At 61.2% G+C, this 55,226-nt stretch carries 39 protein-coding genes and 2 pseudogenes; 26 read left to right on the top strand and 15 right to left on the bottom strand.

What is annotated here, in order from left to right; translation table 11 throughout:
• The 6 genes and pseudogenes from QM649_RS13710 to QM649_RS13685 form a co-directional block, all read left to right on the top strand.
• A pseudogene (locus tag QM649_RS13710) lies at positions 1-603 on the top strand (glycosyl hydrolase family 2); the annotation flags it as partial.
• Positions 593-1,924, top strand: a complete 1,332-nt coding sequence (locus tag QM649_RS13705; RefSeq protein WP_415199612.1) for an APC family permease — start codon at positions 593-595, stop codon at positions 1,922-1,924. The pseudogene QM649_RS13710 and the gene QM649_RS13705, both read left to right, overlap by 11 nt.
• Before the next feature lie 11 nt (positions 1,925-1,935).
• Positions 1,936-4,188 carry a beta-glucosidase family protein gene (locus QM649_RS13700; RefSeq protein ID WP_415199611.1) on the top strand — a complete coding sequence of 751 codons (2,253 nt, stop codon included), beginning with the start codon at positions 1,936-1,938 and terminating at the stop codon, positions 4,186-4,188.
• Between the two features lie 121 nt (positions 4,189-4,309).
• Positions 4,310-5,992, top strand: coding sequence for a S10 family peptidase (locus QM649_RS13695; RefSeq protein ID WP_415199610.1), 1,683 nt, complete (start codon positions 4,310-4,312; stop codon positions 5,990-5,992).
• Between the two features lie 163 nt (positions 5,993-6,155).
• The gene (locus tag QM649_RS13690) at positions 6,156-7,955 is read left to right on the top strand and encodes an ATP-binding protein (RefSeq protein WP_415199609.1); all 1,800 of its coding nucleotides are present in this window, start codon (positions 6,156-6,158) and stop codon (positions 7,953-7,955) included.
• Positions 7,952-9,142: a universal stress protein gene (locus QM649_RS13685; protein ID WP_415199608.1), complete on the top strand. Its 1,191-nt coding sequence runs from the start codon at positions 7,952-7,954 to the stop codon at positions 9,140-9,142. Before QM649_RS13690 ends, QM649_RS13685 begins: the two co-directional genes overlap by 4 nt.
• A 9-nt stretch (positions 9,143-9,151) precedes the next feature.
• Here the strand turns inward: QM649_RS13685 and QM649_RS13680 are convergent, their stop codons facing one another.
• A complete protein-coding gene (locus tag QM649_RS13680) occupies positions 9,152-10,009 on the bottom strand; it encodes an AraC family transcriptional regulator (protein WP_415199607.1) in 858 nt (285 codons plus the stop codon).
• 91 nt (positions 10,010-10,100) lie between these two features.
• On the opposite strand from QM649_RS13680, the gene QM649_RS13675 reads away from it, so the two are divergent.
• Positions 10,101-11,363: an MFS transporter gene (locus tag QM649_RS13675; protein ID WP_415199606.1), complete on the top strand. Its 1,263-nt coding sequence runs from the start codon at positions 10,101-10,103 to the stop codon at positions 11,361-11,363.
• Between the two features lie 45 nt (positions 11,364-11,408).
• On the opposite strand, the gene QM649_RS13670 is transcribed toward QM649_RS13675, so the two are convergent.
• Positions 11,409-11,873: a hypothetical protein gene (locus tag QM649_RS13670; protein ID WP_415199605.1), complete on the bottom strand. Its 465-nt coding sequence runs from the start codon at positions 11,871-11,873 to the stop codon at positions 11,409-11,411.
• Positions 11,874-12,050: 177 nt separating this feature from the next.
• On the opposite strand from QM649_RS13670, the gene galA reads away from it, so the two are divergent.
• From galA to QM649_RS13655, 3 genes are all read left to right on the top strand, one after another.
• Complete coding sequence (galA, locus tag QM649_RS13665) at positions 12,051-14,588, top strand: beta-galactosidase GalA (protein ID WP_415199604.1); 2,538 nt, start codon at positions 12,051-12,053, stop codon at positions 14,586-14,588.
• Between the two features lie 227 nt (positions 14,589-14,815).
• Positions 14,816-15,466, top strand: coding sequence for a hypothetical protein (locus QM649_RS13660; RefSeq protein ID WP_415199603.1), 651 nt, complete (start codon positions 14,816-14,818; stop codon positions 15,464-15,466).
• Between the two features lie 171 nt (positions 15,467-15,637).
• Positions 15,638-17,023: an FAD-containing oxidoreductase gene (locus QM649_RS13655; protein WP_415199602.1), complete on the top strand. Its 1,386-nt coding sequence runs from the start codon at positions 15,638-15,640 to the stop codon at positions 17,021-17,023.
• Positions 17,024-17,095: 72 nt separating this feature from the next.
• Here QM649_RS13655 and QM649_RS13650 read toward each other — a convergent pair whose 3' ends face one another.
• Genes QM649_RS13650 through QM649_RS13640 form a run of 3 tightly spaced genes read right to left on the bottom strand, consistent with a single transcriptional unit; the run spans position 17,096 to position 20,770 of the window.
• Positions 17,096-18,187 carry a radical SAM protein gene (locus QM649_RS13650; protein WP_415199601.1) on the bottom strand — a complete coding sequence of 364 codons (1,092 nt, stop codon included), beginning with the start codon at positions 18,185-18,187 and terminating at the stop codon, positions 17,096-17,098.
• A 34-nt stretch (positions 18,188-18,221) separates the two neighbouring features.
• On the bottom strand, positions 18,222-19,757 hold the full coding sequence (locus tag QM649_RS13645) for a glycoside hydrolase family 32 protein (protein ID WP_415199600.1): 1,536 nt from the start codon (positions 19,755-19,757) through the stop codon (positions 18,222-18,224).
• The gene (locus tag QM649_RS13640) at positions 19,754-20,770 is read right to left on the bottom strand and encodes a LacI family DNA-binding transcriptional regulator (protein ID WP_415199599.1); all 1,017 of its coding nucleotides are present in this window, start codon (positions 20,768-20,770) and stop codon (positions 19,754-19,756) included. The genes QM649_RS13645 and QM649_RS13640 overlap by 4 nt, the downstream gene beginning before the upstream one ends.
• Positions 20,771-21,259: 489 nt before the next feature.
• Here QM649_RS13640 and QM649_RS13635 point away from each other — a divergent pair, with 489 nt between their 5' ends.
• From QM649_RS13635 to QM649_RS13620, 4 genes are all read left to right on the top strand, one after another.
• A complete protein-coding gene (locus tag QM649_RS13635; RefSeq protein ID WP_415199598.1) occupies positions 21,260-24,760 on the top strand; it encodes a carboxypeptidase regulatory-like domain-containing protein in 3,501 nt (1,166 codons plus the stop codon).
• A gap of 79 nt (positions 24,761-24,839) precedes the next feature.
• Entirely contained in the window at positions 24,840-26,249 is a 1,410-nt protein-coding gene (locus QM649_RS13630; protein WP_415199597.1) for a tetratricopeptide repeat protein, read from the top strand.
• Positions 26,250-26,256: 7 nt separating this feature from the next.
• Positions 26,257-27,414 (top strand): hypothetical protein, encoded by a 1,158-nt coding sequence (locus QM649_RS13625; RefSeq protein WP_415199596.1) that lies wholly within the window; start codon positions 26,257-26,259, stop codon positions 27,412-27,414.
• A complete protein-coding gene (locus tag QM649_RS13620) occupies positions 27,414-28,622 on the top strand; it encodes a hypothetical protein (protein ID WP_415199595.1) in 1,209 nt (402 codons plus the stop codon). The genes QM649_RS13625 and QM649_RS13620 overlap by 1 nt, the downstream gene beginning before the upstream one ends.
• Positions 28,623-28,647: 25 nt before the next feature.
• On the opposite strand, the gene QM649_RS13615 is transcribed toward QM649_RS13620, so the two are convergent.
• The 4 genes from QM649_RS13615 to QM649_RS13600 are packed head-to-tail and all read right to left on the bottom strand — an operon-like array spanning position 28,648 to position 33,808.
• Positions 28,648-30,783 carry a hypothetical protein gene (locus QM649_RS13615; RefSeq protein WP_415199594.1) on the bottom strand — a complete coding sequence of 712 codons (2,136 nt, stop codon included), beginning with the start codon at positions 30,781-30,783 and terminating at the stop codon, positions 28,648-28,650.
• Positions 30,783-32,039, bottom strand: a complete 1,257-nt coding sequence (locus QM649_RS13610; protein ID WP_415199593.1) for an efflux RND transporter periplasmic adaptor subunit — start codon at positions 32,037-32,039, stop codon at positions 30,783-30,785. The genes QM649_RS13615 and QM649_RS13610 overlap by 1 nt, the downstream gene beginning before the upstream one ends.
• Before the next feature lie 9 nt (positions 32,040-32,048).
• Entirely contained in the window at positions 32,049-32,321 is a 273-nt protein-coding gene (locus QM649_RS13605) for a YtcA family lipoprotein (RefSeq protein ID WP_415199592.1), read from the bottom strand.
• A gap of 29 nt (positions 32,322-32,350) precedes the next feature.
• The gene (locus QM649_RS13600) at positions 32,351-33,808 is read right to left on the bottom strand and encodes a TolC family protein (RefSeq protein ID WP_415199591.1); all 1,458 of its coding nucleotides are present in this window, start codon (positions 33,806-33,808) and stop codon (positions 32,351-32,353) included.
• A gap of 303 nt (positions 33,809-34,111) precedes the next feature.
• On the opposite strand from QM649_RS13600, the gene QM649_RS13595 reads away from it, so the two are divergent.
• From QM649_RS13595 to QM649_RS13575, 5 genes are all read left to right on the top strand, one after another.
• Positions 34,112-34,873 (top strand): GGDEF domain-containing protein, encoded by a 762-nt coding sequence (locus QM649_RS13595; RefSeq protein ID WP_415199590.1) that lies wholly within the window; start codon positions 34,112-34,114, stop codon positions 34,871-34,873.
• Between the two features lie 201 nt (positions 34,874-35,074).
• Positions 35,075-35,470, top strand: a complete 396-nt coding sequence (locus QM649_RS13590; protein WP_415199589.1) for a BlaI/MecI/CopY family transcriptional regulator — start codon at positions 35,075-35,077, stop codon at positions 35,468-35,470.
• The gene (locus QM649_RS13585; protein ID WP_415199588.1) at positions 35,470-36,963 is read left to right on the top strand and encodes a M56 family metallopeptidase; all 1,494 of its coding nucleotides are present in this window, start codon (positions 35,470-35,472) and stop codon (positions 36,961-36,963) included. The genes QM649_RS13590 and QM649_RS13585 overlap by 1 nt, the downstream gene beginning before the upstream one ends.
• A 59-nt stretch (positions 36,964-37,022) precedes the next feature.
• Positions 37,023-38,579 carry a Do family serine endopeptidase gene (locus tag QM649_RS13580; protein ID WP_415199587.1) on the top strand — a complete coding sequence of 519 codons (1,557 nt, stop codon included), beginning with the start codon at positions 37,023-37,025 and terminating at the stop codon, positions 38,577-38,579.
• A 93-nt stretch (positions 38,580-38,672) separates the two neighbouring features.
• Positions 38,673-38,879, top strand: coding sequence for a diguanylate cyclase domain-containing protein (locus tag QM649_RS13575; RefSeq protein ID WP_415199586.1), 207 nt, complete (start codon positions 38,673-38,675; stop codon positions 38,877-38,879).
• Between the two features lie 59 nt (positions 38,880-38,938).
• On the opposite strand, the gene QM649_RS13570 is transcribed toward QM649_RS13575, so the two are convergent.
• Complete coding sequence (locus QM649_RS13570) at positions 38,939-40,930, bottom strand: WD40/YVTN/BNR-like repeat-containing protein (protein ID WP_415199585.1); 1,992 nt, start codon at positions 40,928-40,930, stop codon at positions 38,939-38,941.
• Between the two features lie 172 nt (positions 40,931-41,102).
• Positions 41,103-42,653 (bottom strand): hypothetical protein, encoded by a 1,551-nt coding sequence (locus tag QM649_RS13565; RefSeq protein WP_415199584.1) that lies wholly within the window; start codon positions 42,651-42,653, stop codon positions 41,103-41,105.
• Here QM649_RS13565 and QM649_RS13560 point away from each other — a divergent pair.
• Positions 42,643-42,924, top strand: a complete 282-nt coding sequence (locus QM649_RS13560) for a hypothetical protein (protein WP_415199583.1) — start codon at positions 42,643-42,645, stop codon at positions 42,922-42,924. The two genes, QM649_RS13565 and QM649_RS13560, sit on opposite strands and share 11 nt — an antisense overlap.
• Before the next feature lie 226 nt (positions 42,925-43,150).
• Here the strand turns inward: QM649_RS13560 and QM649_RS13555 are convergent, their stop codons facing one another.
• Positions 43,151-43,738, bottom strand: coding sequence for an NADH-quinone oxidoreductase subunit B (locus QM649_RS13555; protein WP_415199582.1), 588 nt, complete (start codon positions 43,736-43,738; stop codon positions 43,151-43,153).
• 320 nt (positions 43,739-44,058) lie between these two features.
• Here QM649_RS13555 and QM649_RS13550 point away from each other — a divergent pair, with 320 nt between their 5' ends.
• The 3 genes from QM649_RS13550 (at position 44,059) to QM649_RS13540 (ending at position 48,601) form a co-directional block, all read left to right on the top strand.
• The gene (locus QM649_RS13550; RefSeq protein WP_415199581.1) at positions 44,059-45,465 is read left to right on the top strand and encodes an ammonium transporter; all 1,407 of its coding nucleotides are present in this window, start codon (positions 44,059-44,061) and stop codon (positions 45,463-45,465) included.
• A 46-nt stretch (positions 45,466-45,511) separates the two neighbouring features.
• Positions 45,512-45,850, top strand: a complete 339-nt coding sequence (locus QM649_RS13545; RefSeq protein WP_415199580.1) for a P-II family nitrogen regulator — start codon at positions 45,512-45,514, stop codon at positions 45,848-45,850.
• Positions 45,851-46,006: 156 nt separating this feature from the next.
• Positions 46,007-48,601 carry a bifunctional uridylyltransferase/uridylyl-removing protein GlnD gene (locus QM649_RS13540; protein ID WP_415199579.1) on the top strand — a complete coding sequence of 865 codons (2,595 nt, stop codon included), beginning with the start codon at positions 46,007-46,009 and terminating at the stop codon, positions 48,599-48,601.
• 5 nt (positions 48,602-48,606) lie between these two features.
• Here the strand turns inward: QM649_RS13540 and QM649_RS13535 are convergent, their stop codons facing one another.
• Complete coding sequence (locus tag QM649_RS13535; protein WP_415199578.1) at positions 48,607-48,891, bottom strand: metal/formaldehyde-sensitive transcriptional repressor; 285 nt, start codon at positions 48,889-48,891, stop codon at positions 48,607-48,609.
• Positions 48,892-49,110: 219 nt separating this feature from the next.
• Here QM649_RS13535 and QM649_RS13530 point away from each other — a divergent pair, with 219 nt between their 5' ends.
• On the top strand, positions 49,111-50,589 hold the full coding sequence (locus QM649_RS13530; RefSeq protein WP_415199577.1) for a carbohydrate porin: 1,479 nt from the start codon (positions 49,111-49,113) through the stop codon (positions 50,587-50,589).
• 1 nt (position 50,590) lies between these two features.
• Here the strand turns inward: QM649_RS13530 and QM649_RS13525 are convergent, their stop codons facing one another.
• Both QM649_RS13525 and acs read right to left on the bottom strand, forming a co-directional pair.
• Complete coding sequence (locus QM649_RS13525; RefSeq protein ID WP_415199576.1) at positions 50,591-51,280, bottom strand: hypothetical protein; 690 nt, start codon at positions 51,278-51,280, stop codon at positions 50,591-50,593.
• A gap of 89 nt (positions 51,281-51,369) precedes the next feature.
• A complete protein-coding gene (gene acs / locus QM649_RS13520; RefSeq protein ID WP_415199575.1) occupies positions 51,370-53,325 on the bottom strand; it encodes an acetate--CoA ligase in 1,956 nt (651 codons plus the stop codon).
• Between the two features lie 216 nt (positions 53,326-53,541).
• Here acs and kdsB point away from each other — a divergent pair, with 216 nt between their 5' ends.
• Positions 53,542-54,288 carry a 3-deoxy-manno-octulosonate cytidylyltransferase gene (gene kdsB / locus QM649_RS13515; protein ID WP_415199574.1) on the top strand — a complete coding sequence of 249 codons (747 nt, stop codon included), beginning with the start codon at positions 53,542-53,544 and terminating at the stop codon, positions 54,286-54,288.
• A 148-nt stretch (positions 54,289-54,436) separates the two neighbouring features.
• Positions 54,437-55,226, top strand: a pseudogene (locus tag QM649_RS13510) (mechanosensitive ion channel protein MscS); the annotation flags it as partial.

Below are 55,226 nucleotides of genomic sequence, written 5' to 3'. Positions count from 1 at the left end.
GAGCTGCACGCCGCGATCCGCGTGTATAACCTTGAATGGAAGCAGGTCTACTCCGCCGATCGCACGGTGAGTCTCGGACCTGACAGTGTTCAGCAGCTCTCTGTGCTTCCGGAATCACTCTATAAGGGCGCAGATCGTATCCTCTTTGTCTCACTCACCCTTAGCGATGCGACGGGGAAAGAAGTAAGCCGCAACTTCTACTGGGTTCCTGTCACGCTTACGAGCTTTGACTGGGGTCAGACTGACTATACGCACACGCCCGCCCAGCGCTATGAGGATCTGACCGCACTTACGCACCTACAGACGGCGAAGATCGAGGCTCATGTCGAGCAGGTATCGAACGAGCACACGCTCAAAGTCACTCTGACCAACTCTTCTACGACGCTCGCCTTCCAGGTCCATGCGGATGCACGCACACCTGAAGGGGGCTTGGTCGCGCCTGTCCTCTGGTCTGATAACTGGATTGAGCTTGCGCCGGGCGAATCGACCACGCTCATCGCCGAATTGCCAGAAGCCTCTGAGCCGCACGCCTCAGACCACCCGGTTATTGAAATCTCCGGATGGAACATCTCCCCGGTTAAGGTTGCTGCACATGGCAACTAGCAGCGCGGCGCAGACAGACTCGGGTCATGGCCTGCGCCGCCGGTTGTTGCTGTGGGATCTCATTCTCTACGGCATTATCCTTGTGCAGCCCACCGCGCCGATGCCACCCTTCGGCGTAATCTATGCCACCGCGCGCGGCCATGTTGTTACGGCCATCCTGCTTGCCATGGTGGCGATGCTGTTTACAAGCTTCAGCTATGGCCGCATGGCGCGGGCCTATCCGCAGGGAGGATCGGCTTTTCTCTATGTCGGCAAGGAGCTGCACACGGGACTGGGCTACGTCACTGGCTGGTGCCTGATTCTCGACTATGTACTGAACCCGCTTATTTGCACCATCTGGTGCGCGCGTGCGGCGATGAACTTTCTCCCGCACATCCCCTATCCGCTGATGGCGACGTTCTTTGCCGTGCTCTTCACCGCATTGAACTGCCGCGGCGTGGAAACCTCCGCACGGATCAACCGCGGGATGGCGGTCGCACTGGGACTGGTGATCGTGCTGATTCTCGTCGAGGCTGTTCGCTGGCTGCTACAGCTTCAACACCCCGAGCCCGGCTTCTTTACGCATCCGTTCTACGATCCGCAAACGTGGAACACAGGCGGCTTGCTCCGCGGCACCTCGATCGCAGTGCTTACCTACATCGGCTTCGACGGCATCTCCACGTTGAGCGATGAGGCTGTCCGCCCGCAGCGCGATATTCCGCGCGCCATCGTGCTTACCTGCCTTGTCACCGGCGTTCTGTCGAGCATCGAAGTCTACCTTGCGCAGCTCGTCTGGCCGCGCGGCGCTGCCTTTCCTGACGTCGACACTGCTTATGTCCACGTGGCGCAACGACTCGGAGGCCCGCTCCTCTTTCTTATCGTCAACGGTACGCTGCTGCTCGCGAACATGGGTTCCGGCCTGGCATCCCAGCTCGGCGCAGCGCGGCTCCTCTATGCCATGGGGCAGGATGGCGCATTGCCGCGCCGCTTCTTCGGTGAAGTCTCAAGCCGTGCGCGTGTTCCGCGCAACAACGTTCTTCTGCTTGGAGCGATCGCTCTCATCGGGGCGCTCAGCTTCAGCTATGAACTCGGCACCGAACTGCTGAACTACGGCGCACTGCTTGCATTTATGGGCGTGAATCTTGCTGCCGCTGTGCATGCCATGCGGCATGGTCGAGGCCGCGAGTGGCCGACTGTGCTCTTCGCGCTCGGCGGTCTCGCTACCTGCGGCTTTCTCTGGATCAATCTCGGTCACCTTGCACTCACCGTCGGTACGGTATGGGCCGCGAGCGGGGTTCTGCTTTATTTCGCACGGCACAGCTATACGCATCTTCCCGCATAGGATTCGCACCCATGACGCTTCCCTGCTTTGCCACTGCGCTTCTCGCTGTCGCTTTCGTCCTGCCTGCTGCCGCACAGCAGGCAACGTCCACCATTCCCAAACATCCATGGATGGACACCGCGCTCTCCGCCGACCAGCGCGCAGACCTGCTGCTGCACGCGCTTACGCTCGACGAGAAGATCCAATTGCTACACGGTACCGGCGATCCACACGACGGGCCGCCCGATCCGCTGGCACGCGACAGCAATGGAGGTTCCGGCTATGTGCCGGGCTTCGCAGATAAGGACTTCCCGGGGCTGCAGATCGATGACTCTGCCAGCGGTGTCGCGTATTCGAATGCGATGGGCCGATACTCTACGGCGCTGCCATCAAATATTGCCGCGGCCGCATCCTGGAATACTGCACTTGCTCAGCAATATGGCGCGATGATCGGCGATGAACTGCGCGATCTCGGCTACAACATGACGCTTGGCGGCGGCGTGAACCTTACACGTGAGCCTCGCGATGGCCGCACCTTCGAATATCTGGGCGAAGATCCGTTGCTGGCTGGAACCATGGTGGGTTACACCATTCGTGGTGTGCAGTCGCAGCATGTTCTAGGACACATCAAACATTACGCCGTAAACGACCAGGAGAGCGGCCGGCATGCGGTGTCTTCCGAGATTGGCGAACGAGCCATGCGTGAGACGGACCTGCGTGCCTTTCAGATCGGCATCGAGATTGGCCAGCCCGGCGCGGTGATGTGCGCGTACAACCGCGTCAATGGGCTCTACGCATGTGAGAATCCCTTCCTTCTCAAAACCGTCCTCAAGGGCGAATGGCATTATCCGGGTTTCGTTATCTCCGACTGGCTGGCGACGCATTCGACCGTTGCGGCATCGCATGCCGGACTGGACAACGAAGAGCCAAGCAACGTCTTTTATGGAGAGGCGATGAAGAAGGCTGTCGAGAGCGGGCAGATCTCGCAGGCCGAGCTGGACGATCATGTGCACCGCATACTGCGGTCGATGTTTGCGACCGGCATCGTCGATGATCCGCCGCAGAAGCGCGTGCCTGATGTCTTCCGCCATGCGCAGTTCGCACGCGAGGTAGAGCAGAAGAGCATCGTACTGCTCCGCAACGAGCACGATGTGCTTCCGCTTGATCCGGCTCAGAAACAGACGATCCTCGTCATTGGCCGCAATGCCGATAGGGGCAGCATCTCCGGTGGGGGATCTTCACAGGTGGACCCGCCGGGCGGCAACGCGATCGGCGATATCCCGGACAAAGATCGCAAGGAAGACTGGCAGAAGGCCGTGTGGTTTCCCGATGCTCCGCTTGATGCTGTGCGCCGCGCGGCTCCGCACGCAGATGTCCGCTTCGATGACGGCACCGACCTCGTCCGCGCGGCAGCGGCTGCACGCGATGCGCAAATCGTGCTTGTCTTCGCCTACCAGTGGATGGCCGAAGGCGTCGATCTTCCAACCATGGCGTTGCCGGACAAGCAGGATGCGCTGATCGAGGCGCTCACCGCGGCGAACCCGCACACCGTGGTTGTGCTTGAGACGGGCGGTCCGGTGCTGATGCCCTGGCTTGCCAGGTCTGCTGCGGTTCTCGAGGCCTGGTATGGTGGCACCTCCGGCGCGGACGCAATCGCCGATGTGCTCTTCGGCGCAGTCAACCCCTCGGGGCGGCTGCCTATGACCTTCCCCATGGCCGACGCTGATCTTCCTCATCCGAAGCTGGTCGAGCCGCCGCCTGCTTCCCAGGAAGATTGGAGTGACGAGGCGAAAATGTCACGCAAGCTTCTCGCCGGCCTGCCGTCATACCCTACGCGCTACGACGAGGGCCTTGAGGTCGGCTATCGCTGGTATGACGCACAGCATAAGCCTGTACTCTTTCCCTTTGGTTACGGCCTTTCGTATACGCACTTCGCGTACAGCGATCTCCATGCCGAGCCAGCTTCATCATCATCATCATCCACCCAACTGACCGTTAGCTTCCGGCTGAAGAATGCCGGAGCGCGCACTGGCACGGAGACGGCGCAAGTCTACAGCTCGCTGCCTGCGAATCTCGGAGAGCCGCCGCGCCGCCTTGTTGCCTGGAAGCAGGTCACGCTCGAGCCTGGCGAGGATCAGCTCGTGAGTATCGACATTCCGCAGGATCGGCTTACATATTGGGATGAAGCGAAGAAGGCGTGGCAGCTCGCGCCGGGTAGCTATGTCATCCAGGCAGGCTCGGATTCACGGACGTTGCCACTCGAGCAGAGCATCACGCTGCGTTGACCGGACCCTGCGCGCGGGGCTTGGGCTGGACGGTGAATAGAGACAATGAATTTCCTGCATTGCGGCGCGGGGCTGAGCCGCTATACTCTCGGACATCCTAAAAAATCAGAGGTGTTCCCTGATGTTCACCCCCCGGCATGCCGGTCGCCTGCTCCCTGCGCTCCTCGCTGCAGCTGCCGTTCTCGCTCCCACCTGCCGCATCTACGCGCAGGACACACCCGATGACAAGCCCGCTCCGCACGCGGATCGTCCGCACGCCGCGCCTTCAGCCGACGCTACGACTTTAGACTCGACCACCGAAGGCTCGGTGACGGTCGGCGGTCAGAGTATCGCTTATCGCGCCGTTGCCGGCACCATCACGGTGGGAGGCACCGATCCACAGGACGCCACACTCGGCTTCGACGGCAAACCTCTGCCTGACTCCGGTGTGAAGCTCCCCGATAATCCGAACGATGCGCCGCCCACCGCACGCATGTTTTACGTCGCATACTTCAAGAAGGATGCAGCTGCCGAGCACCGGCCGATTCTGTTCGCCTATAACGGCGGTCCCGGCTCGCCGACGATGTGGCTGCACATGGGTTCCTTCGGGCCGAAGCGCGTCGTGACTCCGGATACGGAGCACAAGGAAGGCGCGCCATACTCGATCGTGTCGAATCCGTATTCGATCCTCGATGTCGCCGATATCGTCTTCATCGATGCGCCGGGGACCGGGCTCTCGCGCACCTTCGGCAAGAACAAGGCTGACGCTTTCTATGGCGTCGACGGCGATGCTCATGCCTTCGAGCGCTTCATCCGCCGCTTTCTCTCGAAGTACGATCGCTGGAACTCGCCAAAATACCTTTTCGGCGAGAGCTACGGCACGCCGCGCTCGGCGGTACTGGCCGCCGACCTGAACTCGGTCGACCTGAATGGCGTCATCCTGCTCTCGCAGATCCTAAGCTTTGACAATTCCGCCGACGGCCCGCAGGAGAATCCAGGCGTCGACCAGCCTTACGCGCTTGCGCTGCCGACGTATGCCGCGACGGCATGGTATTTCCATAAGCTGCCCAGCCAGCCGGGGGCGCTCAAGCCGTTTCTCGATGAAGTGCAGCACTTCGCCCTCACCGACTACATGGCCGCCCTGCTGCAGGGTTCCGAACTGCCTGCCGCGCAGAAGCAGGCTATTGCCGAGAAGCTGCACGGCTACACCGGCCTGCCCACGGACTACATCCTGCGCGCGAACCTCCGCATCAACGGCGGCGAATTCTCAAAGACGCTGAAGCTCGATGAGACCACGACGATCGGCCGCCTGGACACCCGCTACCAGGGCCCCGACATGGATCCACTCAGCCAGAGCACGAGCTACGATCCGCAGTCGGATGCCATCACCTCTGCATGGAATACAGCGATCAACAGCTATCTGCATAACGATCTGAAGTACGCCTTCCAGTCCACCTACCTGATGTCGGCACGGCAGGGCGGCGACTTTTCGTGGAACATGGATCACCGCCTACCCGGGCGCTTCGGCGGCGGGGGCGGCGGATCGCACGAGCAGGGCACGAATGTGATGACCGACCTGGCCTACCGCATGAAATCGAACCCAAAGATGAAGGTCTTTCTCGCAGGCGGCCACTATGACCTGGCGACGCCGTACTTCGAGGGCATCTTCGAGATGCACCACCTGCCCATGCCCGATTCGCTCCAGTCCAACATCAGCTACCACTATTACGAGGCCGGGCACATGATTTACGTGAACGACGAGGTCCTGAAGCAGTTCCACAGCGACGTTGCCGGGTTTATCAAATCCACCGAAAGCGGCCAGTAAGAGGGCCGGAATCAGCCTCAGGGGCCGGGTTGAAATGCCCGGCCTTTTTCCTGTCCTGTCGCAATCCGCCTCCGTCCCCCATTCGTCTACTTGCATTGCAGCCCAACCGCCAATAGCCTGAGTAGAGTCTTCTTTCGGAAAGGTTTCGTCGCGACCGCGCTCCATGCTGACCCTGTATCAACGGCTGCTGCTGGGATGCCTGCTGCTCGTCGCCCTCGTGACCGGCGTGAGCCTGCTCGTCCGCGATTCGTTTGTGGAGCTGGCCGCCCTCGACGCTGACGTCCACACCGCCGACCGCGCCCTCGCGGCCTTTGCCTCGGTCCGCGCCGCGCTCGCCCGCGAAGAACTGGCCGCCGCACGCGCTGAAAACGATCCGTCATCGCAGCGCATCCAGGATCTGCTCAACCAGGTGGACAACACCGAGCGCGTCTTTGCCGCTGCCGCGCCGACCGTAACCGCGTTCGATCCGCATGTCCCGATCGACCACCTGAGCGCCGAACATACCGCGCTGGCGCGCCGCGACCGGGAAGGGATCCGCCACATTGCGCCTGAGCTCGAACGGCTCAGCGGCGATGTCTACACCGCCTTCGACGCGATGCGCGCGCATCATGACAGCTTTGTCGGCGGCCTCGAGCACCGGCAGACGATGCTCCGCGCCCGCCTCATCAGCGCCTGCGGAGCCAGCATCGCTACCTCCCTGGTCATCACCGTAGTCATGGTCGCGCTCATTATCACGCCGATCCGCAAGACGGCGAAAGCCGCCCGCCGCATCGGCCAGGGGGACCTGCAGCACCGCATCGAGTGGCGGCAGAAGGATGACCTCGGCATCATCGCGACCGAGCTGAACAAGTTTGCCGTCCGCCTCCGCGATCTGCGTGAGACTGAATCGGGCCGCCTGCAGATGGAGCACCAACTCTCGGACGCCGTCGTGCAGTCGATCTTCGAGCCGGTGATCGTTACCGATGCGAAGGGCCACGTGCTCAAGCTGAACCAGGCGTCAATGGAGCTGCTCGAGGGCGCGCCCTCGGACCGCATGCTGCTGACCAATACGCCCGGCGGCGAAAAGATTCTGGCCGCGGTGCGCCGCGCCGTCACCATGCAGCGCGCTTCCACGACCGAGGGCGAAGCCGCCGTGCTGCCGCTGCGCATCGGCCGCGCGCAACGCAGCTATCGCCTGCGCACCACACCGATGCGTGACAGCGATGGACGCCTGCTCGGCGCCGTCACGGTGCTCGAAGACATCACCGAGATGCAGGAAGTCGATCGCTTCAAAACTCGCTTCCTCAATGTGGCCTCGCAGAAGCTGCGCGATCCGCTCCATCGCCTGCGCATGTCGCTCTATGCGCTTGCCCAGGGCTACGCCGGTGAGTTGCGGCCATTGCAGCGCGATCTCGTGACCAGCGCGCAGGACGAATCCGAACAACTGGAAGACCTGATGGCCGATCTGATCGAAGTCGGCGAACTCGAGACCGGCCGCCGCCAGATGAAGCTCGACCGCCTGCGTCCGATCGACATTCTGCAGGAGTCCGCCGCGCGTCATCGCGCCGAAGCACTCCAGAAGAGGATCGAGATTGACGTGCAGGCCTTTGCCGACCTGGCCTACGTCGAAGGCGATCGCAGGGCCATGCGCTCGATCCTCGACAACCTTGTATCGAATGCGCTGCGCTATACGCCGGAGGGCGGCACGATCCTCCTCTCCGCGACGGAGATCAAGGACGGCGTGCAGTTCTTCGTCCGCGACAATGGCCGCGGCATCGAGACCGAACGCCTGCCCGCCATCTTCGGCCGCTTCACACAGGATTCCGCCGGCACGGGCCTCGGCCTTGCGCTGGTGCGCCGGCTGGTCGAGTCCATGAGCGGACAGGTCTCCGTGGAGAGCAAGCTTGGCCACGGCACCACCTTCAGCTTCACGCTGCCGACAGCGAACCTGTTGAACAGTCGTCACCCGGTGGAGGTGGGATGATCGAGCCGCAGCCCGTGCATCCTCAACCGGAGGATCCGAATTCCGAAAAGATCGTAGCGAGCTCACCCGATCTCCAGCCGCAGGATGAGGCGAAGCCAGAGCCCGCGAAGCTTCGCGTCTACCTGGGTGCCGCGCCCGGTGTGGGCAAGACCTACCGCATGCTCGAGCACGCGCATCAACTGCGCGCGCATGGCGTGGATGTCGTCGTCGGCCTCGTCGAAACTCATGGCCGCGCAGACACGGCAGCACTGATCGACGGGCTCGAGATCGTTCCGCAGAAAGAGATTGTCTATCGCTCCGTCACGCTGCGCGAGATGGACCTCGATGCGATCCTCGCTCGCAGGCCTGCGGTCTGCGTTGTGGATGAGCTCGCGCACTCGAACGTCCCCGGTTCGCGCCATCGCAAGCGCTATGAAGATGTCCTTGAGCTGCTTGATGCCGGCATCAGCGTAATGACGGCCATCAACATTCAGCACCTCGAAACGCTGAATGACGCGGTCTCCCGCTCGGCCAGCACACAGGTCCGCGAAACTGTGCCTGACAGCTTCCTCAAGCGCGCCGATGAAGTGGTCAACGTCGACATTACAGTCGACGAGCTGCGCAGCCGCCTGCGTGATGGAAAGATCTACGCCCCTGAAAAGGTTGAGCAGGCTCTCGCCAACTTCTTCCGCAAGGGCAATCTGAACATGCTCCGCGAACTGGCCCTACGCACCACCGCTGAGCAGGTGAGTTCCGCCGCGGCCGAATACCGCCGCAACCAGGGATTGGAACAGGCGCCCATTCCAGAGAAGGTGATGGTCTGCCTCACATCGCGCCCCGGCGCGGAACGCCTGCTGCGCGTGGGAGCCCGCATCGCCGGCCGCCTCGCAACCAACTGGTACGCGGTATATGTCGACACACCGAGCAAAGACCTGCGCAACAAGGACCCCGAGGGCTTCGCGCGGCTTGAGGATGCAGAGCGCCTCGCACGCGAGCTCGGCGCACGCGTGCTGAACTTCAAGGGGAAGAACGTCGCCGACACACTCATCGACTTCGCCCGCCAGGAAAACATCTCGCACGTCGTCTTCGGCCAGTCCGCACGCACGCGCTTCGAGATTCTCTTCCGTGGCTCGGTGCTCAATCGCTTCCTCGCGGAAATGCGAGAGACTACCGTGCAGGTGGTGCCTCTGGTGCGGCATAAGAAATAGCTGGACGCCTCACGCTTTTTCTCTTGCCGCCATGCGCTGATATTTCTTCCCTTCGTTCACCACGGACTTTTCTCCAGCCAGTTGTTGCTGCGTGTAGTCCCTCGGGGACGCTCCGAGAATCCGTTTGAACAGCGCGGTAAATGCGGCGGGATTTTCATAGCCCAGCTCGAGAGCCGTGTGCGTCACCGATGCGCCGGCTGCGAGTTTTGGCAGCGCAGTCAGGATGCAGGCCTGTTGTCTCCACTCCACAAAGCTCAGGTTCGTCTCACGGCGAAAAAAACGCGTGAAGGTACGGCGGCTCATGTGCAGGGCCTGTGCCCAGTCGTCGATATTGTCCGAGGCTGTGGGGCGGACCAGGAATCTGCGGCATAGCCGGAGCAGAGCCTTATCCGTCGGCAGAGCCAGCGAGAGCGGGAGTTCGGGCAGCGTCTGAATTTCGTACTGGATCAACTGCATGAGCGCACCGGACCGGCCATCGAGCGCGTATCGCACAGGCAATGCCACAGCCTCCGCCATGAGGCTGTGCATCAGTGGCGAAACCTCCAGCACCTGGCAGCTGTTCGGCATATTTCCGAGCACCCTGGGCTCGAAGTAAAGACTCCGCATCTCGACGACACCCTGCATGCGCAGCTCATGACGCACGCCGGCAGGGATCCAGAAACCTCGCATGGCGGGCACGGCCCACGCGCCCTGCGAGGTCGTCGCCAACGCAACGCCGGACAGTGGGCAGAACAGCTGGCTGCGCCGATGGCGATGCAGACGCACATGGTGCGATGCGGGATATGCACCACCCAGCGCGAGCACCGGACGCGTCGCATCGGCGAAGTGAAGGTCGATTTCCGCGCTGAGACGGTGGCCCATTCGCATAGATATTTGTCCCATCCAAGGTGGTGGGCCGCAATGTGATCATTGTATCGTTCGGAATAAAGCAGGAAATGCCGCGAAAGCAGATCCCATCATGAGCAAAGCATTGCCGAATTCGAAAGAAAACTCCGCCGCCTACGGCGTCCTGGGGACCGCCGGGCTTTGCCACATGTTGAATGACATGCTGCAGTCGCTGTTCATTGCCTCGTATCCCCTTTTCAAAGGGAACTTCCATCTCACGTTCAGCCAGATCGGCGCATTGACGCTGGTGTTCCAGATCACGGCCTCTCTGCTGCAGCCGCTCGTCGGTCTCTACACCGACCGCAAACCGAAGCCGTATTCCCTGCCCTTCGGCATGGCCATCTCGATGAGCGGACTGCTCACGCTGGCCTTCGCGCAGCACTACGCGATGCTGCTGGTCGGCGGCGCACTGCTCGGCGTCGGATCGTCGATCTTTCATCCCGAATCATCGCGCCTCGCTCGTCTCGCTTCCGGCGGAGCGCACGGTATGGCTCAGTCAGTCTTCCAGGTGGGCGGCAATTTCGGATCGTCGATCGGACCGCTGCTGATCGCTTTCTTTGTCCTGCCTCGCGGACAGCACAGCCTCGCATGGTTCGCGCTTGCGGCCATCTGCGGCATCATCCTGCTGACAGGGCTTGGACACTGGTACCGTCAGCATGGCCATGCCATCCAGAAGAAGCATGCGGCAAAGCGCACGGTGACGTTCTCTCGAAAGCAGGTTGGAGGCGCATTGACGGTGCTGGTCCTGCTGACGCTGTCGAAATACTTCTATCTCGCAAGCATTACCAGCTATTACGTCTTCTACCTGATGCAACATTTTCATACCGCGCAGCGGAGCGCGCAGCTTGACCTCTTCTTCTTCCTTGCTGCTGTCGCTGCAGGCACGATCATCGGCGGGCCCATCGGCGATCGCATCGGGCGCAAGAAGGTGATCTGGGTTTCGATTCTCGGCGTACTACCGCTCACGCTGCTTCTGCCTTATGTCTCGCTGCCCGTAACCATTGCGCTCTCCGTGCTGATCGGACTGATCATCGCATCGGCATTCTCGGCGATCCTCGTCTATGCGCAGGAGCTGATGCCTGGCCGGGTCGGCATGATCTCGGGATTGTTCTTCGGGCTGGCTTTTGGCCTGGGAGGCCTGGGCGCGGCGGTGCTGGGCACACTGGCCGATCACACCAGTATCGACTTCGTATACAAGACATGCTCGTTCCTGCCCGCGCTGGGCCTGCTTACGGGCTTCCTGCCTGACATGAGCAAGCAGGACAGGTCTGTATCCGAGGAGGTCACTTCACTGGAAGTGGTTCCTCAACTGGGATCGGACGAGCAGCCGGCGTAGGACGCCCGGAAAGGGTCACGGGAGAGACTTACGCCGGCGTCAGCTCTATCGCGTATAGGTAAATGTTCCGCACAGGTTCGTCGCATTGGCCATCGCATCCGGCGTGAACGTGGGAGCGGTTTCACCGGAGAAAAGCGCCAGCTGCAACGTGTTGCCGTCGACGTAAGTCACCATCCACTTGACGTCATCGCTGCCGCAGAGCGTGTTCTTGTGCAGGAACTTCTTCGTTCCAGGGATGGTCAATCCGTAGAGGTTTGCGCGCTTGGTGCCGGCACTGTCCGTGTCGAAAACCGTGCTCACCTCGGGCGGCGTCAACTGCTTAGCCCGCGCGATGTTATAGCTCAGGAAATTGATCAGCAGGTTGTTTTCGCCGATGCCAATATCGCCCGTAATGTCATGCGCGGTCTTGCTGGACGCACGCCAGTATCCAAGGTCCTGCGCCATTGCGGCGGCCGCCGAACACACTATCGACAATCCTGCTGCAACCCACACCAGAGACTTTCGCTTCATCCTCTAAGCATGACATCCGGAGCAGGCTTCAGCAATTCCCTGCTGCATTGAGTCTCTATTACAGCCTCGCTGGTTGCTCAGCAGCATGGCCAGAGAACCTGAAAACGTATACATCGAAGACAAAACGCATTTATATTGGGGTCGATCTTCCACCCTCCAGTCCAAAGAAGGATTTCCATGCCTGTCGTCAGCCGTCGTGATGTCCTGTTCTCCGGCCTTGCTTTCTCTGCCTCCGCCGCTCTTGTTCCGCGTGCGTGGGCCCGCGCACAGTCTGCTCTCGATGCCATTGCCGATCAGACGTCCTCCGCTCTCGCACCACGCGAAAAACTTCTTTTCGACTTCGGCTGGAAGTTCCAACTCGGCGACGGGCATACACCCGCCAAGGATCTCGACTTCGGCAATGACCAGGGCAGCTTCGCCAAGACCGGCGATTTCAAATTCTCGACAAAGCACTTTGACGACACTAAGTGGCGCACGCTCGACCTTCCCCACGACTGGGCTGTCGAGCTGCCTTTCGTCTGGGACGACGACCAGATGTCGCACGGCTACAAGCCCATCGGACGCCGCTATCCGGAAACCAGCGTCGGCTGGTATCGCCGCGCCTTCGAGGTGCCCGCGAGCGATGAGGGGCGCCGCATCCGTATCGAGTTCGACGGAGCCTTCCGCAGCGCGCTTGTTTTTGTGAACGGCTGTTTTATCGGTCGCAATGACAACGGCTACGCACCTTTCGGCTTCGATATCACCGACTTTCTGCACTTTGGACAGAAGAACTACATCGTCGTCCGCATGGACGCGAGCTTCGGCGATGGCTGGTTCTATGAAGGCGCGGGGCTCTATCGCCATGTGTGGCTGGTGAAGCACGATCCTCTGCACCTGGGCCAATGGGAGAGCTATATCCGCACCGAGGTGGCGGGGAAGACGGCCACACTTTCGCTTGGCACCGTCGTCGAGAACATCGGCGACAAGGCTGAGAGCGCACGGGTTCGCTGGGAGATCAAGGACGCGGCGGGCAAGACGGTCGCGACAGCGGAATCCACGCCGCAGAGCGTCGAGGTCGACGGCAAAACGACCTTCACCGCTTCCGCGAAGATTGCGAACCCGGAGCTGTGGTCGCCCGAGACGCCCACGCTCTACTCCGCGATCGTGACGGTCGAGGCCAACGGCAAGGCTCGCGATGCCGAGCGGGTTCCCTTCGGCGTACGCACGATCAAATTCGATGTCGACAAGGGATTCTTCCTGAATGGCCAGTCCGTCAAGATCAAGGGCACCTGCAACCACCAGGATCACGCCGGCGTAGGCGCTGCGCTGCCCGATCGCCTGCAGTACTTCCGCATTGGGGTGCTCAAGGAGATGGGCTCGAATGGCGTGCGCACCTCGCACAACATGCCCACGCCGGAGTGGGTAGAGGCCTGCGACCGCATGGGCATGCTGATGATGTGCGAGACGCGGCAGATGAGCTCGAACCCTGAGGCCCTGGAGCAGCTCTCGATCATGATCAAGCGCTACCGCAACTCGCCTTCTGTCATTGTCTGGTCGATGGGCAACGAGGAATGGTACCTGCAGAAGGATGTGAGCGGTGAGCATGTGATTGCCACCATGGTGCGCCGCAGCCACGAGCTCGATCCCACGCGCCAGTGCACCGCCGCCGTCAACGGCAGCTACGGCACCGGCATCTCTAAGGGCCTCGATATTGAAGGCTTCAACTACAACCTCAAGAGCCCGGACGACTACCATAAGAAGCATCCCACGCAGCCATGCCTCGGCTCGGAGACGGCGAGCGCTCTCTCGACGCGAGGTGAGTACTTCACGGACAAGATCCGCAATGTGATGAGCGCCTATGACACGAACAAGCCTGGCTGGGGCGAAACCGCCGAGGAGTGGTGGAAGTTCTACGGCACGCGCGAATGGCTGGCTGGCGGTTTTGCCTGGACCGGGTTTGATTATCGCGGCGAGCCTACGCCTTACGGCTGGCCCTCGATCAGCTCGCAGTTCGGCATCGTGGACACCTGCGGCTACCCCAAGGACACATACTTCTACTACAAGGCGTGGTGGGGCAAGGATCCGGTGCTGCACCTCTTTCCGCACTGGAACTTCGAAGGCAAGGAAGGGGTCGAGATCCCGGTCTGGGTGCACTCGAACCTCGACTCGGTGGAGTTGTTCGTGAATGGCCAGAGCCAGGGATCGAAGCCGATCGAACACCTTGGCCACGCGGAGTGGAAGGTGAAGTACGCGCCCGGCACCATCGAAGCGCGCGGTACCAAGGACGGCAAGGTCGTGCTGACGGAGAAGCGGGAAACCGTCGGCAAACCGGTGACACTCAAGCTTTCTGCCGAGCGCACCACCATCGATGCGGACGGCGAGGACATCGCGATTCTGCGCGCCGAGGTGCTCGACGAACAGGGCCGTCACGTACCCACCGCGAACTTCCAGCTGAAGTTCAAGGTCACGGGCGCTGGCAAGCTGATCGGCGTGGGCAATGGCGACCCCAATTGCCACGAATCGGACAATGGACCGGAGCGCAGCCTTTACAACGGGCTCGCGCAGATCATCGTGCAGGCGACGAAGACGCCCGGACAGATCGCCATCGAGGCCAGTTCCAACGATGACCAGATCAAGCCGGCCGGTGCGACACTGACGATCACGACGCAGCAGGCTACGCTGCGGCCCGCCGTCCCCGAAACATCCGAGGACTACGAGCCGGAGAAAGACAACTAGAGCCTGTTATGGCTCTAGGCTGTATCTCTCCGTCATCCCGACCGGAATTTCGTGAGCCGGGATCGCCTGCACGTTTCCCCTGCATGCCAGAAACAATCTGGCGCAGGGGAAACCTCTTGTGATGTGCAACAAGGTCCAGTGAAGATAGGGAACCCTTCTGGGCATTCTCGTCTTCACGGGTCTATGCGGTTTGGCTCAAACTGCGCTTCCCAAGCATCATAGAGGCTATGACTGCTGCTCCTGCGCGGCTTGAACCGCGCTGGCCTGCCATGCTTGCCCTGCTCGCTGTCGGCGGCCTTCGTCTCGCTCTGCCCGAGTCTCTCTCGCTCGGCCCCGCATGGCTGCTGATCGCCGTGGTCATGGCTCTTCTTGCCCCCATAGCCTGGGCGCGCTGGCAGCATCACGACCTTCTCAACCAGATCCTCGGCTATGTTGTCAGCGCCATCGTCACCCTCGACATGATCTGGTCGCTCGGCCTGCTGGTCGCAGCGCTGCCCTCCACAAAGCTCTCGCCGCAGACGCTGCTGCGCTCGGCCGCGGCTTTGTGGATTGTGAACATCCTGGTCTTCGCCTCCTGGTATTGGCGGCTCGACGCCGGCGGCCCGCGCGCCCGGGAGCTGCGCGGCGTCCATACCGACGGCGCATTCCTCTTTCCCCAGATGACTCTCGATCAGCAGGCCAAGCGCGCCATGGGAGAGCAGTGCTGGAGCCCCGGATTCGTCGACTACCTTTTCCTGGCCTTCAATACCTCCACGGCCTTCTCGCCGACCGATTGCCCCGTGCTCTCCCGCTGGGCCAAGGTGCTGATGATGATCCAGGCTCTGATTTCCTTCGCGACGGTGGCGCTGCTGGCAGCGCGGGCGGTGAACATCCTGTAAGAGGCTGTTGCAGCAGGTTGCGCAAGTGGACTGGCATCGAGAACCCATTGCAGCCGTCTCCGATCCGCCGAAGGCTTCGATCTACCGGCGGATTGACGACGCCATCCTGCTTCACGTAAAAAATCTGCGTTGTAAAGCGACCACTATGTCTCTTTCGGACTCAGAAGAAGCATGAGCACCTCCACGCATTTCGACGACATCATCATCGGTGCGGGCCAGGCCGGGCCCTCCCTCGCCGGACGACTGACTTCGGCCGGGCGCCGCGTTGCCATGATCGAGCGCAAGCTCTTCGGCGGGACCTGCGTCAACACCGGCTGCACCCCGACCAAAACCCTCGTCGCCAGCGCTTACGCGGCCCACCTGGCACGCCGCGCTCATGATTACGGCGTCGACTTTGAAGCGCCGGTGCATATCGATTTCCGGGCCCTGATGGCCCGCAAGAACACGGTCGTCCGGAAGTCCCGCCACGGCGTGGAAGACTGGCTACGCAATATGAAGGGCTGCACCGTCTACGACGGGCATGCGCGCTTCCTCTCGCCCAACGAGCTCCTGGTCGGCACTCAGAACCTCACCGCCGAGCGCTTCTTCCTCAATGTCGGCGGCCGCGCGGTCATTCCCAACATGCCGGGCATCCGCGAGATTACTCCGCTCACGAATGTCGGGCTGCTCGACCTTCAGGAGCTGCCCGAGCACCTGATCATTGTCGGCGGCGGCTACGTCGGCGTCGAGTTTGCCCAGATGTTCCGCAGATTCGGCAGCCAGGTGACCCTCGTCGAGAAGTCCTCCCGCCTGCTCTCAAGAGAAGACGAAGATGTCTCCGCTGCAATCACCGACATCCTCGAAAAAGAAAACATCGACGTCCGCACGGATGCCGAGTGCATTCACTTCCAGAAGCGTCCGAACGGTGTCGCCGTGGGACTTACCTGCACATCCGGCCACCCCGAAGTGGAAGGCAGCCATGTGCTGCTGGCCATGGGCCGCCGTCCCAACACGGACGACCTGGGCCTGAAAGAGGCTGGAGTCAAAACGGATGAACACGGCTACGTCACGGTGAGCGATACGCTCCAGACCTCACAGCCGCACATCTGGGCGATGGGCGATTGCAACGGCAAGGGAGCCTTCACCCACACCGCGTACAACGACTTCGAAATTGTTGCTGCGAACCTGCTCGATAAAGATCCGCGCAAAGTCAGCGACCGCTTGCCTGCGTATGGCATTTACATCGATCCGCCACTCGGCCGCGCGGGCCTGACCGAGGCAGAGGTACGCAAGTCCGGCCGCAAGGCGCTCATCGGCACGCGCCCCATGAGCAAGGTAAGCCGTGCTGTCGAAAAAGGCGAATGCCACGGATTCATGAAGGTGATTGTCGACGCGGAGACAAAGGAGATCCTCGGAGCCTCTATCCTCGGCGTCGGCGGGGATGAGGTGATCCACTCTGTTCTTGCCACCATGTACGCAAAGCAGCCTTACACCACCATGCAGCGCTCCGTGTACATTCACCCGACGGTGTCCGAACTGATCCCGACGGTACTCGGCGGCCTCGAGCCGCTCAAGTAAATCGGCAAAAAGCAAACGGCCGTCGCTTGCATCAGCGACGGCCGTTCTATTTCCTTCACATGTTCGGCATGGCTACTGAACTGTAGCTGCGGCCGTCACCACGCTGCGCGTTCGCACATCGAAGCCAAGTTCCCGTGCGATTTCGAGAATCTTGTCGAACTCCAGATTGATGCGCGCCCCTGCGCTCTGCGTCACCTCATCCTCGATGGGCAGATCGAAGTCATCCGCGCCATATTTCAGGCCTTCCAGCGCACGCTCGTTCTGCGTAAGTACCGAGGTGCGGATACGCGGGATGTTATCGAGATAAATGCGGCTCAGCGCCAAGTGGCGCAGATATTCACCGCTCGTAATCTCGATGCCGCCGATCTGCGTGAAATACGGCTTGAAGGTCCAGCAGAGGAAGCTCACGAGGCCCGCGTTGGTCTTCAGCTGCTCGTCCTGAAAGGCGCGCGTGCGCTCCAGGTGCTCGAGGCGTTCGTCGAGCGTTTCATCGAAGCCTATGACCATTGTCGCTGTCGAGCCGAGGCCTGCGGCAAGGATCGCTGCCTGCGCTTCGAAGTACTGCTTCACCGTGTATTTGAACTTGCTGTGCCTGCGCCGGAATTCCTCGGTGAGGATCTCCGAACCGCCGCCTGTGATCCAGCGCACGCCTGCGTCCTTGAAGCGCTGCACCGCGGTCGCGTAGTCGAGCTTTGCGTGATCGGCAAGGTACATGAACTCCGCGATGGTCATCGCGTAGAACTCCAGCGTGTCGCCGTAGCGCTCGCGGATCGCGCGGAAGAGATCGCAGTAGTAATCCAGCGGCAGATGCGGGTTGAAACCGCCGTTGAAGCCGGCGAGATCGCCGCCCAGCTTCTGCAGCTCATCCAGCTTCTCGAAGACCTGCTCCTGAGTGAGCACGTAGCCGTCCGGCTGGCCTGGCAAACGATAGAACGCACAGTAATCGCACTGCGCCACGCACACGTTCGTGTAGTTCACAATGCGCATGAGCATGTACGTTGCCGAGCCCGGCTCATGGAAACGCGCGCGCACCATACCAGCCAGCTCGCATAGCTCGGCATCGCTCGCGTTCTGCCACAACCACCGTGCTTCGTCGGTCGAGATACGCTCGCCCGACGCCACCTTCGTCCGCAGATCCTGCAGGTTCAAAGTCAGAGTCGCCACATGTTTATTCTAATCGCCCGGTCAAATGCGAGGTTCAACTTGTCAGCCGGTCGCGCGAAATCGGAGTCATGCGCCAGATTGTCGCTTCATGCAACGCCTCTGCCCCAAGATTCATACGCAGTGCCAGATCCGGTGCGGTATTGCCGTCGTAGTAGAAACGCGACGTCACGGCGGCTTCATTATTGACCAGCGTTTCGGCGACGGAACCATCCACATAGATCGCCAGCTCAATTTCGCCGGATTCGCTCAACTGCAGCACGCTGTGGTTCAGATGCAGAGCATGGGACATCGCCGGATCGAAGCTTGCCGTCACCACATCCTTTCCATTCGCCATTGCGAGAGACAACGACCAGGCGGCATCCCGGCGCAGGCGGCAGCGCAGCTCACCGCAGCTGCCCTGCAATGTCATCTTCGTCAGCCTGCGAACTGTCTCCCGCGCGCCCCTGCCTGCCTTCAATTCCTGCTTCGCCCCACGCAGAGCGTCTGCTACAGGAGCTACACGCATGCGCAGTCTCCCATCCGGACCGAGCGTCAACACGCGCGGCAAAGACATCAGGCCCGCCCAGCCTGCCGCGCTGTACTCCGCTTCGGGTCTGCGTTCCGGTATCCATCCCCACAGGATGCGGTTGCCATCACGATCGCGCTGCGTCTTCGGAGCGTAGAAGGCATCTTCGTCCAGCACACCATGCTGCTCAGGATGAAAGCGCCACGCCTGCCGGTCGAGCTCTCCGCTCATCCAGCGCGCCTTCCCTGCAGTTGAATAGATCAGCACATGCTTTGCGCCTAGAGAAAAGAACTCCGGACACTCCCACATGTCGCCGGAGTCAACGGGATTCACAGCCGCGCCCAGAGCCTCTCCGTTGCACAGCTCGTGCTGATACTCCCAGTGCGTCAGGTCCGATGAGCGATAGAGCAGGATCGCTCCGCCCTTGCCACGCACGCCCGAACCCACCACCATGTACCAGCCGTCAGCTTCGCGCCACGGCGAGGGGTCCCGGAAGCCTGTCACTTCCATCCCCGGTGGCGGCGCGGCGACGACCGGCTCCGCGACCTTTGTCCAGTGGATGAGATGAGGATCGTCCGCCCAGGCCAAGAGCTGTGTCTCACGGTAGCTATTCTTTCCATCGCGCAGCGTAGCCTCGGCCTCCGGTACATGCACGACCCCGGTATAAATCGCGCCGACGCGCTCACCATCGACCACCGCCGTACCCGAGAAGCAGCCGTCCGCGTCCGGCCCACCAGGGGTGGGAGCGAGCGCCACCGGCAACTGCCGCCAGTGCAGCATGTCCGGACTTACCGCGTGCGCCCAATGCATGTCTCCCCATACAGCCGCATGCGGGTTGTACTGGCAGAACATGTGATATTCGCCGCGCCAGTACACCGGCGCGTTCGGATCGTTCATCCAGTTCGCTGCAGGAAGAAAGTGGTATTGAGGCCGCCGCGGGTCGGTGGCCCATCCTGGATCCATCGCCGCTCGCAGACCGTCCGCCGGCGAGATCCGCAATCCGCGCGCATAGCCCGCGCTTAGTACCGCAGCGCCCGTAAGGCCCATAAACTTCCGTCGATTCATTTCTTCCTGTCTCCCCGTGCCGGCTTCGGTGCGCGCCCTGTCGAGCTGCGCACCACGAGCGTCGGCTCCAACCAATACTGTTTTCCCGTGCGCGAGACATCGCGTCCCGCCTCGAGCGCCTTGATGTAGAGCTGGGCCAGCTCCGGCCGTGGAATCCGCAGCGTGGTCAGCGGCGGAGACACGATGTCACAAAATTCGATATCGTCGCAGCCGATCAGCGACATCTGCTCCGGCACGCGCACACCCTGGCGATGCAGTTCGCGCAAGACCCCGATCGCAGTCAGGTCATTCGCGGTCATGATTGCCGTTGGCCGCCGTTTAACTTCGAGAATGCTGGCAGCCGCAGCAACGCCGCCATCGATGCGGTAATCGCCGGCGACCAGCAGCTCCTCGCGCACCTTCAGACCTGCGCCGCGCAGGGCCTCCACAAATGAACTCCGCCGCACATCGGAAGTCTTCAGGCCAGAGTTGCCGCCGACGAATGCAATCTCACGATGCCCCAGTTCGTAGAGATGGCGCACCGCGACCGTCATTCCTTTCTCGAAGTCGACAGCTACGTCGCTCACGCCCGGCGCGATCTTGCGCATATCCGCTGTAACCACCGGCACGCGATTGTGCACCAGCGCCGCAAAACTCTCGCGCTCTTCTTCCGAAGAGAGAAACGCGACGCCGTCCACGCGGCGCACCAGCATACGCCGAATCGACTGCTGAATACGCGCAGTCCGGAAGTCGGTCGTTGCCAGCAGCAGTTCCAGGTTTCGCTCGAGCAGGACCGCTTCGAAATTACGCACGAAGTCGGGAAAGAAGGGATTCGTGATGTCCGGCAAAATGACGCCGTACGTTCCGCTGCGGCCGTACTTCAATGTGATTGCGCTGGTGTTCGGGAAGAATCGTTGCTCGCGGATCACCTGCCGCACACGTTCCGCCGTCGCCTCGCGTACCGCCGCGGAGCCGTTGATGACACGGGATACCGTAGCGCTCGAGACCCCGGCCAGCTCAGCAATCGTACGCATGCTCTGCGCATCTGGCACAGTACCGCCTGCGGTGCGAGGCACCTTTTCTTTTTTTTGCACCACTGTCTACAAACTCCCGCCCAGAGGAAACGCTTCCATGAAGCTATGCCAATTCTTTACATAAAGCGATATGTTCCGCCCACTCTCCAGCCTTTACTAGAGACTCGTCAAGTATCCGAATTTCGCTTGACACCCTTCTTCCTGCCGCCATATACACAGTGCCGCGCTCAGGGAAGGGGCGAAAGGAACTCCTGTTCGCTTCACTCTGGCGGCAAACATGTATTCGTATACAAACTCCTGCCCATCGCGATGTATACGAATACATCAACCTGCGCCCTACTCGCCTCCAGCCCCCGCGCAGGGTAACTCGCTGTTCTGGTATCGGCCGTCCGGGCACCCACCCCAGCGGCATTTCTAGGAGGTCACGCAATGCGTTCGACTCAACGGAAGAGAGGCGCCTCGAGACGCTTCCTTCACGCAATTCTGTTCGTGCTGTTGCTGGCGAGCGGATATTCCGCTATCGCTCAAACCGACCAGGGTACGATCACCGGCGTCGTCATGGATCCAACCGGCGCCGCCATCCCCAACGCTGATATCACCCTCACCAACACAGATACCGGCCTCGTGCTCAAAGGCAAGGCCGACAGCAGCGGCGTTTATGTCTTCTCGCCGATCAAGATCGGCAACTATACCATCAGCGCCGGCGCGCAGGGCTTCGAAACCACAACACAGGAGAATGTGCATCTCGACCTGCAGCAGCGCCTCAGCGTGAACATCTCGCTCAAGCCTGGCGCAGCCACGGAGACCGTCACCGTTACCAGCGCTCCGCCGCTCATGCAGACGCAGGACAGCTCCGTCGGCCAGGTGATGAGCGCGGAGACGATCAACAATGTTCCGCTCAATGGCCGCAACTGGGTTTACATCGCGCAGCTCTCGGCCGGCGCCGATCCGCCGGAAGGCTCGCGCGGGCAAGGCAAGGGCGACTTCAACGCCAACGGCCAACGCGCCGAGCAGAACAACTTCATCCTCGATGGCGTGGATAACAACTCGAACGTTGTCGACTTCGTGAACGGCGCAAGCTACGTCGTACAGCCGCCGCCGGACGCCCTCGCCGAATTCAAGGTGCAGACCTCCAGCTACTCGGCTGAGTTCGGCCACTCCGCAGGCGCGGTCATCAACGCCAGCATCAAGTCCGGCACCAACCAGATCCACGGCGATATGTGGGAGTACTTCCGCAACGACGTTCTGGATGCCCGCAACTTCAACGCACTCTCGGTTCCTAAGTATCGCGAGAATCAGTTTGGCGCAACGCTTGGCTTCCCCATCATCAGAAACAAGCTCTTTTTCTTCGGAGATGTGCAGGCCAATCGCATTATCTTCGGCAACACCTCGACCGAAAGCGTACCTACGGCGCTCATGCGCGAGGGCAACTTCACGGAACTGCTCAATACCTCGCTGACCGGCGATTCGCAGCCCGTATATCTGTATCAGCCGAACACGTATGGGGGGACCAATCCCGCGGCCCCGGCTTACCTCACCTGCAACGGCCAGCAGAATGTCTTTTGCACAGATCAGATCAGCGCGCTTGCACAGAAGATCCTGAATCTCTACCCCTCACCCAACACCAACGATGGCAAGACGTACAACAACTACATCGTGAATGCCAATGATGTGGACAACACCTGGCAGTGGGATACGCGCATGGACTGGAACATCAGCAGCAAGGACCAGCTCTTCGCGCGCTTCAGCTATTACCATGAGCCCGGCGATTACACACCTCCGCTCGGCCCCATACTCGACGGCGGCGGCTTCGGCACCACCGGCACGATTCTCAACCTCGGCGAAAACTTCGTCGGCAGCGAAACGCACATCTTCAGCCCGACGCTCTCGAATGAATTCCGCTTCGGCTACAACTATCTCCATGACGGCTATCAGCAGCCCAACGCCACTACGGATATTGCCGCCAGCCTTGGCCTCGGCGGCATTCCCTACGGACCGGACTTCCCACTGAACTGCGGTCTGCCGAACGTGACCAAAGCCGGATTGTCATCGTTCGGCAGCACGACGTTCTACGTCACCGACGAGCACGAGAACGTCTTCCAGATTCTCGACAACGTGACGAAGGTCGCGGGCAATCATTCGCTCAAGGCCGGTGTCAGCTTCCAGAGCCTGCGCTTCTCCACCCTGCAGCCGCCGTATCCGCGCGGCACCTACGACTACACTGGCCAGTACACCAGCTACCAGAACCAGAGCTTCACCGGCTATGGCGTTGCTGATTTCCTGGCTGACCAGAACTACACCGCGCAGCTGTCCAATGAATTCAAGAATGGCGATGCGCACTGGTATCGCGCTGCGTACTTCCAGGATGACTGGCGCGTCACTGACAAGCTCACACTCAACATGGGCCTGCGTTACGACTACTACCAGCCGTACAAGGATGTGGGCGGCTACCAGGCGACGTACTATCTCACCGGCCCCTCCAGCATCGGCTCAGGCTCAGCGAGATACCTGATCCCGAAGGAGCAGCAGAGCTATCCGCTGGTCTCGGCCTTTACCGATCTGCTGACCGCGAACAACATCAGCCTCGGATACTCGGACAATCCGGCCCTCATCAATGCACAGAAACTGAACTTCGCCCCGCGCTTCGGCTTCTCCTTTTCACCCGACACGAAGACAGTTATCCGCTCGGGCTACGGCATCTTCTATGGAGGCCTGGAAAGTACCGGATATTCTCCAAACCTCGGCGAAAACTATCCATTCCAGTTCACCGATACCTTCACCGCGCCTTCCTGCACTCCGGGCAGTTGCCAGAGCATCAGCAATCCGACCTATGGCGATGTTTCACTTGAGAACGGCTTCTCGAACGCGCTCGCAGCCGGTCTCTCTAACTTCATCTCCACGCCACAGCTGCGCGGCTCCGATGAGAACGTGAAGACGCCCTACACGCAGAGCTACAACCTATCGGCAGAGCGCTCGCTCTCCACCGACCTGGTTGCGACTCTTAGCTATGTAGGCGATGTCTCGCGTCACCTGGCCGTCTTCCCGGACCCCAACAACCCCATGGCGCTGCAGAACCCCGCGAACAGCTCGCAGACCGTGCGTCCGTTCCCGGGTCTGGGCGGTACCACCTATACGAACTACGCCGGATCGAGCAACTACAACTCGCTCCAGGCCAAGTTCGAGAAACGCATGAGCCACGGATATAACTTCCTGGCTACATACACCTACGCGCACTCGCTTGACGATGCACCGACGCCGCTCGGCTCAACCGGCGACGGCGGTTACCGCAACTCCAACCTGCTCCCGATTGGATACGACTACAGCAACTCTGCCTGGGACACGCGTCATCGCTTCACTGTCAACGTGTACTACGAAGTGCCCTTTGGCAAAGGCCGAAAGTATCTCAACCACAACGCCATTGCTGATGCAGTAGTCGGCGGCTGGGCTGCGAACCTGACATTCCAGGCGCAGACCGGCAATCCCTTCACCGTCTACCCGAATAACAGTGGCCCCTCCGGCGGCAGCACCCGTGCTATCCGTATCGGAGATCCGTTCAAGGCGGGAGGCACACCAAATTCGACCAATCCTGACGTGACCTGCGCTACGAAGACCAGGACGCTGACCAACTGGATCAACCCCTGCGCCTTCGCCAACCCGCTGCCCGGAACCGACATTCCGGTCTCCGGCACCGGCTCGCTCGTCACCGGCATCACGCAGGTCGAGTCCTACCTCGGCGGCCGCCGCAACGACGTCTACGGCCCCGGCTACCAGCGTGTGAACATGTCCGTCTTCAAGGACTTCCATACCTTCCGCGAACAGACCTTCCAGTTCCGGGCGGACATCTTCAACGTCTTCAACACTCCTTCTTACGGGGAGCCGAGCGTTACCACCATCAACTCGAACCTGGGGAACATCACCGCTCCCCGCACCTTCCAGAACTTCACACCCGACGCACGTTTCTTCCAGTTCGCCGCGAAGTATCAGTTCTAAGCGGACTAGATTTTCATCCCTCCTCTTCACGTATGCAGGCCGTGGCCGTTACCATGGCCTGCATACTTCACTCCAGCCTGTGACCGCACACTTCTTCACTTCCGGATTCGCCTTTCACGCGCATCGTCTCGCACTGCTGCTCGCAGTGATCTCCCTTGCACCGGCCGGCCTCTCCGCACAAACAATCTCAACCGCTGACCAACAGGCCTTTGCGCGAGCCATGGACGCGATGAATCGTGGCGACGCAGCAACCGCCGAGCCGCTTCTGCGTCAGCTCCACACGCGTCATCCGCGCAGCTTCGAGATCGACGAATCGCTTGGACTGCTGCTTGCAGGCGAAGACAAAGTCTCTGAAGCCCTGCCGCTGCTTGAGACTGCAGCTACCGTGCAGCCCGCCTCCGATGTCGCGCACGCCAACCTCGGCACGGCATATCTCAAGCTCAATCGGCCGAAGGACGCCGTCCACGAGCTCGAACGCGCTGCGCAGCTCAACCCATCCAATGCTGCCACGCAGCAGGCATTGGGACAGGCGCTCATGCAGCTCAACCAACCGGGTCCCGCCGCGGCAGCCTATCGCGCAGCGCTCACGGCACAGCCAGACGATCCGACGCTGCTTTATAACACCGCCCTCGCTGAATACACCGCGGGCGATGCCGCTGCGGCAGCGCCGCTGCTGGCACGCCTGCCCGGAGCTGACTCTTCTGCCGAGGCGCAGTCCCTGCTCGGCGATGTGGACGAGAAGCTGGGCCAGTACAAGGAAGCTGCCCAGCACTACGCCAATGCCGTCCACCTTGCGCCGACGGAGCCGAACCAGTATGTGCTCGGCATCGAGCTGTTGCGCCACTGGACCTTCGGCCCTGCCGTCGATGTTTTCAACGCCGGCATCCAGCAATTTCCAGACAGCCGCCGCATGCACACCGGTCTCGGAATCGCATATTACGCAAACGGCGATTATGCCAAGGCCATCCCTGTCTTCGCGGATCTGCTCGCGGCTGATTCTTCGAACGAGATGTATGCCGAGCTGCTGGGGCGTGTCTGCACCGTGCTCACTGAGGGCTCCGATCCGCGCTGCACCGCACTGATCGACTTCGCCAAGAAGCATCCCCAGAACGCCATCCTCGCCACCTACGCCGCCACCAGCATCCTCCACCAGCCCTCGGATGCCGCACAGCTCGAGCTTGCCGGACACCTGCTCGCATCCGCCGTGCATGCTCAGCCAGATCTACCCGAGGCTCGTTACGGCATGGGGTTGCTGCTACAGACGCGCGGCCAGTGGGCGGAGAGCGTGCCTGAGCTTGAGGCTGCCATTCGCCTGCGTCCCGAGTATGCTGCCGCGCATTACCGGCTTGCGTTGGCGCTCAATCACACCGGCCAGCGCGAAAAGGCGCAGGAAGAGATCGCGCTCGAACGCCGCTTCAGCACCGAGGAACGGAACAATGTTGAGGCGCGACTCAAGCAGGTTAAGACACTTTTAGTTACCATGCAGTGAAAGACCCATGTCGCATTTGAGCCATCTCCATCGGGCCTCCTCCGCTATCGCCGGATCGCGCCGCGACTTCCTGCGCTCCGCAGTCGGCCTCAGCGCCGCGAGCGCCCTGCTCGGCTTCTCCCCGCTAAAGGCCGCAGCGCTGCCGCTCAACCACAAAGCCGTCGTCGTCACTTTCGGCGGAGGCGCGCGCGACGAGGAAACTTTCGCGCCGGAGGGTCAGGAGAATATCCCGAACCTGCTGCACACGCTCTTTCCGCAGGCCACGCTATACACGCAGGTGGTGAATCACGGCATCCTCGGTCACTACGTGGCCACGGCCAGCCTCGCTACCGGCGTCTATGAGACATTCGATAATTTCGCCGCCGTCTCGCCCGACAATCCGACCGTCTTCGAGTATTTCCGCCGCGATCTCAAGCGCCCGGCCTCGGATGCGTGGGTCGTCGCCCCGAGCAATGGCTTTAACCGCATCGGCGAGAGCGACAATCGGCGCTATGGACAGGGCCTCGGCGCAGGCGTCATCCTGCCCAAGAACCTGCTTAAGGCAGCCATGCCGGGCCAGGGTCTGGGACAGTACGACCACCTGCTGCGCGACAACTACGAAGATCCGTATTTCACGCCCGCACTCGCCGGCAATGAAGTCGAGCTGCGGCAGCTCGACTCGATCCTCAAGCTCTCCATCGACGACTTCACGCATCACGCGCTGACGCTCTCGAGTCCCGACGAGCTTTCCGTCTACATCGCGAAACAGCTCATGCGCCAGCTTGCGCCGAGCCTGCTCTGGATCACGCTGCACGACATCGACATCGCTCATTCCGGCACCTACTCGCTCTATGTTGACGGCATTCGCCGCTCCGATCGCCTCTGCGCCGAGATATGGCAGGCGATCCAGGCCAATCCCGAGTACGCCAACCGCACGACGATGTTCATCCTGCCTGACTTTGGCCGCGATTCCGACATGGACGCGGCGGGCAACGGTTTCCAGCACCATCGCACCGGCGATCCGCTCTCACGAACCACCTGGCTTATGGCGATGGGCCCCGGCGTACGCCAGGGCGTGGTTATCGACCATCCTGTGGACTCGCTCGACCTGGTACCGACGCTCGGCTCGCTGCTGCGCTTCGACACGCCGCTGGCCAAGGGTCGTCCGCTCACGGAGGTGCTGTAATGCTGCCCTCCCAGCTGAATGCGCAGAGCTTCGATTCTTATCCTCCGCAGGCCCGTAAGCTGGCCGTCGACAACCTCGCTCTGATTCGGCAGCTTCCTGTCGCCTTTGCCGCCTTGCTGCTGCGCGAGATGAATTCTTACGACTGGCGCTTCCCGGCGGAACAGCGCACGGTCGAAGACCAGTTCTCCTTTCTTGCATCGCAGACAGCGCAGCAGCGCGAAGCCCTGCTGCACGGCTTTGCCACGCTCTCGCTTCCGGACAGCCTCGTTGGCATGGACTGGATTCGCAACCCGCAGCCGTTCCTCGACAGCCTGACTGCACATCTGTGGGCCAGCCATCAGCACGATGGCTTCCGTGATTCCGCTGCTGCCTATGCGGAGGCCTGGAGCACAGCCCGCCCGTTGCCCCTGCCCGCGATGCCGCGACTCGCCATCGTCGTGCTCAACAACGATCTCCGCGCAGAGAACACATCCCTCTTCCGTAAGCTTCGTCCGCAGGGCGTTTACTTTTCGAATGTCGATGGCACGCAAGGCTGGAAGTCCATCGTCAGTCTTGCGAATGCACGCGCGCAGAAGTCGCCCGAACCGTGGCAGCACTGGTATATCGAAGGCGGAGCCTTTGACTCCACGCTCTCACCCCAGCTTGCCGCTATCGGTTATGACGATCTGCAATCCACGCGCGCCGCGATGATGCGCCGCATGCAGCAGATCCTCGGCAGTGGCCGGGGCGGTCCTGAAGAGCTGCGCACGCTGATGGCGATGACTACACCGGCCGATCTTGGACTGCCCTCCGGAGACAATGAGACTCTGTCGCGCTTCAAAGTGAGTGTGCTCGGGGAAGGCTCAGGCACGCAGATCTTTTCCACCACCTTCGTCCAGTGGAGCGCGCGCGAGGCACTGCGCCGCGCTCAGCCCTCCACGCTGCTGATGCGCTATGCTCCGCGCCAGCGCCAGCTCCCGATGAACGAGATGCTCTCCGGGGCCTCAGCTCATCCTGAACCCGATCCCGCAGGCTCAACCGTCGATGCCGACATGGGCGCGTACTACACGTGGATCAATCAGCAGCGCCTCACCGGCGCCTCGCAGGCTTCTTTCCTTGTATGGAGCCAGGCGCAGAATGTTGCGGTCGCTGTCAGCCCCACACTGCCACACGCCACCGAGTCCTCAAACGCTGTACGCGTCGAGACGCTTCTGCAACAGTTGTCTTAACGCTGAACAAGCTTCGAGTGCGGTCTCAGCTGTAGAGAGGCTCTGAGGTTACCTCGTCTTCCAGGCGATCGATGATCGCGGCCACCTCCCGGGACATGCGCGACAGTGCCTGTTCGCGCACGGTGAGCGCCAGCGACTCATCCATCGTGGAAGCCTGAATCATTTCCTCGAGCCGCGGATGCTGGGAATGTCCACAGACTTTGCCATTCAGCTGCCGTTCGAGGCAGTCTGCGACGTGTATCAGCGTTTCACCGCAGGCCTGGTGGAATCGTGTTTCGATATCGATGAACTCCTGCGAAGCGCCCTCCGCGCTGCCGAAGACACGGAACTGGAGCAGCGGCACCTCATGCAGGTAATACGTGCGCAGCTGCGCCTGCCAGCGCCGGATGCGGTCACGCGCCGCCATATGCGCCGCGCGCTTCGGGCCGGTCTCGAAGGGCACAGCATCCGACTGCGCATTGACGTCGGCGAAGAGGCGATAGACCAGGTCGCGCTGCCTGCGAATGCGCAGCATCTCGTCTGCCTGCTTGTGACCCGGCTTCACCTCGGAAAGCTCGGCCATCAGCCGCAGGTTGCGCACGAAGATGCGAACCATTTCGTCGGCAGCAGCCTTTGGATAGAGCCGCTCGAAGACCAGCCACATCGCCGTGGTTCCCAGCAGCACACCGATGGAACGGTCACGCGCCTGCGTCAGCGATGTCTGAATGGTGAAGTCACCCAGGTTGATGAGATAAAACGCCAGCGCAATCTGGATACCCGCATAAGAGAGACGCGAGCTTGACGTCGACACCCACGCGGCGATGAACGTAATGGCCACGAAGAACAGCGTGAAGCCGCCGATGGTATCGACATACGGCAGGATGAAAATCTGGCCGCCTAGAGCGAACACAAAGCCGCCGAGCAGCGCGCCGCAGATGCGCAGCACCTGCTTCTGACGCGAAGCTCCAATGTTGGTCAGCGCCGTCAGCACGCATGTCGTCACCGATGTCGCCAGCTGAGGCCACGCGAGGCTCACATACAGCACGTAGCAGAGCATCGCGGCCATCGTGCCGCCCATCGCGTACCGCAGATATTCGCGGTTCGAAAACGCATCCGAGACGAAGAAGCCGCGCTTTTCCGGCTCCCCTTCCAGCACCGAAAGCCGTGCGTCGAGCACCTCTCCCTTGTCATAAGCGGAGGGAATCAGGGCCATCATCGACTCGAGCTCGGTAAAGAGCGGAAAGTTTTCCGCTTTCCCTCCGGCCGCCGGCCGCCATGGAGCGGGTGTGCGCCCGTCAGCCACACATCTGCGGACTTCGGCCACGTGATCGGCCAGCGAAGCCGCACGCAGCCTCTGCGCCTCGGTCAGCGGAGGATGTGCATAGACCATGGCCGCGGCGAAGTCGACCGAGCGTCCGATCAGAGACACCACTGCGCTCATCCGCATGCGCATCATGTTGTCATAGGTGCTGCGCGCAATATGTCTCCGCAGCGCGCCCATGCCAACCACAGCGTACTGCGAGAGTGTGCGCTCGGTCTCTTTCGAGACAGGCCGTCCTTCAGCAAAACTCCGCAACAGCGCTTCGACGGCCGCGAGGCGCGGCTTCAGTCCAGCTGTCACCTCGTCTTCTGTCTTCATGGCGTGGAAGGCCGCTTCGACCGCCAGCGTCACCACCGCGCCGATCGCCGCCGCAAGCACCTGCCAGAGCGTCAGCTCCAGGTTGTGCTCCGTCGGCCCCGGCAGATACCAGATGCCCAGCACGCTCGTCACAACCAGACTGAGGCCCACAGCGATGGCGTAATCGCTGAGCGCGCGTAGCAAAAAGAAGATGCAGAAGACACTGATGCCTTCCCACATGAAGTGCGTGATCGGATCGGATGCGAACATGCGCGCGCCGATCGGCACAAACAGCATCGTCATAATGCAGGCGACAATCATCGAGAGAGCCGAACGCGCCGTGGCCCGCAGATTTTCCCGTGACAGAGTGAAGGCAAAGAGTGCGCCGATCGCACCTCCCGGGATCTGGAAGGTCTGCACCAGAATCATGGAGATGGTGGCAGCGATCACCATGCGCGCCACAATCGCGCCGCGCCCAGGATAGGGCGCCAGCTCCGCCCGCAGAAAGCTCGGCAACCACTGCGTAAATTTCGGCTGGTGCGGAAGATGAATCGACGTCGCCATTAGCGGCTTCCAGCCGGCTCCGAACGCTCCTCGCCGTGCGCGCCGCGAATCACCACGACCGCCGACTCACCAAGGCGGAAGAGGTCGTTCGGTCCTGCCTCAATGCGCACGCGGACGGGGAAGCGCGAAGCAAGATGGACCCAGTTCAGGGTTCGCTGCACATCGGGCAGACCTGCAGGAGACAGCTTGCCTACCAGGTCCGAGTCCGGAGTTACGCCGTAGCCAACGCTGTCCACCACGCCCTTAAAGCGCACATTCGGGCGTGACAGCACATAGACTTCCGCACTCATGCCCGGCTGCACATGGCGGAGCTGCGTCTCGCGGAAGTTCGCGATGACCCACCACACACGCGTATCGATCAGCGTGAAGACCTGTATCCCCGCCTTCGCATAGGCGCCTTCGGAGATGGTCAGGTTGGTCACGCGCGCATCGAAAGGCGCCACGATGTGGCAGTTATCGTAGTCGTACTGTGCGTTGTTGATCGCAGCCTGCTTGCCTTCGATCTGACCTTCCAGCGGATCGAGCGTCGTCACGTTGTGCGCCGCCTGCTGTACCTGCTGGTTGCTCTCGATGGTCGCCGCGGAAGCCGCATCGTACTGCGCGTGCGCGGCGGTGAGGCCAGCCTGTGACAGCGCCAGCTGCGCGCGCGCCTGTGAGGCCGCCTGCTCTCTCGTCTTGACCAGCGTGCGCTGCTCGTCAATCTGATCCACGGTGACGTATTGCTTGGCCAGCAACGGCTCAATGCGATGCAGATTGTTCGTCGCGTATGCCAGTTCGGCGTCCGCGCGCTGGACCGCGGCCTTCGCATTCTCCACATCCGCCGAGGCCTGCTGAATCGCCGCGGCCGCGCGCAGCTGGCTTGCCTGCGCACTCTGTGCTCCTGCCTTTGCCACATCCACGCCGCTCACCTTGCCCGCGATGATCCGCTTTTCATCGGAGATAGAGCCCTGCAACGCGGCGAGATTGCTCTTCGCATTCGACAGCGCGTAAGAGTAGGGCCGGTCATCGATATCGAAGAGCGGCTGGCCGGCTTTCACCAACTGGTTGTCCTGCACATAAAGGTGCGTTACCGGGCCGTTGACCAGCGGCGCCATGCCGATGAAGTTGGCAAAGACTTCCGCATCGTCGGTGCGCGGATTCTCCGTCATCTGCCAGACCGCGAAGAGCCCGGCAACTGCCGTGCACACCAGAATCGCGGCGCTGATTGCCTGTCCGGCGCGATTCGGTTTTCCTGTTGTCGATCCCGCCTCGTCCATGCTTCCTCGCTAGTTAAACAACAAGAGCCACAGCACCAGCGCCACCAGCACCGCGAGGCTTGGATAGGTCACAATGCCCCACTGGATCAGCTGCTGCCTGCCGAGCCGCGTGAGCAGCCCGTAGATCAATCCCGCCACGATCGTTCCTATCGTCAGGCATATCAGCCATGACGGGAAGAACGACCCCAGGATGTTGAATGAAGGCGCGCGTCCGCAGCCCGCTGTAAGAGCCGCCGCCCCCAGGCTCACCACCACCGCTGCCAGTCTTCTTTCTCGCCGCACGGATCCTCTTTTCTTTCCTGCTCGCATGGCTAGGGTGTTCCTTTCGCCGGCGGAGGTATCGACACCAGGTCTCCGGTCCGGAAGGCCAGGTTCGCCACCTGCAGAAGCACCTGGGCCCTCGCCGATACATCTTCGCTCCGCGCCTGCGCCAATGCCTTCTGCGACTGCACCACGTCCAGCAGATTTCTTACTCCGTACCCATAACTCTCGCGAGCCGCATCGTAACTCTGTTCCGAGGCCGCAAGCAGAGCTTCCGACGCCTGCTGCTGCCGGAGCGCCGTACGCATGTTCGTATATGCCGCCCAGACCTCATCCGAAATCTGGTCCCGCAATGCGCCGATCTCCGCCTCGGCCTCGCGCTTCTCCGCATGCGCCGCTGCCAACTCGTGTTCCCGCCGCGTGCCGTCGAAGAGCGTCCACTTCAACTGCAGAGTGGCGTTCCAGTACTCGCCTTCCGCGTATTTTCTCGGATACTGATCGAACTCTCCGTAGCCACGCGCCAGGCCGCCGTCGCCTGTCAGGCTCAGCGTCGGCAGGAAGGCCGAGTGCGCTTCCTTGATCGCAGCATTGGCCGCGCGCAGCCGCGTTACCTGGGCCAGCAGCTCCGGCCGCTGGGCAAAGGCGCGGTCTATCTCCGCGTCCACGGTATCGGCCATCTCCTTCGGCGTCGCCAGCTCATGAATCTCCTGCACGTTGATCGCGGTCTGCGCGGGGAGGCCCATTGCGGAAGCAAGATCCCCGGCTGCGATCGCCTCGGCGCCTATCGCCGCTTCAAGGTCGTACTCCGCCTGCGCTCGTGAGGCTGTCGCTTCGAGTACATCCGGCTTCGTCGCCAGACCATGATCCAGACGGGACTTTGCATCATCTTCAACCGCCTGCGCGTTCTTGAGACTGATCTCCGCCGCCTCGCGCTGGCCGTGCGCATTCAGCAGCCGGTAATAGGCCGAAGATACCGCGAAGATCAGCTTCCGATGCGTGTCATTGAAGCTGAGATTGGCCGCGAGCAGGTTCGCCTTTGCCTCATCGATCTTGCCGCCACGCTCGCCGAAGTCGAACACGAGGTAGTCGACATGCAGCACCGGAATGAACAGTCCTTCCGTGGCACGTCCCCAGTTCGGACCAGGCAGTTCCGCAATTCGCTCCGACTCTGCCAGCACCACCGCGGCCAGTGTCGGGAACAGCGCACTCCGAGCGATACCCAGACTGGCGGCTTTCACCTTCGCGGCTTCCCAGGACGCTCGCGTTTCCGGGTTGTGCTGCTGAGCCAGATCGATCAGCTCGGCCAGCGTATAGGCCTTGTCCGCATCGATTGCATAAGGCGTTTCCGGATGCGCTACCAGCTCGCGCTGCAGGCTTCGCTCCACCGGCGCGCTCCATGGTTTGTCCGCCGAAGGAGGCGCACTCTGCGCCCACGCCGGATGAAACCCCGCGCCAAGAAAAATAGCCAGTCCGAAAGCCGGATAAAGTACCGGATACCGCTTGCGCATGATCTTTCCGTGCATGGCCGCCAGCCAGGCAGCTCAGTCTCAAAGTCAGGAGACTCGATTGTGGGTATGCCGCGACAGATTCTACACGGCTAAACCCAGTGTATACCTCAGTTGCGTGCCGACTCCTGCATGCTACATCGCCTGTTGCCGAAAGCCACAACACATAACAGAAACATTGACTGTAGGAGTTCCCTGATCCCACCTTTGTCGCATAGCTTTGTGTGCACTTTCCTGCGACGATAAGGAAGATTCCCTGCCGGCTCGCCTCCCCTTCGCGATCTCACGGCTGGATTGCGAGGCTTCGTGCTAGTCAAGTTCATGGACCTGTCGGCGGCAACTCCGCTTGCTTTCGAGCTTCAGAAGCCGAGCCACAGCAGCGTGGCGGCTGGGCTTCTCGCCGGAGCATCCCTGATCGGACTGCTTTGTCTCTTTCTCTGGGAGCGGGAGCGCCGCATCCGGCACCGGGCCGCACTGCTCGAAGACCAGCTGCAACAGCAGACAGAGGCTCTTGAGGAAGAACGCCGCAAGCTCGCCACCACGCGCGAAGCGCTCCTCGAACAGGCCAGCCGCGATCCGCTTACCGGCCTTCTGAATTACGGCTCGGCCCATGATGTCATCGTGCGCGAACTTTCCCGCGCCGGGCGCGAGCTGACGTCTATTACAGCAGTGCTCGTCGAGATCGATGCGCTTCAGGAAATCATCGACCAGCGCGGCCATATGGCCTCCGACGAGATCCTGCGCGAGACTGCCCACCGTCTCTCCGCCTCGGTCCGTGTCTACGACACGATCAGCCGCTTCGGCACGCACGAATTCCTCATCCTCATGCCGCAGTTCGACGGGTTCCGCGACCCGCACCGCGTACAGGCGATCCACGATGCCATCTGCCTTGACGCGATCTGGCTTCCGGGCGGCTCGACGCACATCAGCTGCAGCTTCGGTGTCGCCGTCCTCAATGGGGAACACGGCCTCACCTCCGAGGAGTTTCTTCTCCAGGCCGATAAGGCTCTTCAGAAGGCGAAGTACAGCGGCCGCAACCGCATCGAGTACCAGCTACAGTCCAGCTAAGCTGGTTTTTATGGGCTACGCTCCACAAATTCTTTCCACGCACTAAACCATTCTTATTCCAGCCGATAGCCGGATTCCCATAATGGAGATCCGGCTATCGCACTTGAAATCTCTTCTCCGCTTTGCTAACTAATTAACTAGTTGCTGCGTCAAACTCGACGTAGGGAGAGTTCGGGCAGACTGCCCGGAGGTTTACCGCCGATGCCACCAAAACGCTCCATCACGCTCACCGAGGCCGAGCTCAGGCTCATGAAGGTGCTGTGGGATCGCGGCGAATCGGCAGTTTCGGACCTTACCTCCGCCGTCTCCGGCGAAAGACCGCTCGCCTACACCTCGGTGCTCACCACCGTGCGCATCCTCGAAGAAAAAGGCTATGTGCGCCATCGCCAGGAGGGCCGTGCCTTCCTCTATAGCCCTTGCATTGATGAATCGGAGGCCGGGCGGACCGAGGTCCGTCATCTTCTCAACCGGTTTTTCGGCAATTCCCGTGAGCGCCTGCTGCTTTCACTGCTCGGCGACGAAGAGCTCGCCCCGGAAGAGCTGCACCGCCTGCGTGAAGCGATCAACGGCCTGCCCGAAGACGAGGTAGCCAAGTGATGACCTCGCTGCTTACTGCCGGCTCGACTACGGCCAGTGCACTCGTCTCCGCCACCTGGCAGGGAGCGGTGCTCGCTGCCATCGTCGCGCTTTGCCTGCGCCTGGCGAAAGGCATCCCCCCGGCGGCCCGTTCGCTACTCTGGACCGCGACCTTTACGCTTGCCGTCCTGCTCCACCTGACCCCGTTCCTTCTGCATGCCCCGGCTGTTCCGCATAGCGGCACCGTCCTTCCCCATGCGGCTCTTCATGTCGACGCACGCTGGAGCCTGGCGATCACGGGCCTCTGGCTGAGCGCCGCGCTCTTTCGTCTCACACAACTGGCACAAAGCTGGGTCGCACTTCGCCGTATCGCCCGTTCAGCGCAACCGGTTGAACTTCATGCACTGCCTGTCCATCTGCTCCAGGCAGGCCGCCGCACCGCGCAGCTTTGTGTTTCCGAAGAGGTCGACCGTCCCAGCGTGCTTGGCTTCTTCTCGCCGCGTGTGCTCATTCCCGCTGCGCTCTACCAGCAGCTGACCGCCACCGAACTCGAGCACATCGTCCTGCACGAGATGGAGCATCTGCGCCGCCGTGACGATTGGGTCAATCTTTTCCAGAAGCTTGCCCTCGCACTCTTCCCACTGAATCCGGCGATGTTCTGGGTCGAGCGTCAGCTTTCGGCCGACCGCGAACTGGCCTGCGACGATCACGTCCTTGCCCGTACCCACGCCCGTAAGACTTACGCCACGTGCCTCGTGAACCTGGCCGAGCATTCCATGCTGCGCCGCCGCCTTTCGCTGGCTCTCGGCGCATGGGAGCGCCGTTCAGAGCTGGCGCGCCGCGTTCTGCGCATTCTGAATCAAGGCGAGACCCGTGTGACGACCCGCCGCCTCCGCGCCGTTACGGCCATGCTGGTCGCGGCCATGGTCGGCGGCACCGTCGAGCTTGCCCGCGAACCTCGCCTGGTGGCCTTTACTCCTGTAGCAGTCGCCATGGCCGCTGCGTCGGAGACCGCCGACACCGTTTTACCTGACGCTCCTTCGTATCTCCCAGCCGCGATGCCGGGCAGCCACCAGCCTCACGCGGTGGATGCGGTCTTTCACCTGCCCGCGCAGCCTTCCGTGGGAACGCCTGCACGCACGCAGCAGAAGAACGCGTCGCATCCGGGATCGCGCACAGGCACGAAGCAGATTTCCAGCCAGCCGCACATCGTCGAGACATCCCTCCGGCAGCCGCGCATGATTCCCACGCAGATAGCGCAGGCCGCGCCGCCAGCCATGATGCAGCTGCCCGACAGCGCGGCTGTCAGCCTCCGCGCACGGGAGGCCCGCCAGGAGGCATTACGGCGTGTCGGCGCTGTTGTTGTTCTTGCGACATGGACCGAGTACGTGACGCCGGAGCAGCAGGATCGTTCTGCTGCGGAGCGCACCCGGGAACAGTGGATTGTCGCTCACCCCGTTCCGTCTTACGCCGCCATCCCTACTCCCGATGGCTGGCTGATCCTGCAACTCTAACGACCTTTGCAACTCTAACGATCTTTTGACTCAACCAGACTGAGGAGAAGTAGAAGCCCATGCAAGCAACAACTAATCAATTAGTAGCTAAATCAAAGAAGCTCGCCGTTCCTGCCACGCTCATCGGATCCTTTGTTCTTGGCGCTGCCTTCTTTGCCGGTCACGGTGGTGTGCACGCTGCCGGTATCGACAACCCCACCCCGCTCGATGACAACTCGGTCGCAGCCCTGACCGCGCTCGACAACGCCATGGAGTCGGTCGCGCATCGCGTCACCCCAGCCGTGGTGAACATCGCCGTAACGGCACGCGTGAGCCCTGACGAACAGCAGCAGCAGGGACAGATGCAGGGCATTCCTCCGGGCTTCGCGCAGTTCTTCGGATTCGGCGGCGGTCAGATGCAGCCCCAGCAGCCGCAGATCGAGCACGGCATCGGTTCGGGTGTCATCATCTCGCCGGACGGCTACATCGTCACCAACAACCACGTCGTGCAAGGCGCAACGCAGATCAAGGTCACGCTGCATGATCGCCGCGTGCTGACCGGCAAGCTCGTCGGTACCGACAAGCTCACCGACCTGGCTGTCGTAAAGGTCGACGCCAAGGATCTTCCGACGATTTCCTGGGGCGATTCCGGCAAGCTCGAGCCGGGCCAGACCGTTCTCGCCTTCGGCAGCCCTTTTGGCTACTTCCAGTTCTCGGTGACGCGCGGCATCGTCAGCGCCGTGAACCGCCAGAACCCCTACTCCGATGACCTGCGCAAGCCCGGCGGTTACATCCAGACCGATGCTGCGATCAACCCCGGCAACTCGGGCGGTCCGCTGGTCAACGCGCATGGCCAGCTTGTCGGCATCAACACCTTCATCATCACGGACAATGGCTCCTTTGCCGGTGCCGGCTTCGCCATCCCCTCGCAGACCGTTCACGCCGTTGCCGATCAGCTGATCAAGACCGGCAAGGTGGAGCATGGCTATCTCGGCATCTCCATCGGCGATGTCACGCCGGACAACGCGCAGTCCCTGAATCTCGACAAGGCATCTGGTGCACTCGTTTCGCAGGTCACGCCGGATTCCCCCGCTAGCCGCGCCGGTCTCAAGACCTATGACGTAATCACGGCGATCAATGGCCAGCCCGTCGAAACCGGCAGCGCGCTCCAGCTTCGCGTCAGCGAGATGACACCTGGAACAGCCATTACCCTCAGTGTCGTTCGCGATGGTAAGCCTCTCTCGGTGAAGGCCACTGTCGGCCAGTACCACAAGAACAGCGACTCGGCCGACAGCGATGGCGGCAGCGCATCGCCAGCGCAGGGTGTAAAGCTCGGCATCGGCGTCACTGATCTTTCCGATGACATCCGCCAGCAGCTCAATGTACCTGACCAGGTGCACGGCGTGGTCGTTCAGAGCGTTCGCCCCGGCAGCCCGGCCGATGAAGTGCTCCAGCCCGGCGACATCATCACGGAGATCAACCGCGTTCCTGTGACCTCGGCGAGCCAGTTCATCGCCCAGGTTCATCGCCAGCCCGCGGACAGGGACGTTCTGCTGCTGGTATGGGAAAAGGGCAACGCCAGCATTCGCACTCTTCGTCCGGATACGACTCCCGCTCCGGACAACGACAACAACTAACGCAATACTGCACATCACAACCAAAGAGAATGGCCGCTCCTGTGAGCGGCCATTCTCTTTTTTTCGATTCTGCGGAGGCTTCCAGACGCCACCGTGAGCACCAGTGTTCCACCTCGCCACGCTGCTTCCACCTTCGAGATCCATCTGAAGCAGCATCTGCTTTATCCCACCGTGAGCGCAGACATCTCGGAGTGGCTTCCCGGCGAATCACTCGCCGACATTATGCGCCGCGCGGATCGCGCGCTCTACCAGGCAAAGGAGAGCGGTCGCAATCGTATCTGTTTTGAAGTCTATGCATAACGCTGCACAAACAGCAGAAGGGCTCCCGCGAGGAGCCCTTCTGATTCAGCCTGTATGCATTACTTCGTTGCCTGTTTCACCTGGGCTGTACCGGTGTCCTCCGGCTGCACCACGATGCCATCGTAGAGTGAAGCGGCGACCATGCGGTCTCCCATGGTGTGAACGCGGCGTACGCGCCAGCCCGCATCCCACCACTTCCACGACTTCTCGGACGGATCTACGGCGAAGACCAGGGTCGAGTCGAGTGAAGTGATAATCACCCGCTTCATCGAGTCATTCCAGTTCACGCTGGCAATATTGCCGAAGGGCAGATTGCTCAGCGATTCCCACGTCTGTCCATGGTCCTTGCTGAAGAAGGCGCCCTCGCGGCCGCCCAGCCACAGCGTGCCATCCGGCTGCGTGGTGAGAGCCTGCACATGGGTCAGCTTCGAGGGCAGCGCCACCGGCTTCCAGGTCACGCCGCTGTCTTCCGAGACGCGAAGATCGTTGCGCTTCGCGGCAAAGACGATCGGGCCGTGCCCATCGACAAAGCGGTAGTCCGTATCCTGCACAACCGGACCGGTCCACGTCGAACCCTGGTTCACGCTGCGATAGACACCCGTCGAGGTCGCGATAAACCACTCGGTTCCGTTTGCAGAAATGTCGTTCACCTGTCCATCGAGAGTGGTGGGCTTATCCGTTTCGGTAACGGTCTTCTTTTCACGCTTGCCGCGCTTCGTCACCCAGACTGTCTTGTCGTGAGTGTTCACGACCTTGCCGTCTTCCTGCCAGGTATTGCCATTCCAGCGGAAGATACCGTTATTGGTGCCGGCGAGGATCGTGCCATCGTCGCTTTGCGCCAGGCTGAAGACATCACGTCCGTCCAGCCCCTGGCTGCGCTGCGTCCACGAATGGCCGCCGTTGTCCGAGATGAAGACGCCACCATAGGTCTTGTCATTTACCACGCCCGCGTAGAGCGTCTCCGGCTTCTTCGCGTCCGTGAGGAAAGCCGTCACCTGCCGCTGCGAGAAGCCCTGATTGGAGGCTGTGAAAGTCGCAGCTCCGTCCGTGCTTTCCAGCACGCCGCTGCGATCGGTGGCAAGAAGCACATGCTTGTCATTCTTTGGATCGACATAGACATCGTTGACGATCACGTCCGGGCCGGTCATACGCGACCAGTTCGAGCCGTTGTCCGACGTCTTGTAGAGACCCTCCGTAGTGCCCGCATACACGATGCTGCGATTCATCGGATCCTGCATCAGCACGCGCGTGCGGCGCGCCGTCGAGGGGATGCCCTGCACCTTGCGGAAGAGTTCGCCCGCCGTCTCGCTCAGGTAGATGCCCGAGCAGGCGCTGGCATAGACAACGCTCGGTTTCGTCGGATCGATGATGATCGAGAAAACATCCGAATCATCGATGACGCCCTGCTTGATGTTCTTCCAGTTCGCGCCGCCATCGGTTGTCTTCCACGGCAGGTGCCAGGTTCCGGCGTAGATCGTCTTAGGATCCTGCGGATCGATGGCGATCGACTCGACCTTGCGAATCTCACCGCTGCCCTGCGGGCTGATCTGGCTCCAGTGCTGTCCCCCATCCTCACTGCGGAAGATACCGTTGATGGCGCCTGCCACCAGGATCTTCGGATTGGATGGCGCCTGTACCAGAGCGCGCACGGACTGCCCATCCATGCCTGCGAACGCGGTCCAGGTCTGCCCTGAATCATGGCTTACATAGATACCGCCACCGTCGTGTGTCATCCGCCAGACGCCGGCATAAATCGTCTTCGGATCGGACTCGTCGACCGTCAGGTTGTCCACCACGAGATCGTCGGTCTTGCCGAGCCGGGTGAGCCGCTTCCAGTTCTGGCCGCCGTCATTCGACTCGTAGATCCAGCTATCGAGCGTGCCGAGGTAAAGATGCTGCGGATTGGTGGGGTCATAGGCGAAGCTGCGAGCGTCACCGCCTTCCGGGCCAACGGACGTCCACGGCGCGGTCGCGCCGAGGGCCGATGCAGCAGGAAGAGAAGCGATGACGGCACAACCAAGGAGGAAGGATTGCAGACTGCGAAAATTCATAGGGAATTACGTCTCTCGATTGCCAATTGGATGATACTCCGCCGCGAAGTGGTAGTGGTCTCCCACGAAAGAGGTTGTTTCCTCTCTTGGTACCAAAAGGCAAAGGCCGGTCGCCCGAGGGCGACCGGCCTTTGGTGATTCTCAGCGGAGATTTCCATCTCCGCTGCTGGTTTTACTGCTGAGCGGCAGCCTTCTTCTTGTGGTGGTGAGCCGGGGGAGCAGCCTTGCGGGGCTGCACCTTCACCGAGGACTCGTCCACAGGAGTGGTGCCGTTGACGTCGCTATCGAAGCTGGCGCCGGCGGGCACGAGGTAGTTGTCGACCTCGTTGGTGCCGGTGGTGCCGGTGCGCACCGAGATGCGGCTGGCATCGATGCCCTTCTCCTTGACCAGGTAGTCCTTGGTGTTCACCGCACGCTGGGCAGCCAGATTCGGCTCGGCGTGGTGGTGATGACCCTTGACCTCAGGTGCCGGAGCGGCGTTGCCAACGACCACCAGGGTGGCGTCGGAAGCGCGCTGAGCATTCAGAGCGACATCGTCGAGGCAGCCCTTCGCGTCATTGTCGACGCGAGCCGGACGCTTCTTGTCGTGATCGAACTGGATGGTGCAGAGCGTCTGAGTCTTAGGAGCCGGAGCCGGGGGAGCTTCCACGCTGACCGTGGTCGTACCCGAGGCAGTCTGGCCCTTGTCGTCAGCGACGTTGCAGGTGACCGTGATGCTGCCAGCCGGCGCGCCGGTGGTGGACAGAGTCGCGGTGTTGCCGTTGCCGCTGATGGTGCCGGCAGAGGCCTGGTAGGTGTAGGTCAGCGGACGGTTCTGCGGGCTCACGCCGGTCGCAGTGATCGTCGAGCTGTCACCCGGCTTCACCGTCGAGGGGCTGGCCGAGCAGGAGACCGTCGGCGGCTCGAACTGCTTCACCGTGAACTGCGCGGTGCAATCAGCCGACTCGCCAGGCTTGTTGCCCTCGGTCACGTGACCGGTGACAGTGTAGGAACCAGGAGCGAGGCTCGCGGTATCCACATTGCCGGTCGCGCTGCTGCCGCTTACCGTCACGCCCTGGCCGCTCCAGCTATAGGTGGCCGTCTTCTTGGGGTTCAGGTTGGTGGCGGTGCCAGTGATGGTGATCGGGTCACCCGGGTAAACCGAAGCCGGGCTGGCCGAGCAGGCATACTGCACCGGGGGCGGCGGCACGATGTTGCCGAGCTTGAAGACGATACCGGTGCTCAGGCGGGCATTGCCCACATTTGCACGGCCACCGAAGGAGGCTTCCGGTCCGTAGTTTGCGTGGAAGTATTCGTAGTCAGCCTGGAAAAGGCGAAGCGCGAGATGGTGACCCCAGAAAGGCAGGTCATAATCGAGACCGCCGCCAGCCGTGAGGGCCGGGCCCCAGGTGTAGGCATGAGCCGCGTAGGGCTCATCGTTCGGGCCGCCCAGGCGAACGCCGCCGGCGAGACCGTGGATGAAGGGAGTGATCCCCTGCGTCGGGAAGCGGAAAATGATACCGGCCTGCGCAGTCTGCGCGCCGTCATTGTTTCCGTCCGGATGGTTCGCGTACTCGATCTGACCGCCCACGTACTTATTGAAGTAATAAGCACCGCTGATGATCGCGCCGTAGTTGATCGACGAGTAGGTGTCGGAATACGTCGTTCCATCGGGCTGAGGGGTCTGAACCGTTCCCTTCGGGGCCAGGTACGAGTAGCCGGCAAAGATGTCGATGCGCGACACCGGAGCTTCTGCCGGGGCAGAGGGCGTTGAGGACGAAGTCTGCCCATACATGCTCGATGCGCCGATTCCTACGGCACACCCAACAAGCAGAATTCGGCTCAAAGGATTCAAGAAACGAGAATGCATGCGTCTGTCCTCCACAACCATTGAAAAATCAAACAAATTTAAGACCTGTCTCAACAAGTCAGGATTGCAAAGCTGTCATTTGCGGCTTTATTTCAGGCCTGAAACTACAAAACCTGTAACCTGCGGAAACGAAACCATGAAATAGCCGAATGACTCTGTGCGGCGGTATTCAACCTACCACACTTTCTTTTTGTTAGAGCACAATTTCTTCAACGAGTTGCCTGTGGTCGGGATCATTTTTTCACCCTTTCGGCAACCTTCAATCGACTTCCAACTCTCCCCGCGCAAGACTCACAGCACAATGCGGGGCAAGAAGCAGCGGCCCAGAAGCGAGAAGCTTTAGGACCGCCGTAACCTATTGAATCATAATCCTATTGAAGATTGAGTGCCCGTTTCAGGCTGCCGCGCTCACGCTGAATCTTTTCCTGCAACAGTGTGATTGCGTAGAGCAGCTGCTCGGGGCGCGGCGGACAGCCCGGAACATAGACGTCCACGGGAATCACCTGATTCACCCCCTGCAGCAGGGCATAGTTATTGAAGACGCCGCCCGAGGTCGCGCAGGCGCCCATCGAAATGACCCACTTCGGCTCAGGCATTTGGTCGTAAAGACGCTTGATGACCGGTGCCATCTTGTTCGAGACGCGTCCGGCAATCACCATTAAGTCCGACTGTCGCGGCGAGGGCCGGAAGACCTCAGCACCGAACCGGGCTACATCGAAGCGCGAGGCGCCCATCGACATCATTTCGATTGCGCAGCAGGCCAGGCCGAAGGTCATCGGCCAAACCGAATTCTTGCGAATCCAGTTCACGGCTGCATCCAGAGAGGTGAGAAACACGCCGTCCGGCTGGTCGTAGCCATAGCTCACTTCTTCCAGCTTGTGACGGTTCTTAGCGCTGCTCTCCAGCGCTCCAAAGAGATACCGATCCCGCATCGTGCTGCCGCTCGTTGCGTCGCTCATAGCACAAATAATACGCCTCGCCGCAGGCCTGCGCCCTCTATCTTTCGTCCTTTTTCGCTTCTGTTTCCGTATCTCATCTTGTTCGCACGGCAGGCTTTCTCTCGAGTGAGCCCGGAGGCGGGAGCGCTACTCTCCTCACTGCGTTTCCTTGTTTGAGCTTTTGGAAAAATGTGTAAAAGTAGCTCCAAAGTTTGTTGTGCTCTCGGGTCGCGTTCGCTCCTGGGAAAGCACGCAGCCCCTGCGCGATTCCATGCCATCGTGAGCGAACGCCGGTTCTCCAGCCTCGCCGCAGCTTGCCACCTTTCGATTTTGGGAGTGTTATGCGTTCTACTTTCCTCGGGCTCTTTCTCACGCTCGCCCTTCTCTGTTGCGGCACTTCGTTCGCTCAGACCACCGCGGCTGCTCCGTCCACGGCCGACCAGATCGCCAAACTGCAGGCCCAGGTGGCACAGGCGCAGTCCTCGGCGGACAATGGCTGGATGCTGGTCAGCGCCGCGCTCGTGCTGATGATGACCGGCCCCGGTCTGGCTCTCTTCTACGGCGGCCTGGTGCGCAAGAAGAACGTGCTCTCGGTCATGATGCAGAGCTTCGCCATGATGGCCATCATCACCATCATGTGGGCCGTCGTGAACTATAGCCTGGCCTTCGACTCAGGCTCGGCCTTTATCGGCGGACTGCACCATCTCTTCCTCAAGGGCGTGGGACTCGATCCCGATCCTGATTACGCAGCGACACTTCCGCTTCAGACCTTCATGGTCTACCAGCTGATGTTCGCCATCATCACCCCGGCGCTGATCACCGGCGCCTTCGCCGAACGCATGAAGTTCTCCGGCATGGCGGCCTTCATGATCCTCTGGTCCATCGTGGTCTATTCGCCGATGGCGCATATGGTCTGGGGCAAGGGCGGCCTGCTCAACGCTTCGCTCGGCGGCAAATTCCCCTGCCTCGATTTCGCGGGCGGCACCGTGGTCCACATCACCTCCGGAGTTTCGGCACTCGTCACGGCAATCTATCTCGGCAAGCGCCTCGGATACCCGAAGGAGCCCATGCCGCCGCACTCGGTGGTACTCAGCTTCATCGGCGCCTGCCTCCTGTGGGTCGGCTGGTTCGGCTTTAACGCCGGCAGCGCGCTTGCAGCCGGAACCCTGGCTACCAGCGCCTTCGTGAACACGCATTTCGCCGCAGCCGCAGCCGCACTCAGCTGGGCCGCAGCCGAATGGGTCCGCAACGGTAAGCCCAGCGCCCTTGGCGCCATCTCCGGATCGGTCGCCGGCCTGGTCGCCATCACCCCCGCGGCAGGCTTCGTCTCGCCGATGTCCGCCATCATCCTCGGCCTCATCGCCGGCATCTTCTGCTACTTCATGGTCATCAAGGTCAAGGCGCTGTTCGGCTATGACGATTCGCTCGACGCCTTCGGCGTACACGGCGCGGGCGGCACACTGGGCGCCATCCTTACAGGCGTCTTCGCGACGAGCGCCATCAACCCCATCTTCGGCAAAAATGCGAGTGGCGTTCCGCTGCCTACCGGCGGTGCGGATGGCCACTGGCACCAGGTCCTGAATCAGTTTGTCGGCGTGGCGATTGCCTGGGGCATCTCCATCGTCGGCACACTCATCCTGCTTAAGATCGTCGATCTGACTATCGGTCTCCGCGTCTCGCCAGAGGACGAAGTCGAAGGTCTCGATCTGACTCAGCATGGCGAAGAAGGCTACGACCACGCATCGTAGCCCCGATAAACCTGATACTCTTTCACTCGAACCTGGGATTTTTACGATGCACAAGATCGAAGCAGTCATTCAGCCTTCAAAACTCGACGCCGTCAAGGATGCGCTTGTGGAAGTCGGCATCGAGGGCATGACGATCCTCGAAGCCCGCGGCCATGGTCGCCAGAAGGGTCACACTGAGTTCTACCGTGGCCGCGAATACACCGTTGACCTTCTTCCCAAGATCAAACTGGAGATGGTGGTCACCGACGAACTGGTGGAGAAGGCGGTCCAGGCCATCCTCTCCTCGGCGCGCACCGGCAAGATCGGCGATGGCAAGATCTTCATCTCGAAGATCGACGAAGCCATTCGCATCCGTAACGACGAGCGCGGCTCCACGGCGCTTTAACCAATCCCGCCGCACGCGTCCTGCCCCGGGCGCGTGTGGTGGAACGGCCCTTCAGCATCACTGCACAGCGGCCATGTCTCCTTGCACGTACCGCGTGCAGCCGGAGTCCTCGACTCCACATAGATTTCACAATTTAGCGACCCCTTTTGGCGGAATATGACCAGCGACCCTTCACTGCTGCAGCATTTACGAAACCTGTATCAGCAGGAAAGCGAAGAGCTGCGTCTCACTTACCTCCGCACCGGGGACGGCTCGTCCGCTATCCGGCGCCGCGCGGTCATCGTGGACAACATCGTCCGCCAGATCTGGCAGAGCTTCTCCGGTCCCGAAGAGCGCCCAAACATCGCCCTGGTCGCAACCGGGGGCTTTGGACGTAAAGAGCTCTTTCCGTACTCCGATGTCGACGTGCTTTACGTCTGCGCGAATGACAACATCGAGCGCGAATCGCATGAGCTGCTGCGCTCGGTCACGCAGGCCATGTGGGACTGCGGACTGCGCGCCAGTCCCTCGACACGCACGCTGAAGGAATGCGACCGCGTCGATCCGGACAATCTCGAGTTCACTGTTTCACTGCTCGATCGCCGTTTTCTTGCCGGCGACATGGCCATCTACCGCAAGCTCGAAGGAGATCTTCTTCCCTCGCTCGGTCAGCGCGACTTCGACACCATCGTGCAGAATCTCGCCGAGATTGCACGTAGCCGTCACGCCAAGTACGGCAACACCATCTTCCATCTCGAGCCGAATATCAAGGATTGTCCGGGCGGCCTGCGCGATTACCAGCTCGCTCAGTGGCTCACCCTCCTGACCACGCTCAAGACACAGAAGAGCTGGCCCAAGTCCGAGAGCAACGCCTTCTACGCGCCGCACAGCGAGCGCGAATCCGCGTACGACTTCCTCGCCGCCACGCGCTGTTTCCTTCACTACCGCAACCGCCGCGACGACAATGTTCTCGACTGGCATGCGCAGGATGAAGCCGCGGCACAGAGCATCGGCCTTGAGACGCGCGGCTCCGCCGATCCCGCGTACTGGATGCGGACCTACTATCGGCATGCGCGCACCATCTCACGACGCACACTTCTGCTGCTTGACGATCTGCCGCCGGCACGCCGCTCCTTCTACAAGCAATTCCGCCGCAAACGCACGCCCGTCGCAGGCACCGACTTCTACCTTGAGCAGGGGCACCTGGAGCTGAACGAAGGCGCAACCGGAATCGACAGCGATGCGATTCTGCGCATCTTCGGCCTCATCGCCAACCATGGCTACAAGCTCAGCCAGAATGTCGAAGACCGCATCACGGACAGCCTGCCGATCCTCGCCATCCACATGCCCGAGGGCCCATTCCTGTGGAACTGCCTGCGCGAGGTGCTGCTCGGCCCGTATGCCGCGCACGCACTGCGTACCATGCATGCGCTTGGCATCCTGGAACTGCTTGTCCCCGAATTTCATGGCATCGATTCGCTCGTCATCCGCGACTCCTACCATCGCTATACGGTCGACGAACACACCTTCCTGGTCATCGATAATGTGCACGCACTGCGGCAGCCTCATCACGAATGGGAGAAGCGCTTTGCCACGCTGCTGCCGGAGATCGACCGCTTCGATCTCTTCCTGCTCGCACTCCTGATGCACGACATCGGCAAGGGCCGCCGCACCGGCAACCACGCCTTGCAGAGCGTGGAGCTGAGCGAGAATCTCTTTGCCCGCCTCGAGTTCGACATGGAAGAACGCGAGACGGTGCGCCGCCTCATCCGCAATCACCTGGCCATGTCCCAGGCTCTGCGCCGCGACATCTTCGCGCCGGAAGCCGTGCGCACCTTCGGCGAGAAGATCGGCAGCCAGCAGCAGCTCAGGATGCTGACGCTGATGACCTATGCTGACATCAAGGCCGTCGCACCCGATGCACTGACGCCATGGAAGGCCGAGAACCTCTGGCAGCTTTACATGGGCACGTCGAACTTCCTCGACCGCAGCGTCGATGAGGTACGCTACCACGTAGACACCGACCCCACCACGCTGAACCGCATCCTCGCGCTGGCGCCCGAGCGCGCGACAGAGCTTCGCGGCTTCCTTGAAGGCTTTCCCCAGCGCTACCTCCAGACCCGCGTGCCTGAAGTCATCCGCAGCCACTTCAACATGGCCCTGGCGCTCAAGGACGATCCGGTCCAGCTGCATTTCCGCACCGTGCGTCAGCTGAGCGAGATCACGCTCGTCACGCAGGATCGCCCGATGCTTTTCGCCGACGTCGCCGGAGCACTCGCCTCGTGGGGCATGAATATCGTGAAGGCCGATGCGTTCTCGAATGCAGCCGGACTCATCATCGACACCTTCCAGTTCACCGATCCATTCCAGACGCTCTCACTCAATCCCTCGGAGATCGACCGATTCCTGCAGAGTGTGCGCGACGCGATCGCACGCAAGGTGCCGATCGACAAACTGCTGAATGCGCGCAGAGGATCCGGCCGCCGCACGCAGGCCAAGGTCTCGGTCGACACGCGACTGGAGTTCGATAACGAGTCCTCATCGCACAGCACGCTGCTGCAGGCAGTCGCACAGGATACGCCCGGCCTTCTGCGTGAGATTGCGAAGAGCTTCGCCCGCTGCGGCTGCAATATCGAGGTCGCACTGATCGACACCGAAGGCGATATCGCCATCGACGTCTTTTACCTGACCGCGAGCGGCGAAAAACTGAATGACGAGACTCAGAGGCTGCTGGCTGTTTCGTTGAAGCAGGCACTCAGCGAACTGAAATAGCGGGCTTACTTCAGGTAAGCCCGCACCAGGTCGATCAGATCCTCGGCCAAGTCCACCGACAACACCCCGCCCTTGTCCGATCTGGTTTCCGGGCTCATGTGATGGCGAATATGGTCTTCCAGGACCTCCGCCATCAGGCTGTTGATGCCACCGCGGATATTCGCAAGCAACATCAGCACGTCCGCGCAATCATCCCCAGAGGAGAGCGATCTCTCGATCGCGTCTACCTGCCCGCGGATTCTCCGGATCCGCGCAACCAGCTTCTGCTTCTCTTTCTCTGCCTGACTCATGGCCCTCCAGCAGCGACCGGGCGGTAGAACGGATCGCTGGATATATCCTAGGGGGGTATGCTATAACCTGTCCAGCCGGATACCTCCCCTGCCCGATCGGATACACATGCTTCCACGCAGGGGCTCTGGCTTGTAACCAGCTTGCAATCTTCACCGACGAAGATTGTTTCCGAGTGTTTCTATCGCTTTGCCTGTGCATGGCCAGGCTACGGAGGAAGTGTGCGTCTTGTATTTGCTATCGTCTGTCTGTCGATCGCGCTGAGCCCTATATCCGCGCGGTCACAGACAGCCTTGCCCGACGCACCTTCCACCCCCGCTCATCTGCACTTGTTTCTCGCGCCCGAAGATCTGGTGCTGTGGTCGCAGTCCGACACACCGGTGGCGCAGCAGCCGGCAGAAGCAGCGGAGCCGATGACCACGATGTTTCCCCATCCCGACGATACGCGCTACTATCTCGCCGGGCAGGCGAACATCATCTTCCAGTCGCACCCATCGTTTCATTCTCCTTACCAGGGGCAGAACAGTCTGCATGGTGGAGGCGAGTACAAAACGTCGCTGCTCGGCACGGTGTACGGCGGCTATCAGCCGCATCGCAACATTCGCTACAACACCGACTTCATCGTCGACATGGAGAGCGCGGGCGGACGCGGCATGAGCGAAGCCCTGGGCCTCGCCGGCTTCACGAACCTCGATGTGGTGCGCAATCCGAACCTGGGATCCTCACCGTATCTTGCGCGTGGCGTTATCAAGCAGACGATCGGTCTGACGAACGAGACGACCGACTCCGAGCGAACGTACTTCTCGCTGCCCACCAAGGTGCCGGTACGCCGATTTGAGGTCATGGTCGGCAAGATGAGCCTGCCCGATGTCTTCGACCTCAACTCCATCGGCAGCGACAGCCATCTGCAGTTCATGAACTGGACGGTCGACAACAACGGCGCGTGGGACTACGCAGCGGATACGCGCGGCTATACCGTGGGCGGCGTGCTTGAGTATGACGATCGCGACTGGAGCTTCCGCTACGGCATTTTTGCCATGCCTACCGTTGCCAACGGCATCGACCTCGACTGGGCGTTCTCACGCGCACGCGGACAGAACTGGGAGTTCGAACTGCGCCACTCGCTGGTGCATGGCCGCAAGGGCACGGAGCGCGTTCTTGCCTTTGTGAACAACGCGCATATGGGCGACTATCGCGATGCCGTCGTTGCGTATCTGACCGGAAAGGACGCTACGCCGGACGTCGATGCGCATGCGAAATTCGGCGCGGTGAAGTACGGCTTTACCTGGAACAATGAGCAGGAGGTCACCGACCACCTGCGGCTCTTCAGCCGCTTCGGCTGGAACGAAGGCCAGCATGAGTCCTACGCGTATACCGAGGTCGACCAGACCGTGGAAGCGGGCGGCGACTACGCGGGCAGCGCGTGGGGACGCTCCGCGGACAAGGTTGGCGTCACATTCGTCAGCAACGCGATCAAAAAGGACCATCAGAACTACCTGGCAGACGGCGGATTAGGCTTTCTGCTCGGCGACGGCAAGCTAAACTATGGCCGCGAAAACATCGAAGAGTCGTACTACAACCTGCATACATGGCGCGGCATGTTCTTCGCGCTCGACCTGCAGCACATCAATAATCCCGGCTACAACCGCGATCGCGGAGCAGTCTGGGTGCCATCGGTGCGCGCGCACGTGGACTTCTAGCTCACGCGGCCGCAGCCTTCACCCGTGGCGTGAATTTGCGCTTGTAGTAGGCAGTGGTGGCGATGATGCAGGGCACACCGATGGCTGTAGGCAATAACCAGATCCACCACGATCCCGGGCCGAGACGCGGACCGATGGTTACAACACAGAAAGCCGTCCACGCCGCGATGTAGCTGCCGATCATGCCCTGCAGATGCGCGTACCACCAGAACATCTTCTCTTTCGGCGGATGCAGAAACTTCCACATTGCTCCGCCGGAGATGCGCATCCCGATCGCGCCGAAGACAATCGCCGGATAGCGTAGACCACTGACAAGATGCGGTCTCACAATCCCCAGGATCACCAGCACAGCGCATGCCGCAAAGCATGCGATCGCTGCGCTCCAGTCGAGCGGCTGCACTGTTTGCCTTCCTGTGTATGCAGCCTTCTGCCCAAGTACGCGATAGGCCACGAAAGCGGAGTAAAAGCTGAAGATCGCGACCAGCGCCAGGAAGAGGATCGGGCGATAAAGCGCCATGACCAGCGCAGTGCCGGCAACCGTCGCCATGCACCAGAAGTAGAAGAGTCCCCATCGCCGATGAGCCCTGCCACCCTTAGCGGTAAGCAGCGCAAGCGGTGCCAGCACAAACGCGCCGCCACCGGCAGCAATGTGTCCCCACAGAAAAGCTCGCAACCACAGCGGATCGTGCATCGATGCACCTCGCTCGCAGGCTGATCTCTTCTACGCAAGACGGGCCGGAAAAAGTTCCCGGCCCGCCTTGTTTTGTCTCCACAAGACAGCTACTCGTCCTGCTCGCGCAGCTTGGCGATGACGCTGAAGTCTTCAATCGTGGTTGTGTCGCCCTTGATCTCGCCGTGCGTAGCGAGCTCGCGCAACAGGCGGCGCATGATTTTGCCGGAACGCGTCTTGGGCAGCTGATCGGTGAAGCGCAGGTCGTCGGGACGCGCGAGTGCACCGATCTCCTTCGCGACCCACTTGCGCAGCTCCTCGCGCAGCTCGGGCGAGGCGACGTTGCCGCTCTCGAGCGTGACGAATGCGGCGATGCCCTGCCCCTTCATCTCGTCTGGACGCCCCACCACCGCGGCCTCAGCCACCTTGGGATGCGCAACCAACGCGGACTCGATCTCCATGGTGCCGAGACGATGGCCGCTCACGTTGATCACGTCATCGACGCGGCCCATCAGCCAGAAATAGCCATCCTCGTCCTTGCGAGCGCCGTCGCCGGTAAAGTAGGAGCCGGGTACTTCCGTCCAGTACGCCTCCTTGTAACGCTCAGGATCGTTGTAGATGGTGCGCGCCATCGAGGGCCAGGGCCTGCGGATGACGAGCAGGCCACCGTGTCCAGGAGGAACTGGATCGCCTTCTTTTGTAACAATTTCAGGCACAATTCCCGGCAGAGGCTTTGTCGCCGATCCCGGCTTGGCGGCAATCGCGCCCGGAAGCGGGCTGATCATGATCGCGCCGGTTTCTGTCTGCCACCAGGTGTCGACAATGGGGCAGCGGCTCTTGCCGATGACTTCGCGGTACCACATCCACGCCTCGGGGTTGATCGGCTCACCGACCGTACCCAGCAGACGCAGCGAACTGAGATCGTATTTCAGCGGGAACTGGTCGCCCCACTTGATGAACGCGCGGATCGCCGTAGGCGCAGTGTAGAAGACGCTGACCTTATGATCGTCGATGATCTTCCAGAAACGATCGCACTCCGGGAAGTTCGGCGCGCCCTCGTACATCAGCACAGTTACGCCGTTCTGCAGCGGGCCGTAGACAACGTAGGAGTGGCCTGTGACCCAGCCGATATCCGCCGAGCACCAGTACACATCGTCATCGCGCAGATCGAAAACCAGCTTGCTCGAAAGGTATGTGCCCACCGCGTAGCCGCCCGTCGTATGCACAAGGCCCTTGGGCTTTCCAGTGGTGCCGGAGGTGTAGAGGATATACAGCGGATCTTCGGAATCGAGCTCTTCCGCCGGACAGTGATCTTCCACCTTCTCAGCGAGCTCGTGCCACCAGTGGTCTCGGCCTTGCTGCATCGTGACTTCTGCGCCGGAACGCTTGTAGACGACAACGTTCTTCACGCTGGGACACTGGGGCAACGCTTCGTCGACGGCAGCCTTGAGCTTCACATGCGTGCCGCGACGGAAGGCCGTGTCCTGCGTGATGATGGCAACACACTGCGAATCGTTCACGCGGTCCACGATCGCATGCGATGCGAATCCGCCGAAGATCACCGAATGCACCGCGCCGATGCGCGCGCAGGCCAGCAGGGCCACAGCCAGTTCGGGCGCCATGCCCATGTAGATCGCGACGCGATCGCCCTTCTGAATGCCGAGCGACTTCAGCACATTGGCGAACTTCTCCACCTGCGCCAGCAGCTCTCCGTAGGTAATCTTACGGACTTCACCTGGCTCGCCTTCCCACAGGATGGCGACCTTGTCCTTCTTGCCGTTCAGCACATGACGATCGACGCAGTTGTAGGAGAGATTTGTCTTTCCGCCTACAAACCATTTCGCCCAGGGCAGGTCCCACTCAAGCGTCTTTTCCCATGGCTTGAACCAGTGGAGTTCGCTTGCCACCTCATTCCAGAAGCCGTCGGGATCTTCCACCGAACGGGCATACAGCGCCTCGTACTCTGCGAGGCTCTTTACATGGGACTTCACCGCAAATTCTTCAGGCGGAGGGAAAACACGATTCTCGCGCAGCGAAGAAGTCAGAGTGTTGTCGCTAATGGACATCGACGTCATAAGCTTTCAGGCCTGCCTTACTTTCAAATAAATACGGGGGAAGCAACTGTCGACTGACGTACAGCTTGCTGTTCACACTAACGGCAGTGTCGGAGTGTGTGCAAGTCCACCCGGGCCCGGTAAATCGGTACAGATTAGCGCTTTCGATTACACTAGCCCATAAATCACGCTTATACGGCGCAAAAAATTAATCCAGGCCAAACAGCTTTGACACCCATTCAGAATCAGCGCGTTCTTGGCGTCATCCCTGCCCGTCTCGCCTCCACGCGGCTCTCCCGCAAGGTCCTGCGTGAAATCGCAGGCCAACCCATGCTGGGGTGGGTGTATCACGCTGCGCGCGCCTGTCCGCTGCTGGACCAGGTGCTCATTGCCACGGATTCCGAAGAGGTCCTGGAGTTTGCGCAGCGGTACAGCCTGCCGGCCATCTTTACTCCGGCCGATTGCGCCAGTGGCAGCGATCGTGTGCATGCCGTCGCGCAATCGATTGCGGCAGACATCTACGTAAACATCCAAGGCGACGAGCCACTGTTGCGCCCCGAGCACCTCGACGCATTGCTCGCGCCCATGAGCGATCCGGCTGTACAGGTGGCCACGCTCGCCACGGACTGCACGCCGGCGAACATCGCCAATCCCAACGCCGTGAAGGTGGTCACCTCCGCCTCCGGCCGCGCGCTTTATTTTTCCCGGTCAACGATTCCCTACGATCGCGACCACGCAGGCTCAATTCCCTACCGTAAACACCTCGGCATCTACGCCTATCGCCGCGAGGCACTGCAGCGCTTCCCTTCGCTGCCTCCGAGCGCGCTGGAAGCAACAGAAAAGCTGGAGCAACTGCGCTTTCTGGAAAACGATATCGACGTCCACGTCTCCTACACGCCCTTCGACACGATCGGCGTGGATACGGAGGAGGATCTGCAGGCTGTGGAAGCCCTTCTGCTCTCCCGGCGGAGCTGACGGCGTTCCGAAGAGCGAGACAGCCCACCGATCGCAACATGCGATCCGTGCTATTCAGGATTCACGCCACTTTCATTGCCTTCCGAGGCGACATATGGCCCTGACTCGTATCTAAGTTCAAAGGGCGATTTTGCCTCAGGAGCAAAGCTTGAAAGATCGGAAACGGGCGTCTCTCGCCCAGTACCCCTCCCAGAAACATTCTCAGACCGTAAAGAATCTGTTTCATACGAATAAGTTTCGCCGCATCTTCGCGGCTTCCTGCGCCGGGGCAGCAGCTATGCTGCTCGGCTTGAGTATCGGCATCCCTCGCGCGCTGGCAGACAATCAGCAGCCCGTCGAAGTAGACACCAAGGCTCGTAGCCTGGACATCATCACCCATCTGAACGCCGTGCTGCGCTTTTATCGCGCCTCCTCCGTGCCGGTCCAGAAGGTGGGCGAGCCGAACGACATCGTGTACCGCGATCAGACGGTGTCGATGGCCATGCAGGCAGCCAACCTCGCGTTCCAGTCCGCCAAGGCCGAGGCAACGCTGCTGGCCGACTACGACAAGCATCATGGCAATGCGTCGGCTGTCGCTGAGGGCAGCGAAGTGGAGCGCCTGCAGGAAGCAAAGACTCGCGTCACCGGCCAGCAGGCCACTCTCAAAGCCAGCATTGAAGCCCTGAATCAGCAGTTGAACAGCGGCAGGGTGAAAAATGTAGCTGCGCTTCAGGCTCAGCTGAAAGGTGAGCAGGAATCTCTCGACCTGGCGAACGCCATGCAGGACGCAATCGAGAAGATCATGGCCACGTCCGGCACGGCCGGGCAGTCCAAGCTTACGAGCGACATCACCAACCTGCAGCGCTCAGTACCAGAGCTGAGCAGCCAGGCCAAGCCGGTTGCCGCGCAACTCACGACTATCGATGCATCGCAATCGGCCGGTGTAAGCAGCCAGACCA

It is taken from the genome of Silvibacterium sp., from assembly GCF_047605705.1.
Taxonomy (GTDB): Bacteria; Acidobacteriota; Terriglobia; order Terriglobales; family Acidobacteriaceae; genus Silvibacterium.
The sequence above is the reverse complement of the archived record's forward strand: the minus strand, read 5'-3'. Positions and strand labels throughout refer to the sequence as shown.

Bases quoted from the DNA above. Each gene is read 5' to 3' on its own strand.
- QM649_RS13705 (WP_415199612.1), top strand. From the start codon at position 593: ATGGCAACTAGCAGCGCGGCGCAGACAGACTCGGGTCATGGCCTGCGC.
- QM649_RS13570 (WP_415199585.1), bottom strand. From the start codon at position 40,930: ATGAATTTTCGCAGTCTGCAATCCTTCCTCCTTGGTTGTGCCGTCATC.
- QM649_RS13625 (WP_415199596.1), top strand. From the start codon at position 26,257: ATGTCGCATTTGAGCCATCTCCATCGGGCCTCCTCCGCTATCGCCGGA.
- QM649_RS13535 (WP_415199578.1), bottom strand. From the start codon at position 48,891: ATGAGTCAGGCAGAGAAAGAGAAGCAGAAGCTGGTTGCGCGGATCCGG.
- QM649_RS13590 (WP_415199589.1), top strand. From the start codon at position 35,075: ATGCCACCAAAACGCTCCATCACGCTCACCGAGGCCGAGCTCAGGCTC.
- QM649_RS13555 (WP_415199582.1), bottom strand. From the start codon at position 43,738: ATGAGCGACGCAACGAGCGGCAGCACGATGCGGGATCGGTATCTCTTT.
- acs (WP_415199575.1), bottom strand. From the start codon at position 53,325: ATGTCCATTAGCGACAACACTCTGACTTCTTCGCTGCGCGAGAATCGT.
- QM649_RS13680 (WP_415199607.1), bottom strand. From the start codon at position 10,009: ATGCGAATGGGCCACCGTCTCAGCGCGGAAATCGACCTTCACTTCGCC.
- QM649_RS13655 (WP_415199602.1), top strand. From the start codon at position 15,638: ATGAGCACCTCCACGCATTTCGACGACATCATCATCGGTGCGGGCCAG.
- QM649_RS13540 (WP_415199579.1), top strand. From the start codon at position 46,007: ATGACCAGCGACCCTTCACTGCTGCAGCATTTACGAAACCTGTATCAG.
- QM649_RS13640 (WP_415199599.1), bottom strand. From the start codon at position 20,770: ATGCGTACGATTGCTGAGCTGGCCGGGGTCTCGAGCGCTACGGTATCC.
- QM649_RS13600 (WP_415199591.1), bottom strand. From the start codon at position 33,808: ATGCGCAAGCGGTATCCGGTACTTTATCCGGCTTTCGGACTGGCTATT.
- QM649_RS13550 (WP_415199581.1), top strand. From the start codon at position 44,059: ATGCGTTCTACTTTCCTCGGGCTCTTTCTCACGCTCGCCCTTCTCTGT.
- QM649_RS13525 (WP_415199576.1), bottom strand. From the start codon at position 51,280: ATGCACGATCCGCTGTGGTTGCGAGCTTTTCTGTGGGGACACATTGCT.
- QM649_RS13675 (WP_415199606.1), top strand. From the start codon at position 10,101: ATGAGCAAAGCATTGCCGAATTCGAAAGAAAACTCCGCCGCCTACGGC.
- QM649_RS13610 (WP_415199593.1), bottom strand. From the start codon at position 32,039: ATGGACGAGGCGGGATCGACAACAGGAAAACCGAATCGCGCCGGACAG.
- QM649_RS13685 (WP_415199608.1), top strand. From the start codon at position 7,952: ATGATCGAGCCGCAGCCCGTGCATCCTCAACCGGAGGATCCGAATTCC.
- QM649_RS13585 (WP_415199588.1), top strand. From the start codon at position 35,470: ATGACCTCGCTGCTTACTGCCGGCTCGACTACGGCCAGTGCACTCGTC.
- QM649_RS13615 (WP_415199594.1), bottom strand. From the start codon at position 30,783: ATGGCGACGTCGATTCATCTTCCGCACCAGCCGAAATTTACGCAGTGG.
- galA (WP_415199604.1), top strand. From the start codon at position 12,051: ATGCCTGTCGTCAGCCGTCGTGATGTCCTGTTCTCCGGCCTTGCTTTC.
- QM649_RS13645 (WP_415199600.1), bottom strand. From the start codon at position 19,757: ATGAATCGACGGAAGTTTATGGGCCTTACGGGCGCTGCGGTACTAAGC.
- QM649_RS13690 (WP_415199609.1), top strand. From the start codon at position 6,156: ATGCTGACCCTGTATCAACGGCTGCTGCTGGGATGCCTGCTGCTCGTC.
- QM649_RS13545 (WP_415199580.1), top strand. From the start codon at position 45,512: ATGCACAAGATCGAAGCAGTCATTCAGCCTTCAAAACTCGACGCCGTC.
- QM649_RS13660 (WP_415199603.1), top strand. From the start codon at position 14,816: ATGACTGCTGCTCCTGCGCGGCTTGAACCGCGCTGGCCTGCCATGCTT.
- QM649_RS13560 (WP_415199583.1), top strand. From the start codon at position 42,643: ATGCGCGACACCGGAGCTTCTGCCGGGGCAGAGGGCGTTGAGGACGAA.
- QM649_RS13695 (WP_415199610.1), top strand. From the start codon at position 4,310: ATGTTCACCCCCCGGCATGCCGGTCGCCTGCTCCCTGCGCTCCTCGCT.
- QM649_RS13700 (WP_415199611.1), top strand. From the start codon at position 1,936: ATGACGCTTCCCTGCTTTGCCACTGCGCTTCTCGCTGTCGCTTTCGTC.
- QM649_RS13670 (WP_415199605.1), bottom strand. From the start codon at position 11,873: ATGAAGCGAAAGTCTCTGGTGTGGGTTGCAGCAGGATTGTCGATAGTG.
- QM649_RS13620 (WP_415199595.1), top strand. From the start codon at position 27,414: ATGCTGCCCTCCCAGCTGAATGCGCAGAGCTTCGATTCTTATCCTCCG.
- QM649_RS13580 (WP_415199587.1), top strand. From the start codon at position 37,023: ATGCAAGCAACAACTAATCAATTAGTAGCTAAATCAAAGAAGCTCGCC.